The organism is Citrobacter farmeri, from assembly GCF_019048065.1.
GTDB classification, from domain to species: Bacteria; Pseudomonadota; Gammaproteobacteria; order Enterobacterales; family Enterobacteriaceae; genus Citrobacter_A; species Citrobacter_A farmeri.
In genome coordinates, this window is record NZ_CP077291.1 from 2,297,947 (window position 1) to 2,355,617 (window position 57,671).

Below are 57,671 nucleotides of genomic sequence, written 5' to 3' on the forward strand. Positions count from 1 at the left end.
GGCGGGGAGGAGACGACACTCCATCCATGCCAGGCATTTTTCTTCGACTACCGGCAGTCCCAACACCGGTCCTTTTATTACCGGGATGCCGTAACAGTTAAATTTGTCTTCATCTCGCCCGGAAACACTGCCGACAGCGTAAGTCCAGTTGGTCGCGGCGACGCCGGGAATGACAATACCGAACAGGCCGCTGCGCTCAATTAACTCCCGCGACCAGGCCGTTTTATCGACCACAATGGCGAGACGGGGCGGTTCAAACTCGACGGGCATAGACCACGCGGCGGCCATGATGTTGCGCCTGTTGCTGACCTCATCGCGGCTGGTGACAAGCACCGTAGGGCCATGATTGAGCAGGCGACTGGCGTGGCGTAATTCAACAGGACGGAATCGACTCACGGGATTGTCTCGCAAAGGTTTTTTCTGAGTATTAATGAAAATCGACGTTGTGCCAACCCGCTAATAACATCCGTCTCATGCTTTGAGCGCATCGTTTATACTCGGATAACGATTTAAGACCCACGACAGGAAACCTGATGACTCCCATCCTGAATGCTTATTTTGCTCGTCTGAACTGGTCAGGGCGTGCCGACGTTAATATTGAGACGCTTCGGGCGCTGCATTTGCAGCATAACTGTACAATCCCGTTTGAGAATCTCGACGTGCTGTTACCACGAGAAATGCACCTTGACGATCGATCGCTGGAAGAGAAACTCATTACCGCACGTCGCGGCGGTTATTGTTTTGAGCAAAATGGCGTGTTTGAGCGTGTCCTACGCGAACTGGGCTTTACCGTACGCAGCCTGCTGGGACGCGTGGTACTGGCAAATCCGCCGAGTTTACCCCCGCGGACTCACCGTCTGCTGCTAGTTGAGCTGGATGGCGAATCGTGGATCGCCGATGTGGGGTTTGGCGGTCAGACGCTCACTGCGCCCATTCGTCTGCAAGCGGACATCATTCAGAAGACGCCGCACGGTGAATACCGTTTACAGCAGGAGGGGGACGACTGGATCCTGCAGTTCTGTCATCATGAGCACTGGCAGTCCATGTACCGCTTCGATCGGGTGATGCAGCAGCAAAGTGACCATGTGATGGGCAACTTCTGGTCTGCACACTGGCCGCAGTCGCATTTTCGCCATCATCTGCTGATGTGTCGTCATTTGCCGGACGGTGGAAAATTAACCCTCACCAATTTTCACTTCACGCATTACGAAAATGACAGGGCGGTAGAACAGCGCAATTTGCCGGATGTCGCCTCGCTGTATGCTCTGCTACAGGAACGTTTTGGCCTTGGGGTGACGGACGCGAAGCATGGTTTTACGGAAACTGAGCTGGCGAGGGTGATGGCGGCGTTTGATACCCATCCAGAAGCCGGAAAATAAAGAAAACCCGGCAGGCGCATGCGCTTACCGGGTGTTTTTCATCAGAACGAGGCTTTAATCCCGATCATCGCTGACGTATCGCTATAGCCTTTGTCGCCAGCCTGCTGAGCGACGTTACCCCACAGGGCGACATGCTTCGTCAACTGACCTTCGACACCGGCTTTCAGTTCGCCGATATTGCGGGCCCCCTCCAGATTCACGTTTTCACTATTCATTGAGACGCCAAAGTCTTTGCTGTTATGGATCCAGTTGGCTTCCACAAACGGCTGGAAAGTACGGTGCTTATCATTGTCCCGTTGGTTATGTCCCTTGCCGAACAGACGGACGCCGACACGGGTCTGAATGTTGCCATCGCCGTTGCCTTCCACGCGGGTACCGTTCACTTCTTTGTGCTCATCCGCCTTCACGCCCATCCAGGTGACCTGTGCTTTAGGCTGGATATACAGTGAGTTACGTTCGCTTAACGTCGCCAGTTTCCAGGTATAGCCGGATTCGACAGAGGCGGTGAAGCCGCGGGAATCATACTCTTCTGACTCAACGTCACGACCAGAAACGGTGTTATCAAACCAGCTGTACTGCGCCCAGGTGTCAACGTATGCCCCTTCGTGGGTTTCGTTGTCCTGCAGCCAGGTGCCGTACAGACCAGCGCTGTAACCACTGATGCGACTGTCAGCGCGGTTACCGTTACGCTGGTTTTCCGCACGGCTCTTCTGGTTGGCGTAGCCGGCCATCAGGCCCAGATGGAAGCGATCGGTGTTGCCTGAAGTCCACTGTGCAATATCGCCGCCCAGCTGCATAACATAGCGGTTGCTCTGCATCGCCAGTTGGTCGCTGCTGTCTTTCTGACGGGTATGACCGCCAACGTTACGCAGCCACAGGCTGGTGACGGCTTCCTCGCCGGTGAGTGCATCCACGTAATGCGTTTCACCCAGACGATCCTGTAAACGGGTGTTAAACAGCGTATTCGCTGCCTGCAGGTTCATACCGTACAGACCGGCTTCCGGACGTACCGCGTGTTCACGCGGCGTCGGGGATGGCGACTGCGGATCGGTAGGATCACCAGGCGAGGCAGGATCCACCGGAGTGGCCGGAGACAGGGCGCTGCTCAGATACCAGTTCTTGTTGTTCTCACCTACGCCGCGTTGCAGAGTGTAGTCATACGCACCGGCCACGATACGACCATTTTGTCTGAACACGCCGTCAGAATTGCCGGCGACGCTAATCAGTTCTATACCCTCAGTCGTCAGGCCGCCCGCGCCACCGGCGTTGAGCACTTTTACGTTCGTGGTACCCGAAGTGTTGCCGGTAACGATCATCCGATCGGTCGGCGACGCGTCATCGCCCAGTTGGGTGTTCATCACGATGTTACCGTTCGCACCGGTATAATCGCCGTTCACCGTCAGGGTTTTGAAGCTTGTGGCCTCACGGGTCTGTCTGAGACGCTTCGCTCCGCCCGGCATGAAGGTCAGCGTGGAGTCATCCAGCGTCAGGTGAGTGAGCTGAGAACTTTTGGTCATATTCCAGGCCGAGCCCTCCGCCAGCGACAGGTTATTCACCGCGTCGTCGCTGGTTACCGTTCCGCCAACAATGCGCGACTGGTTGATTGCGCTGATGTCAACCACGGCGGCATCCCGGGCTTCGATTGTCCCGACCACCTGGACTTTTTGCGGGGTAATCGTCACGCGGGAGTCTGCATTTTCAGCCAGAATAGCGGTGGCATCCGGGTCGTTGTAGTTCACCCCCATCTGTACCTCGCCGTTCAGCGTGATTTCGCCGCCTTTGTCCGCATGGACATAGCTCCAGCTACCGCTGCGGGTGGTATCGACGACATCGATGTTCAGACGACCATTAATGTCGATTTTACCCGCTGTCAGCGCATCGTCTTTACTGGCCAGAATACCGGTGCCGGTTGTCTGTTGGTGTCCCTGGGTGTCCAGAGTGATGTTCAGGTCGTTACCGGTATATTGCGTGGACCCCATTGAGTCAACGCCATCAAGAACCGTCCCATCTGCACCGGATTTGAGCAGCAGGGTCGTCGTACCGTGGGTGGTGATAGACGAATCCAAATCGATACCGGAAAGGCCATCAGAAAGCCAGATCGCGGACGCGACGGCCCCAACGGCATTGGCAGTGACATCGACATAGGTATCGCCAAACGCTTCGATATAACCGGCGTTAGCATTAATACCATCCGCAAAATCATTGGCAACAGATTTAACGGTGGCATTTTGATACTGAATACGTGAGCGGTTAGCTGCGTTTTTCGATTCTGAAACAATCCCAACGGAGTACTCTGTACTCTTGTTATTCACAATAAGATTTTCAGCGTCGATGAAAGTCCCTTCCTTCGCATAAACGCCAAAAACATGTCCATTCGTCCCGGTTACCGTTGCATTCACCGTGGTGTCACCGGTTAAGGTAATAACGCCATTGTTTTTATCAGAATAGATACCTGAGATAGTCTTACCGTTGCGCTGGTGGCTGACGTTTATGGTTAAATCATCAGCAATAAGCGTGCCTTTCTGTGCCCGATAAGCGTCACTTGTCCCCCCCATATCCATAATGCCGACGGCGAACAGAGATTGATAATCTTCATCAAGCGCCAGGTCCGGGCGTCCGTCGACCGTACCCGGAATAAAATCCCCGGTAATTTGATTTACCGTAGAGCCGGACCCTAAATTGATTGTCCCGCTATTGGCAACAAAAACAGTGCCAGACGCGAGTGAAAAATCGCCATCTTCAAACTCGCCCCAGGCGTTAACGATTGGCGTTCCGCCAGGGTTGGTAATCGTAATCCCCCCATTATTTGCCACGGAGATTGTGTTATTTTCCCCTGAGGTACTGACAATTTTATATGAACCGCCTTCAGTCAGGACACCGCTCCCGGTGATAATCCCTTCATCTTCATTATAGATTTTTGCATAAGCGTTATTTGTCATTAACAGACTACCGATCAATAACGCCATTGTCGTTAATTTAAATTCTTTCATATTTATATTCGCATTTTTAATAGACAAATACAGCATGCAATATATTATATTGCACAGTACTGCGTTTTACGTTTTCAGTCAGAACGAGATTCGCTTGATGTTTGCTATATCTGGTGAATCCTTTTCTGCGGTTCACATCATGTGATGATGACTTATTTTCCATGCGACCTAAGAAATAACAAATGAATTGATCTTACGTAACTAAATAAATCGATTATCGATAATGTGAAATAAGAGATTGCAGATGAAGTGATTTTGATTTTTGAATTAAATCTGGTTGATATAAGAAGGGGGGGTAATAGTCTACTCTTCTGATTTTTAAAGTCTTTTATTTCTTAAGTTCAATTTAAGATCATTTAAGGTTAATTAAGGTGACTTGCTGGGGATTAAAATAGTCAACTTTGGAAAGGAAAATAAAGCAGCCCGGTAAGGAGAATCTTTACCGGGTTGCTTTCAAAAATCTATCGCCCATGGTGCGTGAAACAGGATCACCGCATTGCCGGATATCGTGACTTTCACCGGTTGGTTATCCTTAATCGTTACGTCAATATCAACAGTGCCTTCGCGGCCTAATGCCCGTCCCTGATGGCCTTTCACCTGGAGCAATTTCCCGTCATGGGGTAATAAATGGTGATGTACCAGCCAGGCACCCATTGGGCCGTTAGCATTGCCCGTCACCGGATCTTCCACAATACCGATTGCCGGAGAGAACATGCGTCCGTCGGTTTCATTTTTGCCCGGGCGGATCTGAAAAGGAAAAAAGCCATTGCAGCCAATCTGCTGACTGATAGCGCAAAGTGCAGAAAGGTCGGGCGTGAGGGCGTCGATATTCACTTCAGGCTTCAACGGGATCATCACTTTCGAATGGCCGGTCGAGGCAACCTGAATCGGCAGGCCTGGTAGGACTGCGTCTTCACTCAGGTGCAGTGCGCGAAGAATGGCGGCGCGGATGTCGCCTTCGAGTGGCGCGTCGAAGGAGGGGGCACCTTGTTCCAGCGAGATACGATAATCGTCGTTATCATGGCGGATCTCTACCCGGTGACGTCCGGCCAGCGAGGTTTGCCACACTGTGGCATTGCCCAGTCCCAGCACCGTGGAACGGACATAATGCGCCGCAACGGTGGCATGTCCGCAGATGGGTACTTCGACCGTGGGAGTAAAGTAGCGAATGCGAACATCGCTGTCGTCGCTTTGTAGCAGGAATGCGGTTTCGGAGTGGCGCAGTTCGCGGGCAATCAGTTGCATCTGCGCATCGCTGAGTCCGTCAGCATGCAGGACAACACCGGCAGAGTTGCCGCGAAAAGGGGTTCTGGTGAAGGCATCTACATGGTAAACCTGTGGTTTCATTAGCATTCTCCCTGAGTTGGAGAAGCATCATAACGTGCAGAGTGTGGGATGGCGATGCCTCAAACATGAACACGCTATTCGGCTGGAACGAACAGTCGCCCGGCAGATTACGCCACCGGGCCGAACCGTTATCGCCGGGAACGAACGATCTGATAGCGACGACTGAAGTACTCAAACGGCGCGCTCCAGACGTGAACCAGACGGGTGAACGGAAAGAGCAGGAAGATGGTCATTCCTAACACCAGATGTACGCGGAAGATAAACGCCACGCCGTCCAGGTGGGCAGAAGCTCCGCCACGGAAGGTGACGACGGACTGCGCCCATTCCACCAGCTTCAGCATTTCACTACCGTCCGGGTGCTGCGCGGAGAACGGTATCGTGCTTAAGCCCAGAATGCACTGAATCAGCAGAATGCAGAGGATCAGAATATCCGCCGTGGACGAGGTGGCCCGGATGCGGGAGTTGGTCAGACGACGCACCAGCAGCCCCGCGCCGCCGACCAGCGTCAGCACGCCGCAAATCCCGCCCGCAATCATCGCCATCTGTTGTTTCACCGCAATGGGCAGGAACCAGGCGTACATCCAGTGTGGGGTTAACATCCCGAACAGGTGGCCAAAGAAGATCCCCAGAATGCCGATGTGGAAGAGATTCGACCACAGGACCATCCCGCGCTTGTCCAGCATCTGACTGGAAGACGCGCGCCAGGTGTACTGCCCGTAGTCATAGCGTAACCAACTGCCAAGGATGAAAACCGTCCCGCACAGATAGGGGTAGATGTCGTAAAAAAAGACGTTCAGGAACTGTATCATTTCGGGCCTCCCGCGCTGACGTCAACATACTGCGGTGCGACGTCCTGGCTAAAGCGTCGTTGATATTGCTGTAATGGCGAACTGTCACAGGCCGTGGCGTTATCTTCGATAAATTTCACCTGTTCCTCTTCCCAGACGGCATCCAGCGCCTGACGGGTATCATCACGCGCTTCGGTGCCAACCTGTTTAGTGACACTGTCACTTGAAAGTGGGCTGCCAGACAGTAACAGCAGGGCATCGAACAGTTGATACCACGGCGCGTCCCGCTGCTTTAAACGTCCACCCAGCAGGGCGAGAATCGGCGCGACGTTCTGCAAGCCTTCGCGTGCTTCCGCTTCCGGCAGTACGCTCAGATATTCCAGATACAGCGGCAGATGGTCCGGCAGTTCGCGACAGTCGAGTTGTAATCCCACTTTTTCGTACTGCGCCAACAGATCCACCATCGCCTGACCGCGATCGCGGGACTCCGCGTGGACGTGCTCGAACAGCAGTAGCGAAGTGGCGCGTCCGCGGTCAAAGACTTCGCACCATTCGGCCTGTTTATCGAGCAGGGGCGCGCTGAGCAGCGTTTCGGTAAAGTCGGTGAGCATCGGCGCATCGTGACGTACCAGCGCCAGAGCGTCATCCTTACACGCCCACAGCCACTCATCCGGATACTCCATCAGCAGGCCAATCACCTTGAGGATTTGCATTATTCCCCCTCCGCTTTATCACGCACTTCGGTGATGTTGATGGCGTCAATACGACTACTGTTGAACAGGTTAAATTTGGTATCGGAACCGTGGCAGCCGTCGCCGAAGGAGAAGCCGCAACCGTTGCGTTCGGGGAAGGCGTCGCGCGCCATTTCGCGGTGGCTGGTCGGGATCACAAAGCGGTCTTCGTAGTTGGCAATCGCCAGGTAGCGATACATCTCTTCAATCTGTTCAACGCTTAAGCCCACTTCGTCAATCGCACGAGTATCGGTGACGCCTTCTACAGTTTGCGAACGCATATAGTGGCGCATTGCCATCATGCGCTTCAGCGCACGCAGCACCGGCGCGGTGTCGCCTGCGCTCAGCATATTGGCGAGGTATTGCACCGGAATGCGCAGGCTTTCGATCGCTGGCAGTACGCCGTCGCTTTTGGGCAGTCCGCCCGCATCGGCGTAGGACTGAATCGGCGACAGCGGCGGCACGTACCAGACCATTGGCAGCGTGCGGTATTCCGGATGCAGCGGCAGCGCCAGCTTCCAGTCCATCGCCATTTTGTAAACCGGCGATCGCTGCGCGGCATCGATAACGTTTTGCGGGATCCCCTGTTTCAGCGCTTCTTCTATCACCGCCGGGTCGTGCGGGTTAAGAAACACGTCGCACTGGCGCTCATAAAGATCCGTTTCATATTCGGTGCTGGCCGCTTCTTCAATGCGATCCGCATCGTAGAGCAGTACGCCGAGATAGCGGATACGCCCGACGCAGGTTTCCGAACAGACGGTCGGCTGACCGGACTCAATGCGCGGATAACAGAAAATGCATTTTTCGGATTTGCCGCTTTTCCAGTTGAAGTAGATTTTTTTGTACGGGCAGCCGCTGATGCACAAGCGCCAGCCGCGACATTTATCCTGATCGATCAGCACAATGCCGTCTTCTTCACGCTTGTAAATGGCACCGCTCGGGCAGGTGGCGACACAGCTTGGGTTCAGGCAGTGTTCGCACAGGCGCGGCAGATACATCATGAAGGTATTTTCAAACTGGCCGTACATCTCCTTCTGGATCTTGTCGAAGTTGCGGTCGCGGGCGCGTTTTTCAAATTCGCCGCCGAGCAACTCTTCCCAGTTCGGTCCCCAGATAATTTTATCCATCCGCTTGCCGTCAATCAGCGAACGGGGACGGGCAGTGGGCATATGCTTTCCTTCCGGCGCGCTGTGCAGATGCTGATAGTCGTAGGTGAACGGCTCATAGTAATCATCGATTTGCGGAATGACCGGGTTAGCGAAGATTTTAGTGATGACGCCCATTTTGCCGCCCAGGCGGGGTCTGATCTTGCCATTCACGTCGCGAACCCAACCGCCTTGCCACTCCTCCTGATCTTCCCAGTTTTTCGGATAGCCGATGCCGGGTTTTGTCTCGACGTTGTTAAACCACGCGTACTCCATTCCTTCACGCCCGGTCCAGACGTTTTTACAGGTGACGGAGCAGGTGTGGCAGCCAATGCATTTATCGAGGTTCAGTACCATGCCAACCTGTGAGCGTATCTTCATTTTTTCGCCTCCTGTACCTGATCCCGACCTTCATCGTCCAGCCAGTCAATGTTCTTCATTTTTCTAATCATGATGAATTCATCGCGGTTGGAGCCGACGGTACCGTAATAGTTAAAGCCGTAAGCAAGCTGCGCATAGCCGCCGATCATGTGCGTTGGTTTCGGACAGACGCGAGTGACGGAGTTGTGGATCCCGCCGCGCATGCCGGTCACTTCCGATCCGGGGATATTCATGATGCGTTCCTGCGCGTGGTACATCATGGTCATGCCGGGCGGCACGCGCTGGCTGACCACCGCGCGGGCGGTGAGGGCGCCGTTGGCGTTAAAAGCCTCGATCCAGTCGTTATCCTCAATACCGAGTTCTTTCGCATCCGTTTCACTGATCCAGACAATCGGCCCACCGCGTGACAGCGTCAGCATCAGCAGGTTTTCGCTGTAGGTGGAGTGAATGCCCCATTTCTGGTGCGGCGTCAGGAAGTTCAGCGCTTTCTCCGGGAAGCCGTTCGGCGGAATTTCACGCATCTCACTGACGCTGCGGGTGTCGATAGGCGGACGATAGGCCACCAGGCTTTCGCCAAACGCGCGCATCCACTGATGATCCTGATACAGTTGCTGACGACCGGAGAGCGTGCGCCACGGGATCAGCTCATGGACGTTGGTATAACCCGCGTTATAGGAGACATGCTCGCTTTCCAGACCTGACCACGTCGGGCTGGAGATGATTTTGCGCGGCTGCGCCTGGATATCGCGAAAACGAATCTTCTCGTCTTCTTTGTTGAGCGCCAGATGAGTATGTTCACGTCCGGTCATCGCACCGAGCGCTTCCCATGCCTTCACGGCGACCTGACCGTTGGTTTCCGGGGCAAGGGCGAGGATAACTTCCGACGCGTCCAGGGCGGTTTCGATCAGCGGTCGGCCTTTCGCCGGGCCTTCGCGCTTGGTGTAGTTAAGCTTGCCGAGGAAATCGACCTCCGTCCGGGTGTTCCACGAGATCCCTTTCCCGCCGTTACCCAACGTATCCATCAGCGGTCCGAGCGAGGTAAAACGCTCGTACGTCGCGGGATAGTCGCGCTCCACCACGGCGATGTTCGGCGCGGTTTTTCCGGGGATCAGATCGCATTCCCCTTTGCGCCAGTCCTGAATGTCAAACGGCTGCGAGAGTTCCGCCGGTGAATCGTGTTGTAACGGTTGCAGCACCACGTCGGTTTCTTGTCCCAGATGGCCGACACAGACCTCGGAAAAGACGTTGGCAATGCCTTTGTAAATTTCCCAGTCGCTTTTCGATTCCCACGCCGGATCCACCGCCGCCGACAGCGGATGAATAAACGGATGCATATCCGAGGTATTCATGTCGTCTTTTTCATACCAGGTGGCGGTGGGCAGAACAATATCGGAGAACAGACAGGTGCTCGACATACGGAAATCAAGCGTCACCAGCAGGTCGAGTTTTCCCTCTATCGCCGCAGACTGCCATTCCACCTCTTCCGGCTTAATGCCTTCGCGAGATCCCAGCGCTTCCCCCTGAATACCGCTCTCTGTACCAAGCAAATATTTGAGCATGTATTCATGGCCCTTGCCGGAAGAACCCAGCAGGTTAGAGCGCCAGACAAACAGGTTTCGCGGATGGTTCTTACCGCTGTCCGGCTGTTCGCAGGCAAAACGAATATCACCGGATTTCAATGCCGCAACGGTGTATTCCGCGGGCGATAAACCGGCTTTTTCGGCGCGGGCTTTGACAGTCAGCGGATTGAGATTGAGCTGTGGCGCAGAGGGCAGCCAGCCCATCCGTTCGGCGCGCACGTTGAAATCGATCAGATGACCGGTGAATTTTGAGGGATCCGCCAGCGGCGAAAGCAGCTCCTGAGCAGTCAGTTTTTCATAACGCCACTGGCTGGCATGGTTGTAGAAAAACGAGGTGCTGTTCATCTGGCGCGGCGGACGGTTCCAGTCCAGGGCAAAGGCCAGCGGCAGCCAGCCGGTTTGCGGGCGCAGTTTTTCCTGGCCAACATAGTGCGCCCAACCGCCGCCGCTCTGTCCGACACAACCGCAGAATACGAGGATGTTGATCATTCCCCGGTAGTTCATGTCCATGTGATACCAGTGGTTGACGCCGGCGCCGAGGATAATCATCGAGCGACCGTGGGTCTTATGCGCGGTATCGGCGAACTCACGGGCGATGGTTTCAATCTGAAAGCGCGGTACGCCGGTTATCTGTTCTGCCCATGCCGGGGTGTAGGCTTTCACCTCGGAATACGCAATCGCTGCGTATGCATCTTCAAGACCGCGATCGAGGCCGTAGTTCGCCAGCACCAGATCGTAGACGCTGACCACCGGGCATCGACTGCCATTGGCAAGCGTCAGTTGCTTCACCGGGAGCTGGCGCACCAGCACGGGTTCCTGCTTCACGCTGCGAAAATGCGGGTTTTCATTGCCGCCGAAATAGGGGAATGCGACGCCCAGCACCTCATCATGCTGACCGAGTAATGACAGCGACAGTTCGGTTTCTGAACCTGCTGCCAGTGTCTCAAGGTTCCATTTGCCTTTTTCGCCCCAGCGGAAACCGATCGAACCGTTAGGCACCACCAGTTCACCTGTGCCGTTGCAGGCGACCGTTTTCCACTCCGGGTTGTTACTTTCGCCCAGACCATCGACCAGATCCGAGGCGCGCATCATCCGTCCTGGCACGTAACTGCCGTCCTCGCGGACATCCAGCAATACCAGCATCGGCATATCGGTGTAGCGGCGGCAGTAGTTGAGGAAATAGTCGCTGGGGTTGTCGAGGTGGAACTCTTTTAAGATAACGTGTCCCATTGCCATCGCCAGCGCGCTGTCGGTGCCTTGTTTTGGCGCGAGCCATTGATCGCTTAGCTTGGCAACTTCGGAGAAGTCGGGGGTAATAGCAACGGTTTTAGTGCCTTTGTAGCGCACTTCGGTAAAGAAGTGGGCATCTGGCGTACGCGTTTGCGGTACGTTTGAGCCCCAGGCAATGATATAGCTGGAGTTGTACCAGTCGGCGGATTCGGGGACGTCGGTCTGTTCGCCCCAGGTCATGGGTGAGGCGGGCGGTAAGTCGCAGTACCAGTCGTAAAAACTCAGACAGGTGCCGCCGAGCAGGGAAAGATAGCGGGTACCGGCGGCGTAAGAAACCATCGACATCGCCGGGATGGGTGAGAAACCAGCAACGCGGTCCGGGCCATAGGTTTTGACGGTCCAGACGTTAGCGGCGGCAATGAGCTGGTTCAGCTCCTTCCAGTTGGAGCGGATAAACCCGCCGCGTCCGCGTACCTGCTTGTAGCTCTGGCACTTTTGCGGGTCGTTCATGATTGAATCCCACGCCAGCACCGGATCGGCATGGGCGGCCAGGGCATCACGCCACAGTTCGATCAGTCGTTTACGCACCAGCGGGTATTTCAGACGGTTGGCGCTGTACAGATACCAGGAGTAGCTGGCGCCGCGCGGACAGCCGCGCGGTTCATGGTTGGGCAGGTCCGGGCGCGTACGCGGATAGTCGGTCTGCTGGGTTTCCCAGGTTACCAGACCATTTTTAACGTAGATTTTCCAGCTACACGAGCCGGTACAATTCACCCCGTGGGTTGAACGGACAATCTTGTCAAATTGCCAGCGCTGGCGATAGCTGTCTTCCCAGTCCCGGTTGGTATGCATCACCTGACCGTGACCGTCAGCAAAGGTGTCACCCTTTTGTTTGAAGTAACGGAAGCGATCCAACAGTTTACTCATGGCATTTCTCCTGCTCCATAGGGGTCTGTAGGCCGGATAAGGCGCAAGCCGTCATCCGGCATTGCGTGATTGCCTGATGGCGACGCATGGCGTCTTATCAGGCCTACGTCAGTTGGTGTTATTTTTGTTGTGGTTTACGGCGGCCATAAACCAGCCAGGTCACCAGCACGCAGACGATGTAAAACACCAGAAAGATTTTCATGGCGCCGACGGGAGAACCGGTCATCGCCAGAGAACTGCCGAATGCTTTAGGAATGAAAAAGCCGCCGACGGCGCCAATGGCGGAAATAAAACCCAGCGCCGCGGCGGTGTCGGTTACCGCTTCACGCTGAGCCTGCTCGTCGCTGCCGCCGCGCAGTTTCACTTTGTAGATAGTGAGCTGGCGAAAGATGACGGCAATCATCTGGAAGGTCGAGCCGCTACCCAGACCTGCGGTTAAGAACAGCCCCATAAAGACCAGATAGAAGGCGATAAAACTGCCGGAACCTGAGCCGGGCAGCGTCAGGAAGAGCTGGGCCGAGAACAGCGCCATAAAGATGAAGTTAATCAGCGTCACGCGCACGCCGCCAAACTTATCGGAGATGACTCCGCCCGCAGAACGCGCCAGCGCGCCGATAAACGGGCCAAAAAAAGCCAGATTGAGGATATTCACGTCCGGGAACTGCGTCTTCGCCAGCATGGCAAAACCGGCGGAAAAGCCGATGAATGATCCGAACGTTGCCAGATAGAGCAGGCTCAACAGCCAGAGGTGAAAGCGCTTGAGCACCGGCAACTGAGAGGCGATAGAGGCTTTGGAACTGGCGATGTCATTAGTGCCAAGCCAGGCGGCTATCGTCGCAATCGTCAGCAGCGGCACCCAGATCCAGGCGGCATTTGCCAGTGAAAGCAGCGACCCGTCGGGTTGGGGGACGCCCTGGACGCCGAGGAAGGCGAATATCGGCAGGAAAATCACCAGCGGCGCTACCAGTTGCATCACGCTAACACCGAGATTACCCAGCCCTCCGTTCACCCCCAGCGCGCTACCTTGCTTCGCTTTCGGGAAAAAGAAACTGATATTGCCCATGCTGGAAGCAAAGTTTGCGCCGGCAAAACCGCACAGCAGCGCGATAATAATAAATACCTCGAAAGGAGTGGTTGTATTTTGCACCGCAAAGCCGAGCCAGACGCAAGGAATAATCAGTATCGCGGTGCTAAAAACCGTCCATCGGCGCCCGCCAAATATTGGCACCATAAAGGAGTAGGGAACGCGTAATATTGCACCAGAAAGTGAAGGTAATGCGGTTAATAAAAAGAGTTGGTCGGTGGTGAAATTAAAACCAATTTTATTGAGATTGACGGCGACGGCGCTGAACAACATCCAGACGCAGAAAGCAAGTAACAGACAAGCAACTGAGATACAAAGGTTTCTTCGCGCTATCTGTTTGCCTTTATTCTCCCAGAATGCTGGATTTTCCGGCTTCCAGTCACTCAAAAGATAACGATTATTTTTCTCATTTTGTTGCGCCATATTACCCCTCACATGCACATGCGTTCATGAAAAAAAAGAAATAGTCTGCGCAAGAGCGCTGTACGTCCTTTTAAGAATTTATTGATGCTTTTATGAATATTGTGGAAAGAATAGATAAAAATGCGCAGCCACGCGGAGTGAAGGGGAAATAACAGGGTGCTTAAGTGTTACTAAATGTAAACAAAAAACATAAGTAATTAACATTCATTCAGGAAAAGAGCTCCAGCGCAATCATGCGATCCAGATGGCGATCAAACGCCGGATCGGCCATCTCCTGGATACCGAGAACGTACATGCCATCAAGACCGCACACCAGTGCAATCAGGCGCCAGGCGATATCTGCGGGGGTGGAGGCGGTAGTGAATTCTCCGGCGGCGAGCCCGCTTTCGATAATCGCGACCGTTTCTTCATGCCACATGCGCATGGTGAGCAGATAGGCGCTTTTGATTTCCGGGTCTCTGTCCGCAAGGATCTGCGCTTCGCGCCAGAGTTTTATATAGGGTTCGAATCCGCGGTCGTCACTGCCCAGGGTGGCGTGCAGACGCGCGCGCCAGGTGGCATTTTCCGCAACCCGTTCCGCATCCAGCAGAGTACGAATAAGACGAACAAAGGCCTGCGATTTGAGTTCTCCGGCGGAGGTAAAATGGTGGTGGACTTGACCCGTCGCGACCTTCGCTTCTGTGGCGATCCGCCGGACCGTCATGGCGGAAAAGCCGTCTTCGAGCGCCACGCGCATGGCTGCCTGCAATATCACTTCGCGACGTTCGTCTTTATTCAGATAGCTCATACCACCTCCATTCTTGCGGAAGCGGCAGTGTAGCAATAAGTTGGACGGATGTTCAATTGTGACACGCTAGAGCTGAAGCGAGAGTTCCATCGCGGAACGGCGCAAAGGAGCCAGTGCTTTCTCTTTTAACGCGGCGGGAGGCATTGATGACGCCGGCACCCCGACGTTGAGGGCTGCAACGACGGTACCATTGCGGGAGAGCAGCGGAACGGCAAGGGAGCAGAGCCCGACTTCAATCTGCCTGTCGGCCAGCGCATAACCCTGAATACGCACGCGGGCGATCTCTTCCCGTAGCGCCGCCAGATCGCAGATTGTGTGCGGGGTATAGCGGAGCAACTGCACTCGTGACAACGTCACTTCTAATTGTTCCTCGGGAAGTGCGCTAAGCAGTACACGTCCCATCGAGGTGGCCCACGCGGGCAGTCGGCTGCCGCGCCCGATGTCGACGCTCAGCAGGTTGTTCACCGCCGCGCGGGCGATGTACAGCACATTGTCGCCATCAAGCGTGGCGGCAGAACAGGATTCACCGAGTGATTTTCCCAGGTTATCCAGCGCCGCCTGCGCTACTTTTGCCAGCGGCGTACCCGCGAGATACGCGTGTCCTACGGCCAGCACGCGTGGCAGCAGTTCATAGCTGCGCCCGTCAGGACTGTGCACCATTCCCAGCGCCGCCAGGGTATAGAGACAGCGACGCACCGCCGCGCGGGAAATCTGCGTTTTCTGACTAAGTTGTGAAATTGTCAGGCGCTGACGCTGAGGAGTAAACGCATTCAGGACTTCCAGACCTCGCGCCAGAGATAACATAAAGTTAGGGTCAGACTTCGCCTGGGGAGTACCTATAACTAACTGATTTTTATCGCTCATTGAGTCCTTCTCCTGTGCAATTCAAATCCTTAACCGCATCAACTATACCGCTCAGGTGAACGCGGGTCGGGGAATATCCGTATTTTTCCACCGGGATCACATTATTAACCTCAATGTAACAATTACGCCGATAATCGCACAACATTTCGATTATCGCCGTTGACCATCACCGTTGCGCGCACCTATTGTCAAAAGCACCGTCACCGTGGGTTATCACCGGTGGCACGAAAAGTGATGATATTCATGCTCAGGAAGAAACAATGACTGCGACCGTTGAACGTATTGAAAGCTGGCTGGTTGATGTCCCGACGATTCGGCCTCACAAACTCTCCATGACCACGATGGGGTGCCAGACGCTGGTGATTGTCCGGATTACGCGTTCAGACGGGATCAGCGGCATTGGCGAAGCCACTACCATTGGCGGACTCAGCTATGGGGTGGAAAGCCCGGAGGCGATTCAGTCCGCGATTACGCACTATTTCGCACCGCTACTGAAAGGCCAGTCAGCCGAGAATCTGAATGCGCTGATCTTGCGTATTAACAGTGCCATCAAAGGCAATACGTTTGCTAAATCAGCCATTGAAACCGCGCTGCTGGATGCTCAGGGGAAAGCGCTGGGGCTGCCGGTTTCCGCGCTGTTAGGTGGGGCGTTGAATACCGTAATGCCGGTCCTGTGGACGCTCGCCAGCGGGAGTACGGACAACGATATCGCCGAGGGGCAGCGACTGCTGGATGCCGGGAGGCATCAGGCGTTTAAGCTGAAAATCGGTGCCCGGGAACTGGAGACAGACCTGCGCCATACGCGCGCTATTGTTGAGGCGTTGGGGGATCGCGCCAGTATCCGCGTTGACGTCAACCAGGCGTGGGATGCCACGTCGGCAGCCAAAGGATGTCGGGAACTGGCGGCCATGGGCGTCGATCTGATTGAACAACCGGTGAGCGCCGAGGACAGCGATGCGTTGGTTCGCCTGAGTCAGCGTATCGATACGGCTGTCCTTGCGGATGAGTCCGTTGCCAGCCATTTCGACGGTTACCGTCTGGCACAGCAGGGGTTCAGCGGCGCGTATGCTCTGAAAATTGCCAAAGCTGGCGGACCGAATAGCGTGCTGAAACTGGCGCACGTTGCGCAGGCGGCGGGCATCGGTCTGTACGGCGGCACGATGCTTGAAGGCACCGTGGGCACCGTGGCGTCACTGCATGCCTGGTCAACCCTGCCGTTGCAGTGGGGCACAGAGATGTTCGGCCCGCTGCTGCTCAAAGATGACATCGTTAGCAATCCGCTCTCCTTCGCCGACGGTGGCGTGGTGCTACCGCAAACGCCGGGACTGGGAGTCGAACTGGATGAGGAAAAACTGCAGTTTTATGCCCGCAAGCATCGGGAATAACAGGAGAACCTAATTAATGTTATTTAAAGTAGAGATGACCGTGAATATTCCTTACGGAATGCCGGCTAATGAAATCGAAGAGATTAAATCACGGGAAAAAGCTTATTCCCAACAGTTACAACGAGACGGTAAATGGCGACATATCTGGCGCATTGCCGGTCTGTACGCCAATGTCAGCATATTTGATGTCGACGATGCCGAAGAATTACACCAGATATTAATGGCGCTGCCTTTATATCCATTCATGGATATTCGTATAGAAGCGCTGTGCCGCCATCCATCTTCTATTCACAGTAACGACCGATAATAGCCGTACCGCATGCCGGAATCATCCGGTATAAACCCTACAGACAATAATAAGTGAGAAGCATTATGAGCCACTCTTTTATCCAACAAGATGACGTACAGAAATTATTACGTGAAGGCGCCGGATTAAATGGTGCGGAAGGTAATGAGCGCTTTAAATCAATTATTCATCGCCTGCTCGGTGATATTTGTACGCTCATCGACGACTATAATGTCACACAAGAAGAATTCTGGCATGCGGTGAATTATCTGCATGAGCTGGGCGGACGTCAGGAAGCGGCGCTGCTCGCTGCAGGCCTTGGCCTTGAGCACTTTCTCGATCTGCGCCAGGAGGCCATCGAATCCCGTCAGTCATCAGAAACGGGCACTCCGCGCACTATCGAAGGTCCGCTGTATGTTGCCAACGCACCGCTGGCTGAGGGTTATGCCCGGATGGATGACGGCAAAGATGCGGGTGAAGTGATGTGGCTGCACGGCCAGGTCAGAGACGTCCACGGACAGCCGGTGGCCGGGGCTATAGTCGATATCTGGCATGCCAACACGCTGGGCAACTACTCTTTCTTCGATAAGAGCCAGAGCGACTACAACCTGCGTCGTCGCATTTGTACCGACGCTGAAGGGCGCTACAGCGTGCGTAGTATTCTGCCTTCGGGTTACGGTTGCCCGCCAGACGGCCCGACGCAGAAATTACTCAATCAACTGGGCCGCCACGGCAACCGTCCAGCGCACATTCACTTCTTTGTCTCTGCGCCGGGCTTTAAGCACCTGACCAGCCAGATCAACCTGAACGGCGACCAGTATCTGTGGGATGATTTCGCCTTCGCCACCCGTGATGGCCTGATTGCCGACCCGGTGAAGGTCAGCGATCCTGCGTTGATTCAGCAACGTGACCTTGCCGGTGAACATACCGAAGTCTGTTTCGACTTTACGCTGTGCGCGGCGCAGCGTGCTGAGGAAGAGCAGCGTATTACCCGACTGCGCGCTCAGGAATAATTCACGACGCCTGTCTGACTCGTACCGTTTTATTAATCCTGAATGATGCAGGAGGGATATACTCATGCAAAAAACGCTCTCGGCATTAAAAGATAAAATCACGCAGGCCCTGATTGTGGATCGTGATAACCATATTTATCGTTGCCATCGTTCGATATTTACCGATGAGCAGCTATTTAATCTGGAACTAAAACATATATTCGAAGGGAACTGGGTATTTCTGGCACATGAAAGTCAGATCCCGGAACCCGGCGATTATTTTACCCTGACGGTGGGGCGACAACCGGTCATTATCACACGCGATAAAAAGAACGAACTCCACGCGTTAATTAATAGCTGTGCGCATCGTGGCGCCATGTTATGCCGACGCAAAACGGGGAATAAGAGCTCTTTTACCTGTCCGTTTCACGGCTGGACCTTCAGTAATAACGGCAAATTACTGAAGGCGAAAGATGAAAATACCGGCGGTTACCCGGAAACATTTAAGCATGAAGGTTCACACGATCTTAAATCGCTGCCGCGTTTTGCCTCATATCGCGGATTTCTGTTCGGCAGCCTGAGTGAGGATGTGCTGCCGCTGGAAGCGTACCTCGGCGAGACCTGCAAAATTATCGACCTGATGGTCGACCAGGCTCCTGAAGGGCTGGAGGTTCTGAAAGGTTCGTCCAGCTATGTCTACGAAGGCAACTGGAAACTGGGAGCGGAAAACGGGGCCGATGGTTATCACGTCAGCGTGGTGCACTGGAACTACGCCTCCACCATGTCGCGCCGAAATTACGAGGCGGAAGGGACGCGTGCGGTGGATGCCAACGGCTGGTCTAAGAGCCTCGGCGGCGGCTACGGGTTTGAACACGGCCATATGCTGCTGTGGACGCGGGCGATGAATCCTGAAGTCCGCCCGGTGTACGATCATCGCGAACGCCTGCAGGCGGAGTTTGGTGAAAATCGCGCTGACCAGATGGTGAATGAGACGCGGAATTTGTGCCTCTATCCCAATGTGTACCTGATGGATCAGTTCTCAACGCAGATCCGCGTCATTCGTCCTCTTGCCGTCGATAAGACGGAAGTGACGATCTGGTGTTTTGCGCCTAAAGGCGAATCAGACCAGGCCCGCGCGCTGCGCATCCGCCAGTATGAGGATTTCTTTAACGTCAGCGGAATGGGAACGCCCGACGATCTTGAAGAGTTCAGCGCCTGTCAGCGGGGTTATCTGGGCGAAAATCTGGCGTGGAGCGATCTCAGTCGCGGCGCACTGCACTGGGTGGACGGACCCGATGAGCATGCGCAACATGTCGGCTTTACCCCCTTGCTGAGCGGCGTCAAATCTGAAGATGAGGCGCTCTACATCGCCCATCACCACCACTGGCAGAACGTAATGCTCGCGGCGGTGGAAAAGGAACATCAGCAATATGAACAGTCAATTACGCAACGCGTGGAGGTGGGCGGATGTTAACGCTTGAACAGGTTCGCCAGTTTCTCTACTACGAAGCGCGGTTACTGGACGATCGTCAGTGGGACGCGTGGCTCAATTGCTACAGTCCAAAGGTCGTTTTCTGGATGCCTGCCTGGGGCGATGATGATAGAACCACCGGCGATCCTCAGCGAGAGATTTCACTTATCTATTATCCCAACCGGGACGGACTGGAAGACCGGGTGTATCGCATCAAAACCGAACGTTCCGGCGCCAGCACTCCGGAGCCACGTACCACGCATATGATCAGTAATATCGAGCGGTTAGGCGAGAAAGAGGGCGGCATCGAGGTGCGCTACAACTGGGTCACCTACAGCCATCGTTATCAGCACACCGACGCCTATTTCGGCACAACGCACTGCACGCTGGTCGAACAGGACGGTCAGCCGCTCATCACGCGTAAAACGGTACGGCTCAATAACGACTATATCCGTCAGGTGATTGACGTTTACCATATTTAAGAGGTGCTTATGAGTTTTACGATTGCCCTCAACTTTGAGGACGGCATCACCCGTTTTATTCAGTGCAACGCCGGTGAAAAGGTGCTGGATGCCGCATACCGGCAGAAAGTGAACCTGCCGATGGACTGCTCCGACGGCGTCTGCGGCACCTGTAAATGCCACTGTGCCAGTGGCGATTACGCGCTGGGAGAGGACTTTCTGGAAGAGGCGTTAAGCGATGACGAAGCGACCGCACGGCAGGTGTTGACCTGCCAGATGATCCCCTCCAGCGACTGTGTGATTGACGTGCCGGTCGCCGCCGCACAGTGCAAAACCAGCATCACGACCACAGACGCAGACGTGCTGGCGATCAATGCGCTCTCTGAGACGGCAATTGAACTGGTCGTGCGTCCGCAGATCGCGCTCCATTTTCTGTCCGGGCAGTATATCAACATTCAGGTCCCGGGCACGGCGCAGCAGCGCGCCTATTCGTTTAGTTCGCTGCCTGGCAGCGAAGAAGGGCGATTTCTGATCCGCAATGTACCAGGCGGGTTGATGAGCCAGTGGCTGACCCAGCGTGGACAACCTGGCGATACCCTCACGCTCAGCGGTCCGATGGGCAGTTTCTATCTGCGTCACGGCGAACGCCCGGTGCTGATGCTCGCCGGCGGCACCGGACTGGCGCCGATGCTGTCGATGCTGGAAACGCTCAGCGTACAGCGGAGCCCGCGGCAGGTCACGCTGCTGTATGGTGTGACCTGTGACGCTGACCTGGTCAAAACCGACGCACTGGACGCTTTCCAGAACACACTCGCAGGCTTTCGCTGGTTACCTGTTGTCGCCGACGCGCAAAGCCGTTGCCCGCAGCGCGGTTTTGTCACCGATCATCTCAGTGAGGCGATGCTAAATCAGGGCGATGTGGATATTTATCTCTGCGGTCCGCCGCCGATGGTCAACGCCATTACCACGGCGTTACGCGAGCGAGGCATTACGCCAGCCGGTTTCTGGTATGAAAAATTTATTGCCAGCCAGAGTGCGGCGGCATAAGGAGCCTCTATGCGATTTAACGATAAAGTCGTGGCAATTACCGGCGCAGCGCAGGGGATTGGCCGCCAGACGGCTATTCAGGCGGCACAAGAGGGGGCGCGGTTGTTACTTATCGATCGTTCCCGTCACGTCCATGAACTGGCGGCCACGCTGGCGTCCGGCGGGTGTCAGGTGCTGGCGCTGGAGGCGGATCTGGAACAATGGGAAAGCACCGAACAGGTTTTTGCCGCCGGCGTCGCGCATTTTGGTCAACTGGACGTGCTGGTGAATAACGTCGGAGGGACCATCTGGGCCCGCCCGTTTGCTGAATATCAGCCGGATCAGATTGAGAAAGAGATCCGCCGTTCGCTGTTCCCGACGCTGTGGGGGTGTCGTGCCGCGCTGCCGTGGATGCTGAAACAAGGGCACGGCAGTATTGTGAATATCTCTTCCGTCGCCACGGGCGGGGTGAATCGCGTGCCGTACTCGGCGGCGAAGGGCGGCGTCAACGCGCTAACACGATCGATTGCGATGGAGTACAGCGGGAGCGGCATTCGTATTAACGCCGTAGCACCCGGAGGGACCGATGCCCCGGCGCGTCTCGTACCGCGTAATGAGGAAACGCCATCTGCCCAGGAGCAGGCGTGGTATCAGCAGGTGATTGATCAAACCCTCGACAGCAGTCTGATGCACCGCTACGGAACGCTGACGGAGCAGGCGAATGCGATTCTGTTTCTCGCCAGCGATGACGCCAGCTATATCACCGGCGTCACCTTACCGGTTGCCGGAGGCGATCTCGGTTGATGTTGTACTATCAGTAGGCCGACCATCGCGTTCGGCTTACTGTTTTTCCTCTCTTCACCCGCGTCAAAGTCATTCACTTACGCAAAATTCTTCTTTATTGATAATCACGGCGCTGAACAAAAAGTTGGACATACGTTCAATTTTCCGTAGGATCGACAAAGCTGGACATGTGTCCAGTTTGTTTTCGTAGGGAGTTTTATGTTTCGTCAGTGGTTAACGTTAGTGATTATTGTACTGGTCTACATTCCTGTTGCGATTGATGCAACGGTGTTGCACGTTGCCGCGCCCACGCTAAGCATGACGCTGGGTGCCAGTGGCAACGAACTGTTGTGGATCATTGATATTTACTCGCTGGTGATGGCAGGGATGGTACTGCCGATGGGCGCGCTCGGCGATCGCATTGGTTTTAAACGCCTGCTGATCCTCGGAGGGGCACTGTTCGGTCTTGCGTCACTGGCCGCCGCCTTTGCGCACACGGCCAGCTGGCTTATTGCCACCCGTGCCATTCTGGCGATTGGCGCGGCGATGATCGTGCCAGCGACGCTGGCCGGGATCCGTGCCACCTTTTCACAAGCTCGCCACCGCAACATGGCGCTTGGCGTCTGGGCAGCAGTGGGATCGGGTGGTGCGGCATTCGGCCCGCTGGTTGGCGGTATGCTGCTTGAGCACTTCTACTGGGGCTCCGTGTTCTTAATCAATGTGCCGATTGTACTTGTCGTCGTGGCACTCACCGCGCGCTATGTTCCGCGTCAGGCAGGGCGTCGCGATCAGTCGCTGAATCTGGGACACGCCATCATGCTGATTGTCGCCATTCTGCTGCTGGTCTATAGCGCGAAGACGGCGCTGAAAGGGCATATTGCTACCGGCGTTATCGCGCTGGCACTGGTGAGCGGCGCACTGCTGCTGGCGCAGTTTGTGCGCATTCAACTGGCGGCGAGCCGTCCCATGATTGATATGCGTCTGTTCACCCACCGCATCATTTTGAGCGGCGTGGTGATGGCAATGACGGCGATGATTACGCTGGTCGGTTTTGAGCTGTTAATGGCGCAGGAACTGCAGTTTGTTCATGGCTTAACGCCGTATCAGGCGGGATTATTTATGCTGCCGGTGATGCTGGCCAGTGGATTCAGCGGCCCGATTGCCGGAATGCTGGTGTCGCGGCTGGGGCTGCGGAAAGTGGCAACCGGCGGGATGGCGCTGAGCGCCCTGAGTTTCTACGGACTGGCGGCAACGGACTTCAGCACTCAGCAAATCCAGGCCTGGGTGTTAATGGCGCTGCTGGGATTCAGCGCTGCCAGTGCGCTGTTGGCCTCAACCGCGGCGATCATGGCGGCGGCACCCGCCGAGAAAGCGGCAGCGGCCGGGGCGATCGAAACGATGGCCTATGAACTGGGAGCGGGGCTGGGGATTGCCATCTTTGGTCTGTTGCTCAGCCGCAGTTTTTCTGCGTCGATTACGCTGCCTGATGGACTGAACGCCGGAGAGGTAGAGCGCGCCTCGTCTTCAATGGGTGAAGCGGTACAACTGGCGCAGACGCTTCCTTCGGCACTGTCAGATATGGTTCTGCTGGCGGCAAAACAGGCGTTTACCTGGTCGCATAGTGTGGCATTGAGCAGTGCCGGAAGCATGCTGATTCTGCTGGCGGTGGGAATGTGGTTCAGCCTGGCGAAGGTCGCTCGCGAGTAACTCAGTGGGTGAACTGGCAGCGGTTATCCAGTTCTTCCACTTCCTTGCCGCTCAGACGGGCGTACTGCCCCGTGAGCCGCCAGAATGCGGGTTGCGTCTCGGTATAAATCTCAGCAGCGAGGATCAAACGACGGCGATCGACTTCGTTAAATTCGAGCAACGTCCAGGGAATGAAGTAGCGCTCGGTGTCGGTCAGCTTGATCCACAGCGGACACCCACAGCCGGAGCAAAAATAGCGTTCGCCGCGCGGAGATGATGCAAAGTGAGCTGGTTCGGGCGCATCGGGATCTATCATCGGTTGCCCACTGGCTTCCAGATACATGGCGATACCACCGGACCATTTCTGGCATATCGTACAGTGGCAGGCATACACATCAAGGGATTCGACGTCGACAGTGAAATGGCTCTGCCCGCAGAGACAACGTCCTGTGTAGGTTTGCACGGCATTCTCCTTATGACCGGTTTAACATCGGGGAAAAAAAACCAGCCCATCGTGGGCTGGCTTTTTGTACAGCGCAATTCTAAAAATTAGAACTGATAGGTCAGGCCAACGGCAACGATATCGTCAGTGCCTACACCAGCAGCACGAGTAAAGTTGCTTTCGTCGATCAGGTTGATTTTGTAATCAACATAGGTAGACATGTTTTTGTTGAAGTAGTAGGTAGCGCCAACATCAATGTATTCAACCACATCCTGATCGCCCCACGCACCCAGGTCTTTAGCTTTGGATTTCAGGTAAGCCAGGGACGGACGCAGACCGAAGTCGAACTGGTACTGAGCAACAACTTCAAAGTTCTGAGTTTTGTTCGCGATATGATCATCACCAAACGGCGTCATGTTGCGAGTTTCAGAGTAGGTGGTCGCCAGGTAGATGTTGTTCGCATCATATTTCAGGCCAGCTGCCCACACTTCAGCGTTGTCACCAGAAGCGTTCAGGCTGTTGTTACCGTAGGCAACCTGGTCGTCGGTACGGTCAGATTTCGCATAAGCGGCGCTTGCTGCAAAGCCTTCGTACTCATAGCTGGTAGACAGACCGAAGCCGTCGCCGTTCGCTTTAACTTCGTCGCCACGGTCGTTTTTACCCTGATACTGCAGGGCAAAGTTCCAGCCTTCAACCAGACCGAAGAAGTCGGTGTTACGGTAGGTCGCAACGCCAGTGGTACGCGCGGTCATGAAGTTGTCAGTCTGGGTCCAGGTGTCGCCACCGAACTCAGGCAGAACGTCGGTCCATGCGCCAACATCGTAAGCCACACCGTAGTTACGGCCATAATCGAAAGAACCAAATTCAGCAAATTTCAGACCCGCAAACGCCAGACGAGTTTTGTTGCCTTTAGCGCCATCTGATTCAGCATTGTTGCCTTTGAATTCATATTCCCACTGGCCGAAACCGGTCAGTTGGTCATTGATCTGCGTTTCGCCTTTGAAACCCAGACGTGCATAAGTTTTGTCGCCATCATCGCCGTCATTGTCGGAGAAGTAGTGCAGAGCGGTAACTTTACCGTACAGATCCAGTTTGTTGCCGTCTTTGTTGTACACTTCTGCCGCATTCACGACGCCTGCTGCCAACAGGCTAGTCACTGCCACTGCAACTAATTTAAGTTTCATTGTTAACAATCCTTATAATTTTCTTAGAGTGTTTCCTGAACCATTGCTGAACGAATCGCTTCATCAATGGCAAACTATTTTTAAAGTACGCAGCAGTACTAATTCAATAATAAGTTTCATGGAATTGCAGATTATTTCTATTTGTGTGATCCAGATCGCCTTAAGTCAAATCTGAGTCGCGGAAATTCCTGGAAATAACTATTCATGCAATATTTCCGCAGGGGACTATATACGGCTTATTGGTTATTAAATGAGTTAGTTGCTAATGTGTATTATATACGCGTTAATAATTATAAATCAGCGCAACCATTTGATTATTTAGCGTGTTGTTAGCATAAATTTAACATAAATATAAAAGCTTAATATTTCTGATGAAAGGATATAAATAAACCTTAACTGACTCCGAAATAAAGATATGGCAGAGCGAGCGGATAAAAGTGAGTAAGAATTTTCCAATAATATTGAAATATCCTAAAAAACGATAGCTGATGAATTGTCTCGCGAAGGATGAAGTCCGGGTCAGAAAAGGGGGCGACCCGGTGAGAGCGTTATGCGCGGCGTGTGGCCCACCAGCAGAGCAGCGAGCCGACGCAAACCATGATGGCGCCCTGCCAGAAAGAGAACGACAGCGGGGCGCTCAGCAGTATGGCTGCCAGCGCAGATGACAACACCGGCGTGAAATACGACCCGACCGCCATAATGGTGACGTTTCCGTGCAAAATGCCCACGTTCCAGGCGGCATAGGCAAAGCCCAGCGTCAGGGCGGCAGAGACGAGTTTAATGACCACCGGCGTACTGAACATCATTTCGGGTTGTGGCGTCAGAAAATAGTGAACCCACAAACTGAGTGCTGTCAGCAAAACAAAAACCGTAATGCCATTAAACCCTCGCGCGTATTTATTGGTCACAGTACAGTAAGTGGCCCAGATAAAAGCCCCAAGAAAGGCGAGAAAATAGCTCAACGGACTGCTGGTAATATTATTGATAATTTCCCCTGGATTCAGACCGTTTTCGCCACCCAGCACCCAACAGATTCCAGTTATCGCAAGCAATAAGCCGGGAACGATAATCCAGGTGGTTTTTTGACCATTAAACAGAATTGCGAATAAAATTGTCAGGCTTGGCCATAAATAGTTGACCATACCGACCTCAATCGCCTGATGGCGGGTAGCTGCATAGCCCAACGATAGCGCCAGACATATTTCATAACTGACAAACAGCACGCTACCGGCGACTAAATAACCAACAGGGAAACGACGGATATTGGGAAATCCCACCGTAAATATCAGCAGCAGTCCACTTAATGAATAGATCGCCGCTGCACCACCGACTGGCCCAAGTCCTTCACTGACGCCACGAATGAGACCAACCATTGTGCTCCACAGCACAATCGCAATAAGGCCAATCAGCGTTGCTTTTTGTTTCGTCATTCTGCTTGTCGTTTCCCATACCTTGTCTAAAACGAAGCTGAAATATATAGCACTTTTTTAGCGGAATTATCCAGGCGAATACCAGAATGAGTTACCCCCTTAGTGGTATATAAAACCGACAATTGGGACTATTTAGTAGCGGAACCGTTTCGTTATTGATTTGACTCAAAAAAAATATGGGTATTGCTGTTAGCTTCCTCGGCGACATGACAACTCTGGAAAAAGAGGGAACGCAATGAACGTCAGCCGCAGAAAGTTTTTTAAAATCTGCGCGGGCGGTATGGCTGGAACAACGGTTGCTGCCCTGGGATTTACCCCCAAAACGGCGCTGGCTCAATCGCGGAATTATAAGCTGTTGCGCGCGAAAGAGATCCGAAACACCTGCACATACTGTTCCGTAGGTTGCGGGCTATTAATGTATAGCCTGGGAGATGGAGCAAAAAACGCCAAAGAAGCGCTTTATCATATCGAAGGGGATCCGGATCATCCGGTGAGTCGTGGTGCATTGTGCCCGAAGGGTGCCGGTCTGCTGGATTACATTCATAGCGAAAACCGCCTGCGCTACCCGGAATATCGCGCACCAGGCTCAGACAAATGGCAGCGCATTAGCTGGGATGAGGCACTCACCCGCATTGCAAAACTGATGAAGGCTGACCGCGATGCCAACTTTATCGAGAAAAATGAACAGGGCGTAACGGTAAACCGCTGGCTTTCCACGGGGATGCTCTGCGCCTCTGCCGCCAGTAATGAAACCGGCATGCTGACGCAAAAATTTGTGCGCTCACTCGGCATGCTGGCAGTAGACAACCAGGCGCGCGTCTGACACGGACCAACGGTAGCAAGTCTTGCTCCAACATTTGGTCGCGGTGCGATGACCAACCACTGGGTTGATATCAAAAACGCGAACGTCGTGATGGTAATGGGCGGTAACGCCGCTGAAGCCCATCCAGTGGGATTCCGCTGGGCGATGGAAGCGAAGAACAACAACGATGCCACGCTGATTGTTGTTGATCCCCGTTTCACCCGTACCGCTTCGGTTGCCGATATTTATGCGCCGATTCGCTCCGGCACAGACATTACGTTCCTGTCCGGCGTGCTGCGGTATCTGATCGAAAATAACAAAATTAACGCCGAATACGTCAGGCATTACACCAACGCCAGCTTGCTGGTGCGGGATGATTTTACCTTTGATGACGGTTTGTTCAGCGGTTATGACGCGAAAAAACGGCAGTACGATAAGTCGTCCTGGAACTACCAGTTCGATGAAAACGGCTATGCCAGACGCGATGAAACCCTGTCGCATCCGCGTTGCGTATGGAATCTGCTGAAGCAGCACGTTTCCCGCTATACGCCGGAGGTGGTAGAGAATATCTGTGGGACCCCGAAAGCCGACTTCCTGAAAGTGTGTGACGTACTGGCCTCCACCAGTGCGGCGGATCGGACTACGACATTTCTGTATGCGCTTGGCTGGACGCAGCATACGGTCGGAGCACAGAACATCCGCACGATGGCGATGATCCAACTGCTGCTCGGCAACATGGGAATGGCAGGCGGCGGTGTTAACGCCCTGCGCGGTCACTCCAACATTCAGGGTTTAACCGACTTAGGTCTGCTCTCAACCAGTCTGCCTGGCTATCTGACGCTGCCGTCAGAAAAACAGAGCGACTGGCAGACCTGGCTGAACGCCAACACGCCGAAAGCCACGCTGGCGGATCAGGTGAACTACTGGAGCAACTATCCGAAGTTTGCCGTCAGCCTGATGAAAGCGTTCTACGGCGATGATGCGCGTAAAGAGAATGACTGGGGCTTTGACTGGTTGCCGAAATGGGATCAGGCGTACGACGTTATCAAATACTTCAACATGATGGATAGCGGGAAAGTCACCGGCTATATCTGTCAGGGCTTTAACCCGGTGGCGTCCTTTCCGGACAAAAACAAAGTGGTTCGCAGCCTGAGCAAGCTGAAGTACATGGTGGTGATCGATCCGCTGGTGACCGAAACCTCAACCTTCTGGCAGAACCACGGCGAGTCGAACGATGTCGACCCGGCATCAATTCAAACCGAAGTATTCCGTCTGCCATCCACCTGTTTTGCCGAAGAAGATGGCTCCATTGCCAATTCCGGGCGCTGGTTGCAGTGGCACTGGAAAGGTCAGGACGCACCGGGCGAAGCGCGTAACGACGGCGAAATTCTGGCCGGGTTGTTCCATCGTCTGCGCGAGATGTATCGCGCAGAGGGCGGTAAGGGCGTGGAACCACTGCTGAAAATGCGCTGGGACTACAAACAGCCTGATCACCCAGAGTCAGAAGAAGTGGCGAAAGAGAACAACGGCTATGCGCTGGCCGATCTCTATGACGCCAACGGTGTTCTGATCGCGAAGAAAGGGCAACTGCTCACCAGCTTCGCACAACTGCGGGATGATGGTACGACCTCATCTTCCTGCTGGATCTACACCGGTAGCTGGACGGAGAAGGGCAACCAGATGGCTAACCGCGATAACGCCGATCCGTCAGGGCTGGGCAATACGCTGGGCTGGGCATGGGCGTGGCCGCTGAACCGTCGCGTGCTGTACAACCGCGCCTCTGCGGACATCAACGGTAAGCCGTGGGATGCAAAACGCATGCTAATCCAGTGGGACGGGGTGAAATGGACGGGTAACGATATCCCGGACTTCAACACCGCGCCTCCGGGCAGTGCAACCGGGCCGTTTATCATGCAGCCGGAAGGGCTGGGGCGTCTGTTTGCCCTTGATAAGCTGGCGGAAGGTCCGTTCCCGGAACACTACGAGCCGATGGAAACGCCACTGGGCACAAACCCGCTGCATCCGAACGTGATTTCCAGTCCGGTTGTGCGCATCTATGAAGATGACGTGCTGCGCTTAGGGAAGAAGGATGCGTTCCCGTATGTCGGAACGACCTATCGTCTGACTGAGCACTTCCATACCTGGACCAAGCACGCGCTGTTGAATGCCATCGCGCAGCCGGAACAGTTTGTGGAGATCAGCGAAACGCTGGCCGCTGCGAAGGGGATTGGCAATGGCGACTACGTGAAGGTAAGCAGCAAGCGCGGATTCATTCGTGCGGTTGCGGTGGTCACGCGTCGTCTGCGCACGCTGCACGTCAACGGTCAGCAGGTTGAAACCGTCGGGATTCCGCTGCACTGGGGCTTTGAAGGGGTGGCGCGTAAAGGCTATATCGCCAACACCCTGACGCCAAACGTCGGTGACTCAAACTCGCAAACGCCGGAGTACAAAGCGTTTTTAGTTAACATCGAGAAGGCGTAAGGGGGCGAGCATATGTCTTTGGAAACGCAGGACATCATCAAAAAGTCCGCAACAAACGCGATCACGCCGCCGCCGCAGGCGCGTGATTACAAAGCCGAGGTCGCCAAGCTCATTGACGTTTCCTCCTGTGTGGGCTGTAAAGCCTGCCAGGTGGCCTGTTCTGAGTGGAACGACATCCGCGATGAAGTGGGGCATTGTGTCGGGGTGTATGACAATCCCGCCGATCTCAGCGCCAGGTCCTGGACGGTAATGCGTTTTAGCGAAACCGAGCAGAACGGCAAACTGGAATGGCTGATTCGTAAAGATGGCTGTATGCACTGTGAAGATCCGGGCTGCCTGAAGGCCTGCCCGTCTGCCGGGGCAATCATCCAGTACGCCAACGGGATTGTTGATTTCCAGTCCGAACACTGCATTGGCTGCGGCTACTGCATCGCCGGGTGTCCGTTTAATATTCCGCGCCTCAATAAAGAGGATAACCGCGTCTATAAATGCACACTCTGCGTCGATCGCGTCAGCGTGGGTCAGGAACCGGCCTGTGTCAAAACCTGTCCAACCGGGGCGATTCATTTCGGCACCAAACAAGAGATGCTGGAAATGGGCGAGCAGCGCGTCGCGAAGCTGAAAGCGCGCGGCTACGAACATGCTGGCGTCTATAACCCGCAGGGCGTCGGCGGTACGCACGTGATGTATGTCCTGCATCACGCGAATCAGCCGGAGCTCTACCACGGTTTACCGAACGAGCCGAAGGTCGACACCTCTATCAATCTGTGGAAAGGGGCGCTGAAACCGCTGGCGGCCGCCGGATTTATCGCCACCTTTGCCGGGCTGATCTATCACTACATCGGTATAGGCCCGAATAAAGAAGTGGACGATGACGAGGAGGACCATCATGAGTAAGTCGAAAATGATTGTGCGCACGAAGTTCATCGATCGCGCCTGTCACTGGACGGTGGTGATTTGCTTCTTCCTGGTGGCGCTGTCGGGGATTTCGTTTTTCTTCCCGACGCTGCAATGGCTGACGCAAACCTTCGGCACGCCACAGATGGGACGCATTTTGCACCCGTTCTTTGGCGTTGCGATCTTTGTCGCGCTGATGTTCATGTTCGTTCGTTTCGTCCACCACAACATCCCGGATAAGAAGGACCTTCCGTGGCTGAAAAACATTGTCGAAGTGCTGAAAGGCAACGAACACAAAGTGGCGGATGTCGGCAAATATAACGCCGGACAAAAGATGATGTTCTGGTCGATCATGAGCATGATTTTTGTGCTGCTGGTGACCGGCGTGATTATCTGGCGTCCGTACTTTGCGCAATACTTCCCGATGCAGGTGGTGCGCTACAGCCTGCTGATCCACGCGGCGGCTGGGATCATTCTGATTCACGCCATCCTTATCCATATGTATATGGCATTCTGGGTGAAAGGATCGATTAAAGGGATGATTGAAGGGAAGGTGAGTCGCCGCTGGGCGAAGAAACACCATCCGCGCTGGTATCGTGACATCGAGAAGGCAGAGGCGAAAAAAGAGAGTGAAGAAGGGTTAAACTAATTCTCTTTTTTGTGGATAAAGGGCGCTACACAGGTAGTGCCTTTTTTTTGCCATAAAAACGTCATAAGACTGTTACCGGCTAGACATAACGTGTTGTCTTCACAAATAACCGAAGATGTAGCGGTTCCCGTCAGCAAAATTGATCCTACGTATGACGACATCAGGGAGCTGTCCGACCTGCCCAAAATTGAGGTTCAGCGCCTACGAAAAAACCTCAGCAATAAGCGAATCCGCCGGACGACGCGTTCGTCAGTCCGGCATGCAATTCGTTTACTGAACGGCCAGTCGGCGCAGGCGGGAAACGTCAACGCTTTTTTGCGCTTCTGCCAGACTCCAGGTATTTTGCAGATTCAGCCACATTTCCGGAGAACTGCCGATCACCACCGAGAGTTTGATCGCCATCTCTGGGGTGAGGGCCGCTTTGCCCGTGAGTAACCGACTTGCCGTTGAGGGCGCAATCTCCATTGCCCTGGCAAATTCACGCAAACTAACGTTTAGTTCGTCCAGCGCTTCCTGAATGATGTCCCCGGGGCGGGGATGATTCGCCATTTTCATCAGTGATAATCCTCGTAATCCAGAATGTACGCATCGCCATTGACGAATTCAAACGTCAAACGCCAGTTGCCTGAAACCGAAATTGCCCAGACGCCATCGCGATCGCCGCTCAGGGGATGCAGTCGGTAACCGGGCATATTGATATCGTTCACGCAGCCAGCGGCATCAATCACAGCAAGGCGGTGTCGTAAACGTCTGACGTGCTTTGCCATCACACCTGACGTTTTGCCGTGAAGAAACAGGTCACGTAATCCTTTATGTCTGAAATTCATGATCATCCAGTTCACCTTGTTCCTTCAGGAGGAACGGTATCATTATGTTCCGTATGGCGCAACAACTTTCGCCGTAATGAACGCGATTGTCTGGCGAAATGAAGAAAGAGAAAAGGAGAGGGGATGAATACTGGAAAGCGTTACGCAAATTGCCCGGTAAACATCACGTTACCGGGCATTGAGGATTAAAGACGCGCGGTGATGTCGTCTATCTCTTTACGCCATTGAGCCTGCAACTGCGGCTTCTGATGTCTGGGTTTACGGGCCAGATCCTCAGCGAGACGCAGCTCAAGCGCAACCAGCTTTTCCAGCAGGTCTTCTTCGTCACTGTGCTCCGTGATAAGCGGAGCGCCATCTTTCATATCCGCCGGAGAGGGTTCCGCCGTGCTTTGGCGGATACGATCATAGACGGCTTCCAGATCGTGCCATTCGCTCAGTTCACCCTCGTCAACAAACCAGAACCGGTTGCAGCTCTGGCTGATGAGTTGACGATCGTGACTGACCAACAGCACGCCACCCTCAAAGGTTTGCAGCGTCTGCGCCAGTGCCTCTTTCCCCTCCATATCCAGATGGTTAGTCGGCTCATCCAGCATGAGCAGGCTATAGCGCGCCAGCGACAGTCCGACGAACAGCAGGCGCGAGCGCTCGCCGCCGCTTAATGTACTGACCGATTGCGCATGGCGTATCCACGGAAATCCCGCGCTAATCAGCGCCATTTTACGGATATCCGGCTGCGGGGCGAACGCCTCAAGGGCGTCAAACAACGACGCGTCATCCGGCAGTTGATGCAGCGTCTGGTCGTAATAGCCCAGCGAAACACGAGGGTGGATAAGCAGTGAATCTGACGCCTGTTCCGCCTGATGATGTTGCCAGATCATTTTTAACAGCGACGATTTACCGCAACCGTTACGCCCGACGATCGCCACCCGGTCCCCGCTCTTCAGGCGAATACCTGCAAGGGTAAACAACGTCGGTGCGCCCGGAGCAGGCGTAACCGACAGTTGAGACAATTCCAGCAGACGGTCCGCCCGCAGCGCGTCTCCGTTCAATGTTAGTGACCACTGACTTCCTGCCGTCAGATCCGTTTGTACCTCCTTCAGACGTAATACTTGCTTTTCCATTTGCTTCGCTTTACGCGACAGATCTTCGTTGTCGTACACCCGGCCCCAGGTGGCCAGCCGTTTAGCGCTGGCGGTGACGCGATCGATCTCTTTTTGCTCCGCTTTATGGCGTAGCGCGTCGCTGGCGTCGCGCTCAACCAGCGCCTGACGGGCAGCGCTGCAGGGCAACGCGAAGGCGTGTAGGGTACGATCGCGCAGGATCCACGTGCCGTTTGTGATCGCATCCAGCAGGTGCGGATCGTGGGACACCACCACAAAACTGCCAGACCAGTTCTGTAAAAACTGTTCCAGCCACAGTAATGTCGGCAAATCCAGATGGTTACCCGGCTCGTCGAGCAGCAGAAGGTCAGGATGGCGCATCAGCGCACGAGCCAGCAGCAGACGCGTATGCTGACCGCCGCTCAGGGTTTGCGCGGTTAATTGCCGATCCTGGACACTGAAGCCCATTTGCGCGAGTAACGCCTCGACCTGCCAGAGCTGGCTGGCACGTTCATGTTCAGGAAGTTGGGCCAGAACGGCTTCCTGTAACGTCAGCGGCAGGATCTCATCAGGCAAATGTTGTTCGACACGGGCAAGATGACAGTGATTTGCCAGCGCCAGAGTCCCGCCAGTGGGGGCAATCGAACCGTCGAGAACTTTCAGCAGCGTGCTTTTGCCGCAGCCGTTGTAGCCGATCAGCCCCAGGCGATCGCCTTTTTTCAGGGTAAACGTCAGATCGTCGAAAAGCGTGCCAAACGCCGTATCAACGTGCAGGGATTGTGCGGTTAGTAATGTGCTCATTGTTGCTTACTCAAGAGTTACAGGCGTAAAAACGCCTCGTCAAACATCGCTGACGATAACCCGGTAAGCCCGAGAGAAGGGGAATTCAGAAGTTAGCTTCGCTCAAGCAGAAGTTATCGCAGCACGATACCGATAACGCTTGAGCACTGACGATCGCCAAAAGCATGTGAAGCGATGAATCGTTCACAGTACAGCATAAGTTTCCTCCTTTTATTTATCCGAATGTTAATCGATGGCCAAAGTGTAAACGCAAGTGATGAGACTGCGCAAGTCTGAAGGCCCGGCGGCGTGCGCCACCGGGCAGTCCATCAGATAGACGTACGACGATAGTCGCGATATTCTGCCTGCCAGAAGTTTTCTTCAATAGCCTGCAACAGCGCTTCAGCAGAGGTTTTCACTGCCACACCCTGTTGCTGCGCCATTTTACCAACGGCAAACGCAATGGCGCGCGAGACGGTCTGAATGTCTTTCAGTTCCGGCAACACCAGCCCTTCACCGTTGAGCACCAGCGGTGAGTACTCGGCCAGCGTTTCACTGGCGGACATCAGCATCTCATCGGTAATGCGGGAGGCGCCAGAGGCAATCACGCCCAGCCCGATGCCAGGGAAAATATAGGCGTTGTTACACTGGGCAATGGGATAGATTTTGTCTTTCCAGACCACCGGCATAAACGGGCTGCCGGTGGCGACCAGCGCGTTACCTTCCGTCCAGGCGATGATGTCCTGCGGCGTCGCTTCCACACGCGAGGTGGGATTAGACAGCGGCATCACGATCGGGCGCGGGCAATGCTTGTGCATTTCGCGGATGATCTCTTCGGTGAACAGACCGGTTTGTCCGGAAACACCGATCAGAATATCGGGTTTAACGTTACGGACGACATCAAGCAGCGACAGTACTTCGCTGTCGCTGTCCCACGATTGCAGATTTTCACGTTTCTGCACCAGTTTGGTCTGGAAGGAGAGCAGATTCGGCATCTGGTCGGTCAGCAGACCAAAGCGATCGACCATGAAGACTCTCTGGCGCGCGGCTTCTTCACTTAATCCCTCACGCTGGATCTGGGCAATGATTTGCTCGGCGATACCGCAACCGGCGGAACCCGCGCCGAGGAAGACAATTTTCTGCTCACTGAGCTGGCTGCCTGCCGCGCGACTGGCGGCGATCAGCGTGCCGACGGTCACCGCAGCGGTGCCCTGAATGTCGTCGTTGAAAGAGCAAATTTCGTCGCGGTAGCGATTAAGTAACGGCATCGCGTTCTTCTGCGCAAAGTCTTCGAACTGCAGCAGAACGTCCGGCCAGCGCTGCTTAACCGCCTGAATAAATTCATCGACAAACTCATAGTATTCGTCGTCGGTGATGCGCGGATTGCGCCAGCCCATATACAACGGATCGTTGAGCAGCTGCGGGTTATTGGTTCCCACGTCCAGCACCACGGGCAGAGTATAGGCAGGGCTGATACCGCCACATGCCGTATACAGCGACAGTTTGCCGATGGGGATCCCCATCCCGCCAATCCCCTGGTCGCCAAGGCCGAGGATACGCTCGCCGTCGGTCACCACGATCACTTTGATATTGTGGTTGGGGACGTTTTGCAGGATGTCGTCCATGTTGTGACGGTTCTGGTAGGAGATGAACACGCCGCGGGCGCGACGATAAATCTCGGAGAAGCGTTCACAGGCTGCGCCCACCGTTGGGGTATAGATCACCGGCATCATCTCATCGAGATGGTTGTGAACCAGTCGGTAGAACAGGGTTTCGTTAGTATCCTGGATGTTGCGCAGGTAGATATGTTTGTCGATTTCCGTTTTGAATCCCTGATACTGGATCCAGGCGCGTTCCGCCTGTTCTTCAATCGACTCGACCACTTCCGGCAGTAACCCCAGCAGGTTGAAGTTACGGCGCTCTTCCATACTGAACGCGCTGCCTTTATTCAGTAAGGGAAATTCCAGCAGTACCGGGCCAGCGTAAGGAATATAAAGGGAACGCATTTTTTTGCTTTTGGTTTCCATGTCACTCACTCTTTTTTTGAATATCCGACCCTGGCACTTTTTATAATATGTTGCCATTCCGCCAGGGGATCGGGCAGAGAGTATAAAGCATTGAGAATGGGTTAAGGCTTTTGTAAGCAAAAACACCATCGCGCTGGCGATGGTGTTTATTGTCATATTCGGGCTGTACGATTACTTTTTGCTGTCTGCGTGGCGTTTTCTGCCGGTAGGGTTGTTCACCACGCTGGATTTATCACCTTCAGTCACCACTTTGCGCTGATTGGAGATCTTATGGTCCAGTCCAAGAATATGACGGGCCTGACGGTTCGATTTCATTCTAACTCCTTTATCCTGTTACTGGTTTCAAGGATGAGTCCTTATGACTTCGGACGAAATATAACCCTTAAGGTCGACGGTACCGATGGATACCGACCTGATTGATAGTCGGACATTTAATCGGAAAGGTCAATGTATAAGCAGGGAATTAAGAAGTCTCCGCTAACTGCCACAAAATCTGCTGAGCGTCCTATACTTGTTATACCGACGATAAAAAGGAGAGAACGATGACAATCCATAAGAAAGGTCAGGCACACTGGGAAGGCGACATCAAGCGCGGAAAAGGCACGGTTTCGACGGAAAGCGGCGTACTGAACCAGCAGCCCTATGGCTTTAATACCCGCTTTGAAGGGGTGAAAGGCACTAACCCGGAAGAACTGATCGGTGCGGCGCATGCCGCCTGTTTCTCAATGGCGCTGTCGTTGATGCTCGGTGAAGCGGGCTTCACGCCGGATGCCATCGACACCACGGCAGACGTGTCGCTGGACAAAGTCGATGCCGGGTTTGCCATTACCAAAATTGCGCTGCACAGTGAAGTCACTGTCCCGGGAATCGACGCCGGGACTTTCGACGGCATCATCCAGAAAGCGAAGGCCGGTTGCCCGGTATCGCAGGTGCTGAAAGCTGAAATCACCCTTGATTATCAACTGAAATCGTAACGACGCTATTGCCCGGTAGCGTAATGCTGACCGGGCATAAAAGCCTTACAACATCATCCAATCCCACTTTACGCACCTGTCAGCGCCCTCAGGCGCGCCAGCAGCGTACGTCGGTTCCGGCTTCAAGTCTGCGCAGCGCCTGCCGGTTCTCACATCCGCTGCTGGCGAGTGGACACCGTTCGCGAAAGAAACACCCCACCGGCAGAACCCGATTACCGGGCAACTCCGTTTTGCGAATCATCAGTTCCTCGGCCAGCGGGGCGCCGGTCTTCGGTACGGAATCCAGCAGCAGACGAGTGTAAGGATGAGCCGGGGTGGTGAGCACCTGCGCCGTGTCGCCGAGTTCGACGATCTGTCCGAGGTACATCACCGCGACCCGGTCGCTCATATGGCGTACCACTGAGACGTTATGCGAGATCAAAATGTAGGTCAGATTGCGGCTGGTTTGCAGTGCAACCAGCAGATTCAGAATCTGCGCCTGCACGGAAATATCCAGCGCTGACGTCGGTTCGTCCAGCACGATCACATCCGGTTCTGACGACAGCGCACGGGCAATAGCGATACGTTGACGCTGTCCGCCGGAGAAGGCGTGTGGCAAACGGTCGAGATATTCCGGGCGGATCCCGACCTGACTGGCTAACGCGGCGGCCAGCATCCGACGTTCCCGCTCACTGCTACGCTTCTGGATCCAGACCGGTTCGGTGATAATCCGCCAGACAGGCAGACGCGGATCCAGCGAAGAGAGCGGATCCTGAAACACCATTTGCATCTCGGTCGACGGTGAATCCTGCTGATATTGTCCCTGGTTGGGCTTCAGCATCCCCATAAGTAACTGCGCCAGCGTGCTTTTACCACAGCCGGATTCACCCACGATCCCCAACGTTTCGCCCCGGCGGATCTGCAAATCCATCCCGTTGAGCGCGTGCACGCGTTCGGTTACCCGTCCCAGCCAGTTTTTCTTCGCCGGGAAATTAACGTGCACATCCTGTAAGGCCAGTAATGTTTCAGACATGGGAACTCTCCAGATGGGGGTACCAGCAGGCCGCGTGCTGGTCGCCAGCGCCGAGTGGGCTCAGGGTGGGTATCGTTTCGCAAAGCGGGCCAGCGGCAAAGCAGCGGTCCCGAAACGCGCAGCCATGCGGCAAACGGGTGAGATCCGGCACGGTGCCGGGGATCGCCGGTAGCGGCTGGCGAGGTTCACCCTGTTCCGGCGCGCATTTCAGCAGGCCAATCGAATAGGGATGGGTCGGATGGTGAATCACGGCATCGGTCGGGCCGCTTTCAATGACGCTTCCGGCATACATTACGTACAGCCGGTCGCACAGTTGCGACACCACCGCCATGTCATGACTGATAAACAGCACAGCCGTGCCGCTGGCGCGGGCTTTGTGCTTGAGCAACCGCAGTACCTGCAACTGGACGGTGACGTCCAGCGCGGTGGTCGGTTCATCGGCGATGATCAGTTCCGGTTCACAGGAGAAGGCAAGGGCGATCATGACCCGCTGACGCATCCCACCCGAGAGCTCAAACGGAAAACGGGTCATCACTCCGGCGGCGTCGGGGATCTGCATCTCCTCCAGGAGGGTAATCGCCTTTTCGCGAGCCTGCGCACGACTCACCGTCTGGTGGTGGCGAATCACCTCTACCATCTGCTGACCGATGCGGCGCGTCGGGTTAAGGGCCGTCATCGGCTCCTGGAAGATCATCGCCACACGGGCACCGCGCCATTGGCGCATCTGCTTTTCACTGGCGTTCAGCACATCTTCGCCCAGTAATGAGACGTGCCCCTGATGGATGCGATAGCTACCCTCCGGCAGCAGACGCATAGCGAGCATCGCCGTGACCGATTTCCCGGACCCCGATTCGCCCACCACGCCGACAATCTCGCCGCGATGAATACACAGCGACACATGGCTCAGGGCATGAACATCGGCTTTGTATCCCGGAAAGCTTAAGTGCAAATCGTCTATTTCCAGCACCGGCTGAGTCATCACTGTTTTCCTCCTGCTTTTGGATCCAGCAGATCGCGGATCCCATCACCGAACAGGTTAAAACCGACGGCAGTGATCAGAATGGCGGCACCGGGAAAGGCGCAATACCACCACTGATCGAGAACATAGTTGCGGCCAATTGCCACCATCGCTCCCCATTCCGCACTCGGTTGCTGGGCACCAAGCCCGATAAAACCCAACGTGGCGGCCATCAGGATGGCGCTGCCGATATCCAGCGACGCCTGCACAATCAGCGGCGGCAGTGAGTTACGCAAGATATGCCAACTGATCAAATGCCAACGGGAAGCGCCGTACGTGCGAGCGGCCTGGATGTAGGTAAACTGGCGCACAACCAGCGTTTGTCCGCGCGCCAGTCGTACATAAAAGGGAATACGCACGATGGCAATCGCCAGCATTGCGTTAAACAGACTCGGACCCAGAGCTGCCGCCAGCGCCATCGTCAGCACCAGTGAGGGGATCGACAGCATGATATCCATCATCCGCATGATGATGGCGTCAGCGCGACCGCCCATCACCCCGGACAGGCAACCGAGCAGCGAGCCGACGCCGCCCGCAATTCCGACCACTACCAGCCCGGCGACAATCGACTGCTGGCTGCCCACCAGCACGCGGCTGAACAGATCCCGTCCTACCTCATCTGTTCCAAACCAGTGTGCTGCCGTCGGCGGCAACAGTCGCGCGCTTAAATCAATGGCATTGGGATCGTAAGGCGTTAGCCACGGCGAGAGGACCATCATCAGCAGCATCAGGACAATGATTACCCCGCCAATTACGGTCAGCGGACTGCTTTTCATCAGCCAGAACCACCTGGCCCAGTCAATGTGTCGACGCGCAATGCGAACCGGTGTCGGGGTCTCTTCGGTTAACATCATTCAGCACCTCCGCGTCCGATACGTGGGTCCACCCACAGATAGAGTAGATCGACCACCAGGTTGACCAGTACATAAGCAAAAGAGACCACTACGGCAAAGCCCATCACGGCCGGGAAATCAAGCGCCTGAATCGACGTCACCACCCAGGCGCCCATACCGGGCCAGGCAAAGACGGTTTCGGTCAATACTGCGCCATACAGCAGATCGCCCAGCGCAAGACCGAGTACTGTGATCGACGGGATCAGCGCGTTAGGCAGGGCGTAACACAGCACGATGTACCAGCCGGGAAGACCGCTGGCTTTGGCCGTGCGGATATAATCTTCACTCAATTGTTCCAGCATCGCAGAGCGGATTTGCCGCGCCACAATCCCCAGGTGAACAAACGCCAGCGTCAGCGACGGTAAAATCAGATGTTGTAGAGCATTTAAAAAGACCTCGCCGTTGCCTTCCAGCAGGGCATCGATCAGATAAAACCCGGTCACATGCGTTGGCGGATCCAGCCAGTCGTCCAGTCGTCCGCCACCCGGTAAAATTTGCAGATGACCGTAAAACAGCACGATGACGCCCAGGCCCAACCAGAAGGCGGGCGTCGAAATACCGGTGATCGCCATCAGGCGTACCAGGTGGTCCAGCCAGCGATTGCGCCAGACGGCGGAGAGGATGCCCAAAGGAATACCGATGACCAGCGCCAGCAGCAGCGAGCAAAAAGCCAACTCCAGCGTCGCCGGGAAAAAGACGCGCAGTTCTTCCATCACCGGACGCCCGGTGCGAATCGAAATGCCTAAGTCTCCCTGAAAGACATCGCTTACGTAGCGCGCAAACTGCACGTACAGCGGTTGATTCAGCCCAAGCTGTTGGCGAATGTTCTCGACAATCTCTTCGCTGGCCCGATCGCCCGCTAACAGGCGCGCCGGATCGCCTGGTATCAGGTGCGAAATAATAAAAGTGATGACGCAAACGCCGGCCACCACAAGGATAAGTCCCCAGCAGCGCTGGCGCAAAATGCTCCAGAAAGTCATTGGCTTCCCCTGGCGGAGCCAGTGTGGCTCCGCATTAATGTGACTTATTTGCTCATGGTGCCGATATTAAAGACCTGCTCGAGCATCGGATTGAACACGAAGCCTTTGACCTCTTTGTTCATCGCCAACTGGTAGTTCTTCTGGAACAGGTAGACGTAGGCGGCCTCATCAATGACGATTTTCTGCGCCTGCTGGTAGTCTCTGGTTCTGGCCGCCTGATCGGTGGTGCTCAATGCACTGCGTAATAACTTGTCGACCCCGGCGTTCTCATAGAACGAGCGGTTACCGGGCAGGCCTTTCTTGTCCGACTCGAACCAGTAGTTCATGAACATATAGGGGTCAGCGAAGTCAGGACTCCAGTTGCCGATAGCGATGTCGTAATCGCCTTTACCCACGCGATCGCGCATGGTGGCATTCGCCAGTTTTTCCAGCTTTACGGTAATACCCAGTTTGCTGAGGCTGGCCTGGGTGGCGAGGGCAATCGGCTCCCAGTTTGGATCGTTATCGGAATAGAGGAAGCTCAGGCTGGTGGGTTTGCTGGCAACTTTCTCCCATTCGGCTTTCGCTTTGGCTTCATCAAAATGGTATTGCAGCGCAGAGGCGTCGTAACCCCACATGCCTTCCGGGATCGGCCCGCGCATCTGTTTGCCGTTACCGCTGAGGATCCCTTTTACCATGCCCTGATAGTCGGTTGACCATGAGATAGCCCGACGCAGTTCCGCCTGATTCAGCGGCGCTTTGCTGTTGTTCAGATAGAGATAGGTCACGCGCAGCGACGGATAGTCCGCCACAGCCACCTTGCCTTCCTGTTTTAACGCGCTGAGCTGATCCACTGGCAGGGCGTCAGCGATGTCGATATCGCCACGCGATAGCTGCAAACGACGTGACGCGCTCTCACCAATAATTTTCACCGACACGCGTTTAAAGTTCGGTTTTGGACCAGCGTAATGCGGGTTCGGAACCAGCACCAGCTGTTGACCTTTCTGCCAGCTTTTCAGCATAAACGGGCCGGATCCTGCGGTGTTTTGCGCCAGAAAACCGCGCGCGTCATCCGCCGCATGCGCTTTCAGCACGGCAGGGTTGATGATCGATGCGCCGTCATTCGCCAGCGTATAAAGGAACGGGGCGAACGGTTGGCTGAGCGTAAATTTTACCGTGTGTGCATCAACGGCTTCCACTTTGAGATCCTTGGGAAACGCTTCCGCGGGGCCCTGGCTGATTTTCAGCAGGCGTTCGAAGGACTGCTTCACCGCCTCGGCAGTTACGGCGGAGCCGTCGGCAAATTTGGCCCGATCGTTAAGCGTGAAGGTCCACTCTTTCTGGTCATCAGACGCTTTCCAGCCGCTTGCCAGATCGCCTTCCACTTCAGTGGAGCCTTTGTCGCCCTCGGTTTTGTACTTCACCAGCCGCTGATAGGACGGATAAGTGACCGTCCAGTCGTTATTATCGATGGTGACCGCCGGGTCAAGGGTTTGCGGGTCGGCGGCTTTGCCGATCACCAGCATGTCTTTCGGGACGGCAGCCTGTGCCGCAGGCAGAGTTATCGCCAGGGCAACAGCAATCAACGCGGGGCGAAACAACAAAGTTAATTTCATGATGAAGCTCCGGAATCAAAAGGATGTGTGTGTTGTTGTGGTAGTCACGGGAAAGCAGGCAATGCAGTCTTCCAGTAGCGGATAGCGGCTCGCGGCAGGCAACTCAAAATGCCACCACTCGCTGCTGATGCCAACGAAGCCACCGCCAAACATAATGGCGTTGAGTAACAGCCGGTTACGCTGTGCCGTGGCAGAAACAGAAGGGTGATAAGCGTGTGAACGGTCGTGCATCTCATCAAAACCCGCGCCCATATCCAGGATCCTGCCGCTCGCGTCTTTCAGGGTGACATCGATGGCCGTCCCGCGACTGTGGTTAGAGCCGATGGCGACATCAACCACGTACTGCGGATCGGGGCAGGCATCCCACAGGATCGACTGCGCCTGCTGCGGGCGATAGGCGTCATAAACCACCAGAGAAAGGCCCGCCAGTTGCGCGATACTGATGCTTTTCGCCAGCGCGGTGACGGCATCCTGATGCAGCAGGCAGCGCGATTCGCGATAAATTGGCGCGCCGGTCAGGTTATCGGCGGTCGCGTATTTCAGGTCGATATCCAGCGTCGGAAAAGTCACCGACAGATCGACCAGTTGTGGAGTTTCAGACATAGCACGTTTCCTGTTTATTGTTCGAACTGACCAAATTCTTGTTGTAACTGGCGGTTGGTCTGAAGCCGCCCGGTAAGAGAGTCGCCCAGTTGTTCCGCCACGCCGGAAAGCAGCAGGTTGAACAGACAACTCACGGGAGCCAGCGAATCCCAGAAGTGTCCGGTGTCGGTTTTCACCTGCAGTAAATCGATGGCGTAGTCCCGTGCCCAGGGGCACCAGATATCGGTTACCAGCGCCAGCGGTATCTGCCGCTCGCTGGCCACGCGACAGTATTGCCGGGCAATGGCGGAGTAGGCGCGGGTATCGGTCAGCACCACATACGGTTTCTCAAACCCGGAATTGAGGGATTCCACCCAACTACCCGAGAGCCCTTCGGAGTAGTTCACCCGGGGGCGCAGATATTCAAGGTGACTGAAAAAGGCATTTGCGATCCCCCGCGTCGACTGGATCCCCAGCACAAACACGGCCTCCGCCTGCGCCAGTTGTCGGGTAATGCGCTGAAAAGTTTCACCTTGCGCCAGTTGATAGACATGAGCGATCGCATCGATCTCCAGCGTCAGCGACTGACGCGCGCGGTCTGGCAACTGCTGCTGCTGTTGCCAGGAGTCCAGACGCTCGTTCATTCCCCAGGGCTGATAGGAGGTGCCAGGCAATTCCCGCAGGCTGGCTTTGGCATCTTCCAGATTGCGGTAGCCGATTTTGCGCAGGTAGCGTCCGACGGTAATCCCGCTGGTGCCCGTTGCTTTACCAATGCTGTCGGCGGTTTCAAACGGGATCTGCGCCACATGGGTTAACAGCCAACTGGCAACGCGTTTTTCGCTTGGCGTATGCAGGCTGAAAGTCTGTTCAATTCGGGTCAGTAACTCAGGTTTTGTTGTCATCACCGTCTCGCTGTTACCGGGCTGTCAAAGGTCGGCTCACTGTTAGCCAATTAACAATGCAGGACGCGTGCCATGTTCGGGAACGCCGCCGCTGCAGGCGTCAATTGTTAAAATGACGCCGAAATAGTTAACTTATGATCAACATTTGTGCAGCGTAGTGCAGTTTTGGTGCAACGGTGAGACGGAAGGGCGCTTATCTGCCGGATACGCAGGCGGGATCACATTCTCGCGGCGAAATAAGCAGCAAACATCAGGATCGGTACCGGGAAATATCAATAACAGCCATAACAAGTGTGCGTGTATTTATTTCTGCGAAGGGACGGGTATTATTATTTTCGTTCTACATTAACGGTTTAAAGCGCTCGTGTAGAGGTTATTTATATCATTAACGGAGCCATCATAATGAACAAATTCTCCCTTTCTACAGCAGGTATTTTAGTCGCAGCGCTGTTGACCAGTGTCAGCGTAAATGCAGCCACTACTGACGCGAAGACCGACGTCACCCCCAAAAGCATGAGCTGCCAGGAGTTCATCGATCTGAACCCGCAGACTATGGCGCCGGTTGCCTTCTGGGTATTAAACGAAGATGAAGACTTTAAAGGCGGGGACTACGTCACTTTCGATGAAACGGTGACAACTGCGGTTCCTTTAACGGTTGAAATCTGTAAAAAACATCCGCAAAGTGAGCTGACTAAAATTAAAGATGAAATCAAAAAAGAATTAAGCAAATAAGATTAAGCGCTTATTTAAACCCAGCCAGAGTGCTGGGTTTTGCTATTTGTGACAACGTCACATTATTAATTTAAGACAATGCTGGATTTTGTATAAAGCTCTAAAAACGCGTGCCGATACTGAATATAAATTAGTCTGAAAATAAAAGGATGTTTATATGGTCTGGTATCCGTCACGTATTTCGACTCGTTTGACACTCGGGGGGATCGCGTTACTTGCCGTAACGACGTTAGTGATTGTTGTTATTATGCTTTGGCGCGGGCAACCTCGCGTCGTTGAAATCAACACGGCGTTAATTGAGGAGACCGGGCATGGCCTGACGCGTCAACTCAGCAGCGTCCTGTCTCGTATTGAGGGAGAAACCGTTAGTCTGTCGCGTCTGGCCGAAGTCCTGCCAAATGATGAAGCGCTGTACCGCGCGGTTGTGCCGCGTTTACTGGGTGAAAAAAATAATTCAATCATCACCGGCGGTGGGATCTGGCCTGAGCCGGATGCGTTCACCCCCGGCGTTGCGCGACGCAGCTTTTTCTGGTCACGCAATACCGACGATAAACTGGTGTTTTCGGACGAATATAACGCCCCTGGCGGCAACGGTTATCACAGCGAAAGCTGGTATCAGGGAGCGAAAGGCCATTCGCAGGAAAACTGCGTCTGGTCTGATGTTTATCAGGATGCCATTTCCGGAATCAACATGGTGACCTGCAGCATTCCGTATCAGCTGGCGGGCAAATTCGCTGGCGTAGCCACGACAGATATTCGACTCGATAACGTTGCCAGTTTTATGCAGCAGCAGGGCGGACGCACCGGTGGATATGCCTTTGTGGTCGATAAACAGGGACAAATTCTCTATTTTCCGCAAAACGATCGGGATCATTACAAAACCGTTGGCGATCTGGTGAAGGCTTCCGCGTGGCTGAATCCGGTCGCTCAGCGTTTGCAGCAACTGCGCACCGCAACGACCGAAGTCTCCTCCATTGCGCTGGAAAACGACGGCATTCTGAACGCGCCCTCTCGTGTGATGTTGTTTCCGATGGCCGATACAGGTTGGGTTGTGGGACTGGTGACGCCGCAAGAGCGTATCGTCGGGCTGGCGAAAGTGATGATGCGCGATGTTCTTGAAGTACTGATCCCTGTGATGACGCTGTTGCTGGTGGGGTCCTGGCTGGTGGTTCGCCGGCTGATTGCTCGTCTGGACGACACGCGGCGGGCGCTGGACGATATTGCACAGGGAGAAGGCGATCTGACCCGTCGCTTAGAGGTAAGAGGTAAAGACGAGATCTCAGCGATTGCACAGGCGTTTAACCTTTTCGTGGATAAAATTTCCGCCATCCTGCTTACGGTGCGCAGCAGCAGTGAGGTGGTGGCGAACAACGCCGTCAGCCTTGCCGACAGCAATACTGAATTGTCATCACGCGTCACTCAGCAGGCGGCAGCGCTGGAAGAGAGTGCGGCCGCGATGGAACAACTTAATGCGACCGTACATCAAAATGCCAGTAATACCCAACTGGCCGATGAGCTTTCAGAAAGCACGGCGCAAACGGCCAACCGCTGCGGCGATGTCATGCATGGGGTGATTTCGACCATGGATAACGTTAGTGCGTCTTCGGGGCGAATGGTTGAGATCGTATCCGTGATTGACAGCATTGCCTTCCAGACGAACATCCTGGCGCTCAATGCCGCCGTGGAAGCGGCTCGCGCCGGGGATGCCGGGCGAGGATTTGCGGTAGTGGCATCGGAAGTCAGAACGCTGGCGCAGCGCAGCGCAACCGCCGCCCAGGAAATCAAAGCGCTCATTGATGAGTCGGTGTCCCATGTTGATAACAGCAGTCAGCAAATTCATCATGCCGGCGATCGTTTGCAGGAACTGGTGGGACATGTTCGTCAGGTGCGTCAGTTAATGGGGGAAATTCGCGTCGCGGGTGAAGAGCAGCGCAAAGGCGTGGCCGAAGTGACGCTCGCCGTCACGGAAATGGACAGCACGGTTCAGCAGAACGCTTCGCTGATTGATGATGCGGCGGCGCGCACGCAGGTTCTGAAAGCTGAAGCAGAAGAACTGGCCTTGCAGGTATCGTCGTTTAAATTGCCGTAATGTCTGAGTGACTGGATGCCCGGTAGGCGGTAGCGCTGCCGGGCTTCTCACATGACGAATCAGATTTCCAACGGTAGCGCCGTCTGCATCCAGGTGGCGATCTCATCTGCCGGAATGGGGCGAGAAAAATAATATCCCTGAATCACCGGACAATTCATCGAACGCAGCAGCTCAAATTGTTCCTTCGTCTCAACGCCTTCCGCAATCACCATCAGATTCAGGCTCTGCCCAATGCTGATAATCGCTTCCAGCAAAGACTGAATACGCTTCTCGGTCTGGCAGCGATCGACGAAGGTCTTATCAATTTTTAATTCCGTCACGGGCAGGCTGACCAGGCGGGAGAGACCGGAAAAACCGGTACCGAAATCATCGATCGACAGTCCGACCCCCATGTTGCGTAAGATCTCAATGCGTCTGAGGATCTCTTCATCCTGTTCCATCATCATGCTTTCGGTGATTTCAACCGTCAGTTGATCGCCCGGAATAGCAAATTCCACCATCGCTTCCGACACCTGGTCCGGCAGTTGATTGCTGCGAAAGTGCAGGGCGGAGAGGTTCACCGACAGCGTCGGAATAGTCAACGACATCGAGCGCCATTCTGATAACTGGCGACACGCTTCTCTGACGACCCAGCGACCAATATTCTCAATTTCGCCCGTCTCTTCGGCGAGGGGAATAAAACGGTTGGGCGGAACGTGACCGTGCACCGGGTCATTCCAGCGCGCAAGCGCTTCAAAGCCATACAGTTCACCCGTTTGGGCAAAGATCTGCGGTTGATACACCAACCGCAACTGGTTACTGGCAATGGCTTTTTTCAATGCGGCGCCCAGTTGCAAACGCTCTTTTACCGCGAGATTCATTTCCGGGTTGAAGAACTGCCAGCCGTTGCCGCCCGCTTTACGAATAAAATCCATCGCGTTGTGGGCCGTGGAAAGCAGGTAGTCACGATTTTTTCCCACTTCATAGCTAATGCCAATGCTGAAGGTCAGCGGGAAGGGCTTGTCGCCAAAAAGCGTTGCTTCACTGCCGATGTTGATCAGTTCATCCGCAAACTGGGTGATATTACTCATTTCGTTATCGTCACTGACCAGCACAAATTGGGTGCCTTCGATACGGCTTAAATACTGATTGGGTCTGAGCCGCTCGCGGATTTTATTGATGACCTGCTGCAAAACCTGATCGGCAACGGCATAGCCGAGACTGTCGATAACATCCTGGAAGTGATCGACGCTGATGAGAAACACGACCGGCGAAAACGCTTTTGCGCCGCTAATGAGATCGTCGAGATAGGCGTGCAGGTGATTACGGTTGGGCAGACCGGTAAGTGGATCAAACTGTAGGAGATGCTCGATATGCTGACGGCTTTTCTCCTGTTCAAGCGCCAGGGCCGCCATATGCTGACTGATGTCCGCCACGCGATCGATAAAGGCGCTGGTCTCTTTCCCTTTCACCGTTTTTATTAAAAGCGTACCGGCTGGCTCCCCATCTCGTTGTCGAATAGTGAGCGTCCAGACGCTTACCTCTTTCGCGTTGATCTCTTTCGATGACGCCGCCCAGAACTGACGGGTGTTATCTTTCAGGGCATACAGCGAAACATGCGTTTCCCGCAGTACCGCTTCGATATTACGGCAAATAATGTCACCCATTTCGTGAAAGGGTGGGCTGGTGCACATCGCAGCCAGAATATTGCCTTCGAGCTGGCGAATCTGCCGTTCTTCGGTGATATCGGAAAAGGTCATGACCAGGTTTTGCAGTTCATGATGCGTGCCATGAACCGGGCTGACAGACGCTTTAATCCAGATCTTATCGCCCGCACGGGTGACCATCAGAAACTCATCCTGATCGCGGGTCGTTTTCCAGAGTAGCTGTTTGAGTCTCAGGCGATTATCCGCTGGCTCTTCGGGAATATTGAGCAAATCATCCGGTTGTTGGCCCGACGCATCAGTAATGCCGTAGCCAAACATCTCGGTAAAGGCGCGGTTACACTGAACAATGCGCCGCACAGAGTTGAGGACAATCACCGGGCGGTCGAGATGATCGACCGCCAGCACCAGTAAACGTTTCTGTTCTCTTTGTTCCATCTCTGCGCTGGCATCTCGCACAAACGCCAGATAGAAAATCTTACCCGCCACGTTCACTTTTGACAGGGCAAAACGTGTCCAGACTTTGCTACCGTCTTTTCGTTCCAGCAGCAATTCCCGACTCATACCTTCTACGCGAGCCTTGCCGCCTTCACGGTTATGACGAATGTAATCCGGATGAGCCGCGCGTAAATCATGGGGAATGAGCATCGATATACCATTGCCGATCACCTCATCCCGACGATATCCCCAGAGTTTTTCCGCTGCCGGATTAAAAAAGAGGACTTCGTCATTTTCATTAATTAATACCGCCCCCATCATATTCTGCTCAAGAGCAGGAAAGAAAATGCTGTCTCCGGAGCCTTCAACGTCGGTTAGCTTCATTTTTTACCTCTGCATCCGGATATTCTCAGGAAGCTGGTTTCCAGAGTTCAACACAATTCCTGCCTCGTCTTTTTGCCGTATACAGAGCTTCATCTGCGATCTGAATTAAGCGTTCGTAATCCGGGTGACCATTAAACATGGCAGCGCCAATAGACAGTGAAAGTGGAATGATTTCGCCATTCGGCGATTTAATTTTAGTTTTCTCGATGCGGCTGCGAATGCGTTCGGCGGTGCGCAGCGTATCGGTTTGGTTCGCCTCGGTGAGAACGATAACAAATTCATCGCCCCCGTAGCGGAAAACATAATCACTGCTGCGTACGTTATCATAAAAAGCCTGAGAAACCCGGCGCAGAATATCATCGCCGGTATTGTGACCCCAGGTGTCATTGATCTCTTTAAATTTATCGACGTCGATAATTAATACTGAGAGTGGGGTGCCGGCGCGGTTCGCATGCGCTATTTCACGTTTAAAAATAGTCGGCAGGAAGCGACGATTCAGTAATTTAGTCAACACATCCATCCCCACCTCATGGCGGGAAACTTCCTCAAATAATTCACGAAGCAGGGTGATGATTTGCGATACCGTATTGCGAATTTGTAGCAAAAACTTCACCCGCAGTGCTTTATTGTTAAGTGCCTTCGCCGTGCCACTGGTGTGATGAAATACGCCATCGAAATCCTGAATCAAACGCGAAATATGTCCAACTTCAGCAATGCCGCTGAAATAATGTCGTCCTTTGTGATTAAACCACAGGCCAAAATCTGCCTGACTGAGCGGTAAGCTATTTCCTAAATCAGAATCCAGCAAAACTTTATAGATCAGATCCATTTCCCAGGTGAGAAGCGATGCGACCTGGCGTTCTTTCTCTTCTTCAGCATTTTCCAGTAGTGAAAAAATACGATAGTTTTCATCTTCTTTCGCCGCACTGCTTTCACTGAAGGAGAAGGCTCTGGACATGACTTCCATCGCCAGGTCGATACTGTTAATTGAAAAATGGTAGATCAGCAATTTATCCGTGGCTTCATGATGACCTTCAATAATGACGGGATAGAGCAGTTTCTTCAATACGCGAAATCCCATCTCAACCAGTTCGACGGGAATACCAATACGGGCATGAACTTCAGCTACTGTGTGCTGCTCTTTGATCAGTTGGTCAATATCGTCAACACTGCTGGAGAGGACACTTACCACCCATTTTTCCAGTGCTTTTTTCAGTTGTCTCTCAACCTGTTCATTACTTAAAAACTCCTCAGCGTGCGGGTCTACGAGAACAATGCGATAAAATTCAATACTCAAATCATGTGCATGCTTAATCGCAATCTCGGAGGCAAATTGTCGAATGCGAGGTTCCGTATGTTCGACCAGGCGGACCCATTCGTCTTTCATTCTTTTAAGATACATCTCCATGATGTAGATCCTTACAGTGGTTAGCGAGCGACATAGCGGCCTGCGTCATATGCACACTCTGGATAGTAAAACGGATCTGAAACACAGAACACCTGAAATGTAGCATGATTACATTAATGAAATAGTGTAATGCCTTAAGCTATATTTTCATGCTATCAGGCGAAGTAAGCCTGAAAGAATTATGGATATAGCCAAAAGTAGCAAGAAAAACCATTTTTAAGTGATTTTTAAAACTAATCAACGTCTAAAAAAGTATAGCCCATCCATTTGATCACTGAGAGGAATGATGTAACCCGCGTAAGATGACGCATTGTATCTTTTATCATCAACTTATTTTTCAATTTCATGAAATGATATGAGTGAGTTTTCGAAAGAAATCTTCATCATTATGTAATAAACCCTGTTATTTACACCGGATAATAATCTGTGTTTTCTGACGCTTATTTTCCGCCGTTATTTATTGATCATTTGCCGTAGAGTTGATCGCCAACAACCCTTCAGATCACGCGTTGCGTTCTACTCTTTCTTCAGCCACAGCATATTCGCAGCAAAATAGTGGAGGTAACGATGGGACGACAACTCGTTATTTTTCTGGATGGCACGGGCAATCGCTTCAGTCATAAACCAACGAATGTGATTCGGTTGCTGCGCGTATTGCCTAAAGACCGGGAAAACGTACTGACGTACTACGATCAGGGCGTCGGGACATTTGGTGTTAAGGAGACGCTCTTTGAATGGCAAAAGTTGCCTTCGCGGATCTGCGGACTGGCGTTTGGTTGGGGACTCAAGCGCAATGTCGAAGGGGCTTATCATTTTCTTGCTAAGAATTACCGTCAGGGAGATAACATTTATCTGTTCGGCTTTTCCCGCGGAGCCTATGCCGCCAGAGCGCTGGCGGCACTGATTCACACCGCGGGCATTGTCGAAGGCTATCAGGCGCATCTTTTTGACTATGCGTGGGCGATGTTGCTGGCCCGAACCGGGGAGGAGCACAAGCCAGACTTCAAACTACAGGCGCGTTTTAAGTCAACCTTTGGTCGGCGGGCGAACGTCCATTTTCTTGGCCTGTTCGATACGGTGAAGTCGGTGGGCTGGATTTACGATCCGGTCATCATTCCTTATACCGCGAAAAATCCCGCTGTCGACATTGTCCGGCATGCGGTGTCCATTGATGAGCGGCGCTGTTTTTTTCGCCAGCATCTCTGGCGACGCGATGACGATGTGAAAACGGATCTTAAAGAGGTGTGGTTTGCCGGAGTGCATTCTGACGTTGGCGGGGGTTATCCGCCACCGCAATCACAGCTGGCGTTGATGACGTTTCGCTGGATGCTGGGAGAAGCCTGGCGCGCAGGATTGCGGATCGATTTTTCTCGCGCTAAAAAAGAGCTGTCGATTCGCATGTCAGGATTTCCTGCGGTTCATGATTCTATGTTGTTGGGATGGAAATTTGCCGAATGGCTACCGCGTCTGGTCTGGACCGGGGAAGATCATCAGCGTGAGCTCAAAATTGGCGCAATGCCCCCGTTTGGTCAACCGGTTCCACGGCCAATGACGGGCGTCATCAGCGTTCATGAGTCGGTGGTCAATTTAATGAACGCCAATCCGGATTATCGACCGCCTAATCTTCCTCGCTATTATTCGATTGAAGGCGATGATCCGGGGATGGCGAGTTTACTCTGAAGCCACTCTATTATTGCCGCTATTTACCCTGTTCTGAATATTCCTGAACAGGGTAAATAAATTAATGCCTCAGTGTGATTTCCTCTGCCTGAATAACCTTTTTCTCTTAGAGTAACCCTGAAATTCACTGCACTATCCTGAAGGGTGTGAAACGCAAAAATACGGCAATCCCGCCTGTTCAGGAGTGAAATCATGAGCACACGTTATACCGTAGAAATTGCCGCTTCCGACGGTCATTCTGCCCGCTTAAAAATCGACATTTCTTTTCTTCCCGGACAGTCAGAATGGATGTCAGAGCAGCCGGATGTCTTTTCTATCGACAAGGGGCCGATGCTTAATGATTTCCAGTTAATGGGGCTTGGCGTCACGCCGGTGGCTTTTCTGACGGATTTCCCCGACCAAAGCAACGGAAAGGGCGGGAAGAACGATCCGGGAGGAACATTCCCACAAGGTGAACTGGACTGGGCGATCGTGTCCCAGGAATGACCGCTCGGGGATACCGCGGCGTCGTCTTCACTATTCCCTGGAGGTTGTAATGTCAGAACTCACCACCGCCTGGCAAGACTTAATGAAAAGCATCGAGGCGGGCTGGCGTTGCAGTCGACGTAGCGATCGGGTCAGCCTTTTGCCGATATTCAATGATAATAACGACCTCCAGTTAAAATTTGATGTGAATGGCGCCGTCGTCGTGACGTTTGACAGCAGCCAGAATTCTGCTTTCCGCTGGACTCAGTCGGAAAATAATCCCGATTATTCTGTACGCACCGCCACGTTGTCGTTACGAAAGAGATCGCAAAAAACGGTCTATTTTGATGGGCTGGCTTTGACGCTGGCGATGTCCGGGCATGCGGTCAACCTGCAGCTGAATAAAGACACTTTCGATATGTACTACGAACTGACGGTGCAACTGGACAGCGTCAGCCTTTCGCCGGTGCTGGCGGAATCGAATTTACATCGTTCAGCCCTGCGCAACATGACGGCAGAAGAAGCCGGGCATGAGCCACATTATTTCAGCGCCAACTGCGGTGAAGGGATTGTGATCGCCGACGCGCAGACCAAAGCCAGTCTGAAGATCGTGTGTGAAGGCAGACAACCCGGACGGGATACGACGTGGACCGTCACGCTGGAACAGGCGGAGAGAATTTTGACTCCCCGGCAAGGGAGCGCAATTCAGATTAGCCATACGCCGTTTATTGTCTCGCAGCTACAGCCGCCGACGCTGACGGAAGAGGCAGGAAATATTATTGCGCAGTGGAAAAGTGACGATCCTGACGGGGCGCAGTGGCGGTTTGGTATTGAGAGCGTTTCGCTGAATTTTCCACCGCAGGCAGTGGGCGAAGCGATGGTTCGCGGGGACCGTTTTCGGTCCGCCGGACAGGACAATCCCATTGTGACCCAGAAACCGATTCCGTTTCGCTTTTCTCGCCGCACGGAGTTGACGGTGCGTCCTTCTCGCGTAGACCGCCGCTATACCGTCCACCCTGGCGACACGCTATCCGTTCTGCGTGATGCCGAACTGACGCGGATGGTAAGCGAGATGGCGTATCCGCTGGAGTTGACCTATCAACGCACGCCGGAATTACCGCGCACGGTGATTGTTTCCGAAATCGCCCGTGCGCTGGGGCAACCCGTGATTGCTTTGCCGGTCAGTGACAAGGACTTTGCCATGAGTCCGCTGCTGGAGGCCTATTTTCGCTCTCATGCGGCAATCACAATTGACGACCTGAAAGCGCGAATTAAAACGCTGAGAACTCATCATCTCGCTGCCCGACAAAATTTCATCAACCGCCTCGCCCGGTTCACGCTGAAAGATGCGAACTACCCGCTACGCAAGCTGGATCTCACGGAGGGTCTGAGCGCCCAACTACGCAGCAAAAAGCAGGGGGCAGTTGGCGTCTGGCCGCTTCCCGAGGGGGTATCGTTGGATGATTCCCAGCGTAAAACGCTGGATGACTATGTGGACGATCCCACCCTCGCGCGGAAGCAGCCCATCGGCCTGTTGTATTCCATTGAGTTTGCCTCCGAACTGATGGCGGTGTTACGCACCCCCGTTACGAAAGAGGTGCGTCTGCTTGAACTGACGCTCTCGTCGCTTGGTGCGACCGGCGCGGTACAGGCATCCTTTGATGAGGGACGCACGCAATTTGATGCCCGCGTTGAAAACGGTCAACTATCACGACTGGTGAAAACACGCTATGGCCGTATCGCCACCGTCTGGAATAAAGCGCGTCATGTGGTGGTTTATACCCGCAGTACCGTCCCCGGCGCACAGTTTTCCGGGGAGCAGAAGTCGGAGGAATTTTTAGGGCGTCCGCTGCTGCGAAAAATGGAGGAGTACATTGAGATCCTCGAACCGTATCGTCTTTTCGACGGCGAGACGTCTGCGGCGAAAAATAAACCGGGATGCCTGCACGCCTTTCATTTCGCCACACAGCGCCTCTATGTCAATGGCGCATGGGGACACGATGTTGAAGCGGGTTACGAAATCCCGTTATTTAACGAACTGGACAGCTCCGGTTTCTACGTTAAACCCTGGGCAGGGCCGGTCGCGCGGGCCGGAGGGGATGAACTGACACAGCACTGGCACGACCAGCCACAGCATCTCTACTTTTTTACCAACACGAAAGTCGGGGCCGGGGCGGATACGGATAAATGGGAGGCGCAGTTAGCGATCGACTGTGACGCGAATTATTGCTTTGGTGGAATAACACGACCAGAGACTGACGAACTTCTCAGATATCAACAGGTCCCCAGCCGAACTCTACAGGCCCTGGCCAATCCCCGGTTTTCGATGCCATTGCGCCCGGAAGGCGTTTCTAACATTGTTCATGGCCGTGGTTCGGAAGAACTGGTCGCCAGTATTCGCACGATGCAGATTGAACGTACGCGCGCGACGCGCCGGGTGGATCTGAGCACGCTACCGGATGATAAGGATAAAAACATTGCGTCGCTGATCCAGCACGCAATATACAGCGCTGAGCTAAAAAGTCTGGACGCGACGCTTCAGTCGCTGTTTCGGGATGCCAACCAACTCTGGGCGTTGTATGAGGGTAACAACGTCACGAAGTTCAGGGAACGCCTGCAGGAACAGGTGAAAAAGGTTTTTGATGAATGCAGTGCCCGTCTGAACATTGCGGTCGTAAAAGTTGCCCCTGGCGAGAATGAAGCCGTTGATCGCGTCAAAAAGGCCCTGGGTCTGGCGCGATCGCTGTCGGTCCCGATGGTCGATGAACTCTGTGCTCAGGGACATGCGGCGATCGGCGATTTGCTGAAAAAGTTATCGGCAATCCGCGATCCGAATCTTGAGGTGGAGAGCGTAACGTCCTTGCTGGAGGAGCGTTATCTCAGCCTCCCCGTACAGTCTTTCGTCAGACGCTCCGCGGAGTCATTGAATGGCGCAAAGGTGGTGATCACGGTTCTGCACAACTTCTGCAAAGAAGTTCTCATCCGGGTTACCAGGCTGTGGCAGGCGCTCAGTGACATTATGACGCGTGCGGATAAAGAGTATCAGTCCCTGCTGAATGTGAAGGAGTCCGATGCGCTGGTCATTGCCGCGAAAGAATATCAACGCAATATGACGGACGCACTTCGTGATGGTATGAAGGGTGTCGATGATTTATCCCTCATCCTCAGCGCGTTGAAATTTCCTGCGCAATGGCAGGGTCCTCAGCATCTTCGCGATCTGCTCACACTGTCGCTGACCAATCTTAAACAGGCTGGTACCACATTTACCGCGACGCTCAACAACGCGTCAGAACAAATTGCGAAGCTCAACGAGGTGAAGGAGCAGCAGGCAAAACTAAAAGAACTGATCCCACCCGTGCTTACGTCACTGACTGCCGCGCTCAGCCTCCTGGAGGATAAAAAATGGCAGACGATACGCGAGACCACCACGAAGCTGGAATCGGTACTCGCCACCATCGACGCCCTGCAGGGGAATCTTTTGGGCAATTCAAAGCGAACGTTCTTCCCGCAGTGGCAACAGGAGTGCGTTGCATACCGGGCGCTGGCCCAAAAAATTAAAGATGAAACGCCGATTAATAATGAATTAGCTGACTTTGTCGCGGCGCTGGAGGCGTTAAACCAGACTCTGATTGTACCCACCTTCTTGAGCAGTTCACCGTTTTCAACTGCCTTTACTGACTACTGGAACCGGGAATTTATTGCCATCACGGGCGTTAGCAATATTAACAGCGCGCTTACGGAGCTCTCGACGGGCCTTGATACCGTTCACCAACAGGCAACGACGTTGCTGAGTCATAACGTCGGAGTCGTACACGCTGAACTGGCGCGGCGTAAAGATGAAGTGATAGCCCTGATTGATGGATTGTCGGAAGCCGGTCAATGGGTTGAGGTGGCAAACAAACTGCAAGAACAGGTAGCCGAGACGATCCGACAGGTCCGAGAGCAGTTTGTCGATCAGGCCGCGCGACTGTTTGATCAAAAAAGCCGCGAGTATGCCAGGGCGATCGATACAGCGTTAAAGGACGCAAATACGGTCATCGCAGGGGCGCTTCCTGAAGCCGGTCAGGCCATCAAACTGATGAAGTTGCTTTCGGATCCGCCGCAGCTTCCGCAGCTAACCATTCGCACCGACAACATTGAATATGTTTTCGACGATCTAAAAGACCAGATTGAGACATCGTCGTTTGTGGCCCGACTTCGTGAAGTGGATGCGGGGATCAAGGAGCTGGGGCTGACCATTCCGTCCTGTGAACTGAACGGTAACATTGTGCCCGCCTCGCTACAGGGCATTAATTTCGCGCAGATCGTTCGTAATACGGCGATTGATTTTGAAAACTTTTTCAAGAAATTCAAACTGCCGGATTTGCCCGATGAGGCCATTCGTATCAGCCATCATATCGATCCCAAAACGCGTAGCGCCAGTATCAAAGCGGTTATTGATCATCAGTTTACGAGCACAGAATCGCTGTTTGAAATTCCCCCGCTGAGCCTTGATGTCCGTAAACCCACGC

General features: G+C 54.1%; 45 protein-coding genes and 1 pseudogene (2 of these 46 only partly in view). 19 read left to right on the plus strand and 27 right to left on the minus strand.

All coding sequences use genetic code 11. The annotated features are described in order from the left end of the window. Positions 1 to 396, minus strand: the 5' portion of a protein-coding gene (locus I6L53_RS10820) for a flavin reductase family protein (protein ID WP_042318979.1). It extends 174 nt beyond the left edge of the window; the window shows 396 of its 570 coding nt (coding positions 1-396); its start codon is at positions 394 to 396; its stop codon lies off the left edge, out of view. 137 nt (positions 397 to 533) lie between these two features. Here I6L53_RS10820 and nhoA point away from each other — a divergent pair, with 137 nt between their 5' ends. Continuing rightward, entirely contained in the window at positions 534 to 1,379 is an 846-nt protein-coding gene (gene nhoA, locus I6L53_RS10825) for an N-hydroxyarylamine O-acetyltransferase (RefSeq protein ID WP_042318981.1), read from the plus strand. A gap of 41 nt (positions 1,380 to 1,420) precedes the next feature. Here nhoA and I6L53_RS10830 read toward each other — a convergent pair whose 3' ends face one another. From I6L53_RS10830 to I6L53_RS10870, 9 genes are all read right to left on the minus strand, one after another. Next, a complete protein-coding gene (locus I6L53_RS10830; protein WP_052425377.1) occupies positions 1,421 to 4,369 on the minus strand; it encodes an autotransporter outer membrane beta-barrel domain-containing protein in 2,949 nt (982 codons plus the stop codon). Between the two features lie 453 nt (positions 4,370 to 4,822). Next, entirely contained in the window at positions 4,823 to 5,716 is an 894-nt protein-coding gene (locus I6L53_RS10835; protein WP_042318983.1) for a PhzF family isomerase, read from the minus strand. A 128-nt stretch (positions 5,717 to 5,844) separates the two neighbouring features. Next, positions 5,845 to 6,525, minus strand: coding sequence for a respiratory nitrate reductase subunit gamma (narI, locus tag I6L53_RS10840; RefSeq protein WP_042318984.1), 681 nt, complete (start codon positions 6,523 to 6,525; stop codon positions 5,845 to 5,847). Next, entirely contained in the window at positions 6,522 to 7,217 is a 696-nt protein-coding gene (gene narW / locus I6L53_RS10845; RefSeq protein WP_042318986.1) for a nitrate reductase molybdenum cofactor assembly chaperone, read from the minus strand. The genes narI and narW overlap by 4 nt, the downstream gene beginning before the upstream one ends. Further along, a complete protein-coding gene (gene narH / locus I6L53_RS10850) occupies positions 7,217 to 8,761 on the minus strand; it encodes a nitrate reductase subunit beta (RefSeq protein ID WP_042318987.1) in 1,545 nt (514 codons plus the stop codon). Before narH ends, narW begins: the two co-directional genes overlap by 1 nt. Continuing rightward, positions 8,758 to 12,498 carry a nitrate reductase subunit alpha gene (locus I6L53_RS10855; RefSeq protein WP_042318989.1) on the minus strand — a complete coding sequence of 1,247 codons (3,741 nt, stop codon included), beginning with the start codon at positions 12,496 to 12,498 and terminating at the stop codon, positions 8,758 to 8,760. The genes narH and I6L53_RS10855 overlap by 4 nt, the downstream gene beginning before the upstream one ends. Before the next feature lie 118 nt (positions 12,499 to 12,616). After that, positions 12,617 to 14,005, minus strand: coding sequence for a NarK family nitrate/nitrite MFS transporter (locus I6L53_RS10860; protein ID WP_042318991.1), 1,389 nt, complete (start codon positions 14,003 to 14,005; stop codon positions 12,617 to 12,619). Between the two features lie 208 nt (positions 14,006 to 14,213). Further along, on the minus strand, positions 14,214 to 14,792 hold the full coding sequence (locus I6L53_RS10865) for a TetR family transcriptional regulator (protein ID WP_042318992.1): 579 nt from the start codon (positions 14,790 to 14,792) through the stop codon (positions 14,214 to 14,216). Between the two features lie 66 nt (positions 14,793 to 14,858). Beyond that, entirely contained in the window at positions 14,859 to 15,656 is a 798-nt protein-coding gene (locus I6L53_RS10870; RefSeq protein ID WP_042318993.1) for an IclR family transcriptional regulator domain-containing protein, read from the minus strand. 260 nt (positions 15,657 to 15,916) lie between these two features. Here I6L53_RS10870 and I6L53_RS10875 point away from each other — a divergent pair, with 260 nt between their 5' ends. From I6L53_RS10875 to I6L53_RS10910, 8 genes are all read left to right on the plus strand, one after another. Beyond that, positions 15,917 to 17,041, plus strand: a complete 1,125-nt coding sequence (locus I6L53_RS10875) for a muconate cycloisomerase family protein (RefSeq protein WP_042318994.1) — start codon at positions 15,917 to 15,919, stop codon at positions 17,039 to 17,041. A gap of 16 nt (positions 17,042 to 17,057) precedes the next feature. Next, the gene (gene catC, locus I6L53_RS10880) at positions 17,058 to 17,348 is read left to right on the plus strand and encodes a muconolactone Delta-isomerase (protein WP_042318995.1); all 291 of its coding nucleotides are present in this window, start codon (positions 17,058 to 17,060) and stop codon (positions 17,346 to 17,348) included. 65 nt (positions 17,349 to 17,413) lie between these two features. Next, positions 17,414 to 18,340 (plus strand): catechol 1,2-dioxygenase, encoded by a 927-nt coding sequence (gene catA, locus I6L53_RS10885; RefSeq protein WP_042318996.1) that lies wholly within the window; start codon positions 17,414 to 17,416, stop codon positions 18,338 to 18,340. Positions 18,341 to 18,404: 64 nt separating this feature from the next. Further along, on the plus strand, positions 18,405 to 19,793 hold the full coding sequence (locus I6L53_RS10890) for a Rieske 2Fe-2S domain-containing protein (RefSeq protein WP_042318997.1): 1,389 nt from the start codon (positions 18,405 to 18,407) through the stop codon (positions 19,791 to 19,793). After that, a complete protein-coding gene (benB, locus tag I6L53_RS10895) occupies positions 19,787 to 20,272 on the plus strand; it encodes a benzoate 1,2-dioxygenase small subunit (protein ID WP_042318998.1) in 486 nt (161 codons plus the stop codon). The genes I6L53_RS10890 and benB overlap by 7 nt, the downstream gene beginning before the upstream one ends. 9 nt (positions 20,273 to 20,281) lie before the next feature. Next, the gene (gene benC, locus I6L53_RS10900; protein WP_042318999.1) at positions 20,282 to 21,298 is read left to right on the plus strand and encodes a benzoate 1,2-dioxygenase electron transfer component BenC; all 1,017 of its coding nucleotides are present in this window, start codon (positions 20,282 to 20,284) and stop codon (positions 21,296 to 21,298) included. A gap of 9 nt (positions 21,299 to 21,307) precedes the next feature. Continuing rightward, the gene (benD, locus tag I6L53_RS10905; protein ID WP_042319000.1) at positions 21,308 to 22,081 is read left to right on the plus strand and encodes a benzoate diol dehydrogenase BenD; all 774 of its coding nucleotides are present in this window, start codon (positions 21,308 to 21,310) and stop codon (positions 22,079 to 22,081) included. A 198-nt stretch (positions 22,082 to 22,279) separates the two neighbouring features. Then, on the plus strand, positions 22,280 to 23,767 hold the full coding sequence (locus I6L53_RS10910) for an MFS transporter (protein WP_042319001.1): 1,488 nt from the start codon (positions 22,280 to 22,282) through the stop codon (positions 23,765 to 23,767). Between the two features lies 1 nt (position 23,768). Here the strand turns inward: I6L53_RS10910 and I6L53_RS10915 are convergent, their stop codons facing one another. The 3 genes from I6L53_RS10915 to yddG form a co-directional block, all read right to left on the minus strand. Continuing rightward, entirely contained in the window at positions 23,769 to 24,209 is a 441-nt protein-coding gene (locus I6L53_RS10915) for a GFA family protein (RefSeq protein WP_042319002.1), read from the minus strand. 86 nt (positions 24,210 to 24,295) lie between these two features. Further along, a complete protein-coding gene (gene ompC / locus I6L53_RS10920; RefSeq protein ID WP_042319003.1) occupies positions 24,296 to 25,372 on the minus strand; it encodes a porin OmpC in 1,077 nt (358 codons plus the stop codon). A 548-nt stretch (positions 25,373 to 25,920) separates the two neighbouring features. Continuing rightward, positions 25,921 to 26,802, minus strand: coding sequence for an aromatic amino acid efflux DMT transporter YddG (gene yddG / locus I6L53_RS10925; RefSeq protein ID WP_042319005.1), 882 nt, complete (start codon positions 26,800 to 26,802; stop codon positions 25,921 to 25,923). Between the two features lie 235 nt (positions 26,803 to 27,037). Between yddG and fdnG the strand changes: the two genes are divergently transcribed. The 4 genes and pseudogenes from fdnG to I6L53_RS10945 form a co-directional block, all read left to right on the plus strand. Further along, entirely contained in the window at positions 27,038 to 30,085 is a 3,048-nt protein-coding gene (gene fdnG, locus I6L53_RS10930; protein WP_094465436.1) for a formate dehydrogenase-N subunit alpha, read from the plus strand. 12 nt (positions 30,086 to 30,097) lie between these two features. Continuing rightward, positions 30,098 to 30,982, plus strand: coding sequence for a formate dehydrogenase subunit beta (fdxH, locus tag I6L53_RS10935; RefSeq protein WP_042319010.1), 885 nt, complete (start codon positions 30,098 to 30,100; stop codon positions 30,980 to 30,982). Beyond that, positions 30,975 to 31,631: a formate dehydrogenase-N subunit gamma gene (fdnI, locus tag I6L53_RS10940; protein WP_042319012.1), complete on the plus strand. Its 657-nt coding sequence runs from the start codon at positions 30,975 to 30,977 to the stop codon at positions 31,629 to 31,631. The genes fdxH and fdnI overlap by 8 nt, the downstream gene beginning before the upstream one ends. A gap of 117 nt (positions 31,632 to 31,748) precedes the next feature. Beyond that, positions 31,749 to 31,835: pseudogene (locus I6L53_RS10945) on the plus strand (inorganic diphosphatase); the annotation flags it as partial. Positions 31,836 to 31,901: 66 nt separating this feature from the next. Here the strand turns inward: I6L53_RS10945 and I6L53_RS10950 are convergent. The 5 genes from I6L53_RS10950 to sra form a co-directional block, all read right to left on the minus strand. Next, a complete protein-coding gene (locus tag I6L53_RS10950; RefSeq protein WP_042319013.1) occupies positions 31,902 to 32,186 on the minus strand; it encodes a HigA family addiction module antitoxin in 285 nt (94 codons plus the stop codon). Continuing rightward, on the minus strand, positions 32,186 to 32,464 hold the full coding sequence (locus tag I6L53_RS10955) for a type II toxin-antitoxin system RelE/ParE family toxin (RefSeq protein WP_042319014.1): 279 nt from the start codon (positions 32,462 to 32,464) through the stop codon (positions 32,186 to 32,188). Before I6L53_RS10955 ends, I6L53_RS10950 begins: the two co-directional genes overlap by 1 nt. Positions 32,465 to 32,643: 179 nt before the next feature. Further along, on the minus strand, positions 32,644 to 34,359 hold the full coding sequence (locus I6L53_RS10960; protein WP_042319015.1) for an ABC-F family ATP-binding cassette domain-containing protein: 1,716 nt from the start codon (positions 34,357 to 34,359) through the stop codon (positions 32,644 to 32,646). A 308-nt stretch (positions 34,360 to 34,667) separates the two neighbouring features. Beyond that, entirely contained in the window at positions 34,668 to 36,365 is a 1,698-nt protein-coding gene (gene maeA, locus I6L53_RS10965; RefSeq protein ID WP_042319016.1) for a malate dehydrogenase, read from the minus strand. Between the two features lie 171 nt (positions 36,366 to 36,536). Then, complete coding sequence (sra, locus tag I6L53_RS10970) at positions 36,537 to 36,680, minus strand: stationary-phase-induced ribosome-associated protein (RefSeq protein WP_042319017.1); 144 nt, start codon at positions 36,678 to 36,680, stop codon at positions 36,537 to 36,539. Between the two features lie 227 nt (positions 36,681 to 36,907). On the opposite strand from sra, the gene osmC reads away from it, so the two are divergent. Further along, positions 36,908 to 37,339: a peroxiredoxin OsmC gene (osmC, locus tag I6L53_RS10975; RefSeq protein WP_042319018.1), complete on the plus strand. Its 432-nt coding sequence runs from the start codon at positions 36,908 to 36,910 to the stop codon at positions 37,337 to 37,339. 88 nt (positions 37,340 to 37,427) lie between these two features. Here the strand turns inward: osmC and I6L53_RS10980 are convergent, their stop codons facing one another. Genes I6L53_RS10980 through I6L53_RS11010 form a run of 7 tightly spaced genes read right to left on the minus strand, consistent with a single transcriptional unit; the run spans position 37,428 to position 44,321 of the window. Beyond that, a complete protein-coding gene (locus tag I6L53_RS10980; protein WP_042319019.1) occupies positions 37,428 to 38,351 on the minus strand; it encodes an oligopeptide/dipeptide ABC transporter ATP-binding protein in 924 nt (307 codons plus the stop codon). Beyond that, positions 38,344 to 39,330: an ABC transporter ATP-binding protein gene (locus tag I6L53_RS10985; RefSeq protein WP_042319021.1), complete on the minus strand. Its 987-nt coding sequence runs from the start codon at positions 39,328 to 39,330 to the stop codon at positions 38,344 to 38,346. The genes I6L53_RS10980 and I6L53_RS10985 overlap by 8 nt, the downstream gene beginning before the upstream one ends. Next, positions 39,330 to 40,223: a D,D-dipeptide ABC transporter permease gene (gene ddpC / locus I6L53_RS10990; RefSeq protein ID WP_042319023.1), complete on the minus strand. Its 894-nt coding sequence runs from the start codon at positions 40,221 to 40,223 to the stop codon at positions 39,330 to 39,332. The genes I6L53_RS10985 and ddpC overlap by 1 nt, the downstream gene beginning before the upstream one ends. Continuing rightward, positions 40,220 to 41,242, minus strand: coding sequence for an ABC transporter permease (locus I6L53_RS10995; RefSeq protein WP_042319024.1), 1,023 nt, complete (start codon positions 41,240 to 41,242; stop codon positions 40,220 to 40,222). The genes ddpC and I6L53_RS10995 overlap by 4 nt, the downstream gene beginning before the upstream one ends. 44 nt (positions 41,243 to 41,286) lie before the next feature. Beyond that, positions 41,287 to 42,837: an ABC transporter substrate-binding protein gene (locus I6L53_RS11000; RefSeq protein ID WP_042319026.1), complete on the minus strand. Its 1,551-nt coding sequence runs from the start codon at positions 42,835 to 42,837 to the stop codon at positions 41,287 to 41,289. Between the two features lie 15 nt (positions 42,838 to 42,852). After that, positions 42,853 to 43,440 (minus strand): D-alanyl-D-alanine dipeptidase, encoded by a 588-nt coding sequence (gene ddpX / locus I6L53_RS11005; RefSeq protein ID WP_042319027.1) that lies wholly within the window; start codon positions 43,438 to 43,440, stop codon positions 42,853 to 42,855. A gap of 14 nt (positions 43,441 to 43,454) precedes the next feature. After that, positions 43,455 to 44,321: a MurR/RpiR family transcriptional regulator gene (locus I6L53_RS11010; RefSeq protein ID WP_042319028.1), complete on the minus strand. Its 867-nt coding sequence runs from the start codon at positions 44,319 to 44,321 to the stop codon at positions 43,455 to 43,457. Positions 44,322 to 44,723: 402 nt separating this feature from the next. Here I6L53_RS11010 and hdeB point away from each other — a divergent pair, with 402 nt between their 5' ends. Both hdeB and I6L53_RS11020 read left to right on the plus strand, forming a co-directional pair. Then, positions 44,724 to 45,053, plus strand: a complete 330-nt coding sequence (gene hdeB, locus I6L53_RS11015) for an acid-activated periplasmic chaperone HdeB (RefSeq protein WP_042319050.1) — start codon at positions 44,724 to 44,726, stop codon at positions 45,051 to 45,053. A 157-nt stretch (positions 45,054 to 45,210) separates the two neighbouring features. Continuing rightward, a complete protein-coding gene (locus tag I6L53_RS11020; RefSeq protein ID WP_042319051.1) occupies positions 45,211 to 47,142 on the plus strand; it encodes a methyl-accepting chemotaxis protein in 1,932 nt (643 codons plus the stop codon). Positions 47,143 to 47,201: 59 nt separating this feature from the next. Here I6L53_RS11020 and dosP read toward each other — a convergent pair whose 3' ends face one another. Both dosP and I6L53_RS11030 read right to left on the minus strand, forming a co-directional pair. Then, positions 47,202 to 49,607 carry an oxygen-sensing cyclic-di-GMP phosphodiesterase DosP gene (dosP, locus tag I6L53_RS11025; protein ID WP_042319053.1) on the minus strand — a complete coding sequence of 802 codons (2,406 nt, stop codon included), beginning with the start codon at positions 49,605 to 49,607 and terminating at the stop codon, positions 47,202 to 47,204. 25 nt (positions 49,608 to 49,632) lie between these two features. Continuing rightward, positions 49,633 to 51,015 (minus strand): diguanylate cyclase, encoded by a 1,383-nt coding sequence (locus I6L53_RS11030; RefSeq protein ID WP_042319055.1) that lies wholly within the window; start codon positions 51,013 to 51,015, stop codon positions 49,633 to 49,635. Positions 51,016 to 51,582: 567 nt separating this feature from the next. Between I6L53_RS11030 and I6L53_RS11035 the strand changes: the two genes are divergently transcribed. The 3 genes from I6L53_RS11035 to I6L53_RS11045 form a co-directional block, all read left to right on the plus strand. Further along, complete coding sequence (locus I6L53_RS11035) at positions 51,583 to 52,695, plus strand: phospholipase effector Tle1 domain-containing protein (protein WP_042319056.1); 1,113 nt, start codon at positions 51,583 to 51,585, stop codon at positions 52,693 to 52,695. Between the two features lie 192 nt (positions 52,696 to 52,887). Further along, positions 52,888 to 53,181, plus strand: coding sequence for a hypothetical protein (locus I6L53_RS11040; RefSeq protein WP_042319058.1), 294 nt, complete (start codon positions 52,888 to 52,890; stop codon positions 53,179 to 53,181). Positions 53,182 to 53,230: 49 nt separating this feature from the next. After that, on the plus strand, positions 53,231 to 57,671 hold the 5' portion of the coding sequence (locus I6L53_RS11045; RefSeq protein WP_042319060.1) for a hypothetical protein. The gene runs 851 nt beyond the window's last position; only the first 4,441 of its 5,292 coding nucleotides appear in the window; the start codon lies at positions 53,231 to 53,233; its stop codon lies beyond the right edge, outside the window.

Excerpts from the sequence above, each read along its gene's own strand:
- I6L53_RS10950 (WP_042319013.1), bottom strand. The coding sequence starts at position 32,186 with ATGAAAATGGCGAATCATCCCCGCCCCGGGGACATCATTCAGGAAGCG.
- benD (WP_042319000.1), top strand. The coding sequence starts at position 21,308 with ATGCGATTTAACGATAAAGTCGTGGCAATTACCGGCGCAGCGCAGGGG.
- I6L53_RS11000 (WP_042319026.1), bottom strand. The coding sequence starts at position 42,837 with ATGAAATTAACTTTGTTGTTTCGCCCCGCGTTGATTGCTGTTGCCCTG.
- I6L53_RS10830 (WP_052425377.1), bottom strand. The coding sequence starts at position 4,369 with ATGAAAGAATTTAAATTAACGACAATGGCGTTATTGATCGGTAGTCTG.
- narW (WP_042318986.1), bottom strand. The coding sequence starts at position 7,217 with ATGCAAATCCTCAAGGTGATTGGCCTGCTGATGGAGTATCCGGATGAG.
- I6L53_RS10860 (WP_042318991.1), bottom strand. The coding sequence starts at position 14,005 with ATGGCGCAACAAAATGAGAAAAATAATCGTTATCTTTTGAGTGACTGG.
- catA (WP_042318996.1), top strand. The coding sequence starts at position 17,414 with ATGAGCCACTCTTTTATCCAACAAGATGACGTACAGAAATTATTACGT.
- maeA (WP_042319016.1), bottom strand. The coding sequence starts at position 36,365 with ATGGAAACCAAAAGCAAAAAAATGCGTTCCCTTTATATTCCTTACGCT.
- dosP (WP_042319053.1), bottom strand. The coding sequence starts at position 49,607 with ATGAAGCTAACCGACGTTGAAGGCTCCGGAGACAGCATTTTCTTTCCT.
- I6L53_RS11010 (WP_042319028.1), bottom strand. The coding sequence starts at position 44,321 with ATGACAACAAAACCTGAGTTACTGACCCGAATTGAACAGACTTTCAGC.
- I6L53_RS10980 (WP_042319019.1), bottom strand. The coding sequence starts at position 38,351 with ATGTCTGAAACATTACTGGCCTTACAGGATGTGCACGTTAATTTCCCG.
- I6L53_RS10875 (WP_042318994.1), top strand. The coding sequence starts at position 15,917 with ATGACTGCGACCGTTGAACGTATTGAAAGCTGGCTGGTTGATGTCCCG.
- nhoA (WP_042318981.1), top strand. The coding sequence starts at position 534 with ATGACTCCCATCCTGAATGCTTATTTTGCTCGTCTGAACTGGTCAGGG.
- benB (WP_042318998.1), top strand. The coding sequence starts at position 19,787 with ATGTTAACGCTTGAACAGGTTCGCCAGTTTCTCTACTACGAAGCGCGG.
- I6L53_RS10870 (WP_042318993.1), bottom strand. The coding sequence starts at position 15,656 with ATGAGCGATAAAAATCAGTTAGTTATAGGTACTCCCCAGGCGAAGTCT.
- yddG (WP_042319005.1), bottom strand. The coding sequence starts at position 26,802 with ATGACGAAACAAAAAGCAACGCTGATTGGCCTTATTGCGATTGTGCTG.
- I6L53_RS10995 (WP_042319024.1), bottom strand. The coding sequence starts at position 41,242 with ATGACTTTCTGGAGCATTTTGCGCCAGCGCTGCTGGGGACTTATCCTT.
- catC (WP_042318995.1), top strand. The coding sequence starts at position 17,058 with ATGTTATTTAAAGTAGAGATGACCGTGAATATTCCTTACGGAATGCCG.
- I6L53_RS10890 (WP_042318997.1), top strand. The coding sequence starts at position 18,405 with ATGCAAAAAACGCTCTCGGCATTAAAAGATAAAATCACGCAGGCCCTG.
- ddpC (WP_042319023.1), bottom strand. The coding sequence starts at position 40,223 with ATGATGTTAACCGAAGAGACCCCGACACCGGTTCGCATTGCGCGTCGA.
- I6L53_RS10835 (WP_042318983.1), bottom strand. The coding sequence starts at position 5,716 with ATGAAACCACAGGTTTACCATGTAGATGCCTTCACCAGAACCCCTTTT.
- I6L53_RS11030 (WP_042319055.1), bottom strand. The coding sequence starts at position 51,015 with ATGGAGATGTATCTTAAAAGAATGAAAGACGAATGGGTCCGCCTGGTC.
- I6L53_RS11035 (WP_042319056.1), top strand. The coding sequence starts at position 51,583 with ATGGGACGACAACTCGTTATTTTTCTGGATGGCACGGGCAATCGCTTC.
- fdnI (WP_042319012.1), top strand. The coding sequence starts at position 30,975 with ATGAGTAAGTCGAAAATGATTGTGCGCACGAAGTTCATCGATCGCGCC.
- I6L53_RS10910 (WP_042319001.1), top strand. The coding sequence starts at position 22,280 with ATGTTTCGTCAGTGGTTAACGTTAGTGATTATTGTACTGGTCTACATT.
- I6L53_RS10865 (WP_042318992.1), bottom strand. The coding sequence starts at position 14,792 with ATGAGCTATCTGAATAAAGACGAACGTCGCGAAGTGATATTGCAGGCA.
- narI (WP_042318984.1), bottom strand. The coding sequence starts at position 6,525 with ATGATACAGTTCCTGAACGTCTTTTTTTACGACATCTACCCCTATCTG.
- I6L53_RS10985 (WP_042319021.1), bottom strand. The coding sequence starts at position 39,330 with ATGACTCAGCCGGTGCTGGAAATAGACGATTTGCACTTAAGCTTTCCG.
- osmC (WP_042319018.1), top strand. The coding sequence starts at position 36,908 with ATGACAATCCATAAGAAAGGTCAGGCACACTGGGAAGGCGACATCAAG.
- I6L53_RS11020 (WP_042319051.1), top strand. The coding sequence starts at position 45,211 with ATGGTCTGGTATCCGTCACGTATTTCGACTCGTTTGACACTCGGGGGG.
- I6L53_RS10955 (WP_042319014.1), bottom strand. The coding sequence starts at position 32,464 with ATGATCATGAATTTCAGACATAAAGGATTACGTGACCTGTTTCTTCAC.
- ddpX (WP_042319027.1), bottom strand. The coding sequence starts at position 43,440 with ATGTCTGAAACTCCACAACTGGTCGATCTGTCGGTGACTTTTCCGACG.
- hdeB (WP_042319050.1), top strand. The coding sequence starts at position 44,724 with ATGAACAAATTCTCCCTTTCTACAGCAGGTATTTTAGTCGCAGCGCTG.
- benC (WP_042318999.1), top strand. The coding sequence starts at position 20,282 with ATGAGTTTTACGATTGCCCTCAACTTTGAGGACGGCATCACCCGTTTT.
- sra (WP_042319017.1), bottom strand. The coding sequence starts at position 36,680 with ATGAAATCGAACCGTCAGGCCCGTCATATTCTTGGACTGGACCATAAG.
- I6L53_RS10960 (WP_042319015.1), bottom strand. The coding sequence starts at position 34,359 with ATGAGCACATTACTAACCGCACAATCCCTGCACGTTGATACGGCGTTT.
- I6L53_RS10855 (WP_042318989.1), bottom strand. The coding sequence starts at position 12,498 with ATGAGTAAACTGTTGGATCGCTTCCGTTACTTCAAACAAAAGGGTGAC.
- narH (WP_042318987.1), bottom strand. The coding sequence starts at position 8,761 with ATGAAGATACGCTCACAGGTTGGCATGGTACTGAACCTCGATAAATGC.
- I6L53_RS11040 (WP_042319058.1), top strand. The coding sequence starts at position 52,888 with ATGAGCACACGTTATACCGTAGAAATTGCCGCTTCCGACGGTCATTCT.
- fdxH (WP_042319010.1), top strand. The coding sequence starts at position 30,098 with ATGTCTTTGGAAACGCAGGACATCATCAAAAAGTCCGCAACAAACGCG.
- ompC (WP_042319003.1), bottom strand. The coding sequence starts at position 25,372 with ATGAAACTTAAATTAGTTGCAGTGGCAGTGACTAGCCTGTTGGCAGCA.